We start from the raw sequence: 57364 nt of genomic DNA, 5'->3' as shown, positions 1-57364 counted from the left end.
TGGTAATCCACCATCGTCCACTAAATTGGGAAGTCACTTTTGAGCAACCCTGGGATTTCCCTACTCAAGGCTATAATCCATCACCCACAGCCAGAGAATCTTTTTGCCCTCCAGTCCCCCTGTCAGCACGTCCTAGTTGGACTAAACACGTAGAATCTGACGGCTTTGAGCATGATAGCTGGCTAGTTTGGAGTTGGGAATTAGAGAATTAACATGAGTGATAAGTGGATAAATGTAGATCCGCGAACTAAAAAGCTTTCACTACGCTTTAGAGTTCGCGGTTTTTCTTCACAGTTTTACCTCAGCACCGGACTGACCGACACCAAAAAGAACAGAATTATCGTTCAGTCGCGCCGAGATGCAATTGAAACCGATATTGGCTTAGGACAGTTTGACCCCACGCTGGAAAGATATAAATTTGGTTCCCGCAATTTAGCCCCAACTCGCCCGGCAACCAGCACTAAACAGATTAACGAACTTTGGGAATTATTCACAGAATTTCAATCTACCCAGCTAGAAGAAACCACAATTAGGAATAGTTACGCATCTGTAGCCAGATATATTAAACGCTTCCCCACACAGGATTTAAATCGGGCATCGGATATCAGGGATTGGTTAACTAAAAATACTACTCAGTTCATGGCATGGAATTTACTGGGCAGGCTTAACAGGTGTTGTGAATGGGCTGAGGTTTCAGGGTTGATCATAAGCAATCCATTCCAGGGCTTACAGATGCAACGCCCAAAACGTAAATCAACTGATAAGGAAACTTACCTTGCCTTTACCTTAGAGCAACGGGACATTATCATTAATGCCTTTGAGCATCATGACCGCCATACTCACTACGCTCCACTAATTAAATTTTTATTCTTCACTGGTTGTAGACCTGGGGAAGCTTTCGCACTGACCTGGGGAGATATCAGCCCAGATTGTCGCCGGATATCAATTACTAAAAGCAGAAATTTTGCAGGCATCCTCAAAGGAACCAAGAATGGTAAGCGAAGGATTTTCCCATCTGGGGAAAATTCGAGGCTTCAAAATCTGCTTTTGGATATCAGACCAGTTATTAGTCATCCTGGTGAATTGGTATTCCGAAGCAAGCTAGGCAACCCAATAACTGGAAATATTTTAAATAAAGTATGGAATCAGGGTTCATCAATGCACGATGGGCTTAAAACGCCCTGTCTAGGGGTGGTGAAGGAATTAGCAATCAACAGGGAAATCCCCTACTACCTCAAGCCCTACGCAACCAGACACACCTTTTCTACTTGGGCGATCGCTTCTGGAATCACAGTGGAAAAAGTGGCGTTATGGATTGGGGATGATGTCTCGACCGTAATTAAGTATTATTGCCACCCCAACGTGGTAAATGCGGAATGTCCTGATTTTTAATCTTGCTTCTCAAATCCTACTCATTTAATCCCTGGGGACAGCTATCTAACGTTGTAGGCTTAATTTCTCAGAGAAATCACATCAAAATCGAAGGAACCAACCAGACGGTTATCAACGTAAACCTTTATTTGATGCTTACCACCAGGATCTCCAGGAACCATCGTCCAGAAATTCTCAATTTTGCCATCATTGGTGAATACTGTCCGAGTGGTTACAGCTTCAACACCATCAGCTGATAACGACAAAGTTTCACCATCATCTGTAGCCCAGGTTTCTGGCGCTTTTGGCAATCGAAATACTTCTCGCCATGTCACTTTACCCTTGTAATCTTTTAGTTGAATTCGCCACCCGTATTTACCACCTTTATATAGTACGACTCTGGTGGTGGGAGTAAATTTACCTTGACCTTTGGGATTAATTCTCAGGACTCCAAACTCAGCTTTACTAGCGGTAATTGGTTTAGTGTAGGTTGACTGAGAGATTGATCCCGAAGACGCTACGCTATGGTCTGCTAAAGAAGATAAGGCTTGAGAAGCTATGAATCCAGATATCAGCAAAGAAGAGGTGATGATAATCGTCGCAGTCGAGTTTCTCATTAGCACAGCAAAAGGTTGTGGTTGCTTACTGGTACATATTCCAGAATTGCGACTGCTTTCCGGGTTGAGATAGAAGTCATCGATAATTTAATAATCTCCCCCCTGCCCCCTGCCCCCTGCCCCCTGCCCCTCTGCCTCTTTCCCCCTTGCCTCTTCCCCCAGTTACCCTGCTACCAAATTCCAGAAATAGCCATCTGGTGCAACAAAGGAAAAACTTTTCTCTCTGAACTCATTTTCGATGATGTTAGTATATTTCAGCACTGAACTGGCTTGAATGCGATCGCAATATTCTTGGATATCACGCACACGATATGTATAAAGTGACATTCCTAAACAGCCAGGTTGCGATGTCTCAAAGCGTGATTCTAAATTCATCGCTTCTGGAAATCGAATGATGTAAAGTCTACCGCTACGCGCCGCCGTCAAGTCAGACTTGGAGGAACGAGGGTCATCAAAGGCAGTAACAATAAACTTCTCACCCGGTTGGAGGTCAAACATTTCTCGCCCGGCTGGTGAAGATTCATAGCTAGTTTCCACATCATCGCGTACACGCAATAAACCTAAAACTTCTTCATAAAATTTCAGGATTTGCTTACTATCATCCTGAACTATCATCCCCGCATGGGTACACTGACTAGTTTGAAAAGCAGCATTATAGTTAATCTGCCCATAATCTGGCAGTGTATAGCCAAACCGTTGAAACAGAACTTGTCTAGTTAAAGGTTGCAGTAATAGCATTTCTCGCACTCCCACAGCCGGATCTGTAAAAGGTCGGCTTTTTCGCTCTTTGTTATAAATGACTTCCCAGTGGGGATGGGTATATCTAATCGCCCAACGTCCGACCTTTGCATCCTCTGCATGATTTAAAATGGTGAGAATATCAGCAGTTAAAGTTGTCGCCCAGCGATTTCCCTTCACTTTCATTGACGCTAACCCTAACCCCTGATTTGTGGGTTTTTGCCAAACCATCAACCTAATTAAACCATGATCGGCATTTTGATGGTAAAGGCGAATCGAACGCAAAGAAGAATTCACCCCATACAATTGATAAGTTGCATCTGCGGGTAATTCACCCACTTGTCCAATGCGATAGCCAAATTGCTCCCAATATTGAATGGCAAAAATTGGGTCTGGAACACCAATACATACTTCATATATACCTGCAATTGCAGTTTCATTCCCATCAGTCATACAAATTTTGGATTCTACGTTTTAGATAGTGTAAATTTATCTAGGATTTGAGGATTGAAGAAACTTTAGAAGAGGTGGTAGACGTGGAATTAGTCAGGTGATTTAAATCTTGCATCACCTCTGCGGCAGTTTGATAGCGATCGCTAAAATGATAGCGTACCATTTTATCTAAAATTTCTGCTAATTCGTCACTAACTTCGGCTGTTTGTCGCCACAAAATATTCCCTGTGTCGAAATCTGGACTAAGTTCTTGGGGTGGTATTCCAGTAATAGCTTGAATCCCGATAATTCCCAAAGCGTAAATATCACTAGACAAGCGGGGATGACCAGCAAATTGCTCTGGTGGCGCATAACCCCGTGTTCCAATGGCGACAGTTGCTAACTCTGTTTGATCGCTATTTTGGGGTTGCATCAACTTGACTGCACCAAAATCAATTAATACTAGCCGATTATCTTCAGAATTTCTAATAATATTAGTTGGTTTGATATCTCGATGAATTATCCGACGCTCATGCATAAATACTAGTACTTCTAGAACCCCTTTGAGCATATCAATCACAAAAGCTTCATTCTGTACAACCTGCACAGGTGGTAATTCCTCATTTAAGGTATGTCCAGGAATGTATTCTTGAATTAAATAAAATTCTTGATTGTCTTCAAAATAAGCTAACAGTTCGGGAATTTGCCGATGTTTTCCCAAGACTTCTAAAATTTCTGCTTCAGTATTAAATAACCTTCTTGCCACTTGTAAAAATTTCGTATCTCGACGTGCTGGCATTAATTGTTTAACTACACAAATCGGATTACCCGGTCGTTGAGTATCATTTGCTATATAAGTCCGGCCAAATCCCCCAGCCCCTAAAATTTTTGATATTTGGTAACGTCCACCCAAAAGTAAATCACCAGTTTTCTTTTCTGGGATTATGGGTGTAGATGTAGAGTGAATATGTACGTCACGAATCGTCGTAGCTTTAGTATCTTGTAAAAGAATATTTAACTGTTCAATTGCTTCCTGCTGTTGTTCAATTTGTAACAGTATAACTTTTGTTTTCTGCTGACTCTGGTAGGTGGTGTAAACCATCGTACTAACACCACTCATAATAAATCCTATGGCTGGGGGAATTACAGGTATCCAACCAGCTTGGAAAAATACGATTGTGCAGATTACCACTAAACCAGCTAAACTTGCACCTCCGACTACTAGCAACAAAAAAGGATGTCGCATTCGCCACCCGACAATAGTACCTATAGTTGACCAGCCACACAGCCAGAGAATTTCCATCCCTTCAGACCAGTACCAAATTAGGGGTCTTTTATCTAACACTGTACTGAGAAGTTGACTGACTATCTGTGCATGAATTAAGACAGGCGGCGTTCTAGATGGTTGGTCAGGTGCAGCATTATAAGGTGTATTTAAACCAGAGTTAACACTGGGTGCTGTTGTCCCAATAAGTACTAATTTGTCTTTGACTAAATTAGGATCGAGTTGATTGTTAAGGACTTGTGTGAGAGTGACTTTTTGAGCTATACGATCAGTATTACGATAATTCAATAGTAGTTGATAACCTGCCGCATCTAGTTTTTTATAACTACCGGAATTGGCTTTGAGGGTAGAAAAGCGAGTTTCACCTATAGAAAAATTATATTGATCAGGAAACTTGATGGAAAAACCCAAATTGTCTAGATAATTAACTGCTAATCTAGCAGCAAAAGAGAAAGGAGTGGTGCATTTACTATCGTCAGACTGGGCAAATAATAAACTGCGGCGGATTATTTGGTCTTCTTCGTAATCGGGAATTAAATCTTTAAAGCCTAAATTATCTTCGTTAAAGTTAGGTGGTGGCGGGATTTCTGGCCTATTTATGCTACTAAATAGGCAAGTGCTAATAATTTTTTCGGGGTTTTTCAGATTGACTGCTAAATTTTCCTGGTTAGCACGGTTGAAATGGATACCAATAATACTGGGTTCATAGGATTCTAGTTTAGCCAACATCTGATTGATTGTGGCATCCGATAAAGGCCACGGCTCTAGAGCTAGATCCTCTTGAGTAATTTCGACTAATAATATGCGGGGATCGAGTGGTTCCACAGGACGCGATCGCAGCATCTGATCATAAGCTTTTAATTCCCAAGGCTGTAACCATTTCAGTTCCCGAACTCCCCATACCAAAGCTGTTACTCCCAGGCTTGTTACCAAAATCACTTGCAACCAGTGCTTGTGGGGAGAGATATCACGGGATGTCTTGTCTTTAGCAAACGCAGCTCGAAGTTTTTCTAAGATTCCACTAATCACGGCGTTGCGGCATTAGCCTAAATTTGGTGAATGTTACCAACCCGGAATAAAATTACCGAATTGGATTAATTAGCTTTTAAGTCAAACTCTTTTTAATTTAGCAAAATTTAGTAATTTACTGTTTGCTCTGAGCAATATCTTTGATTTGGTTGTCAAAATGAACTATCTCAGGTGAAAGTAAGGAGAGATTCTACTGTTTACCCAGTGGCTTATGCTACAAGAAGACATCAACACTCTACAACACGAGAATATGGGGATGCAAACGGCGCTTGCCATCGCCCTTGAGCAAAAAAAAGCCGTTCTGGAACAAACACCTCTGGCTCGTCTGTTGTCAGCCACAGCCGCCGCCGCCCAAGCGCTATTGACAATAGACGACTTTAATGAATCAGTTAATACAGCACTGCAAATTATGGGAGAAAGTTTGGATTGCGATCGCTTCACGGTGATTGAAAATTTTGAGTCTCCATCTAATTTAACAGTGCCAAACTGGAGGCTATTATACGAATGGACTTCCTGTGATACTGTGTCTCAAATCTCTGACTCTGATGTAGCCCAAGGAACTTGGGAAGGAATCGAAGCATGGTATGAGCGTTGTCGCCAAGGTGACAGCATTAGCTATTTGGTCGAAGAAATGCCGGAACCATTCCGCAGTGGGCAAGCAGCAATCGGTGTAAAAGCACTATATGCTGTTCCCATTTTTGTCGAAAATCAGTGTTGGGGAATAGTGGGTTTTGATGACTGTCGTGTATCCAAACGACGAAATCCGGCAGAACTGGATGTACTCAAAACCGCAGCTGCTTGTATTGGTAGTGCCATTCAGCGTCAACGTAGCCAACAAGCCTTACTGCAAGCTGAACAAGAAAAGGCTGCTGAATTGGTCAAGGTAAATGAGCAATTACAACAACGCGGTAGCGAAGCGCTGCGAAGCAATCGCATACTTTCGGTAGTTTCCCAAATTACCAAAAATTTGTTAAAAACTGAAGATATTGATGTGGCAATTCCAACTGCCCTGGAAGCTGTGGGAAAACTAGTGAATATGAGTCGTGTTGTCCTGATTTTAGAACATCAAGATCCATCCACCCAACGGCTCAAGCACTGCGTCATCTATGAGTGGGTTGCAACCGGAATCGCAGACCATGATTCTGTGGGGATGTCTGTCATGGACAATGATGATTTCCAAGTCATGATTAAACCACTGTATCAAGGTCAGTCTATGTGGCGGGTTATAGATGAATTACCTGTAATTACACGACAGCAATTTGATCAACTGGAAATCAAATCTACAGGTGTTGTCCCCATATTTATTGAAGGAAGCTACATCGGTTGTGTCGGCTTTGATGATTGTGTCACTCCTCGCCAGTGGAGCCAACAGGAAATAGATGTACTCACGGCTGCGGCTGAAAGTATTGGAGCCGCATTACACCGTAAACAATTAGTAGAGTCCCTAATTACCGAACGCGCCAGAGCAGCTGAAGCCAGAGCAGCCGAATTAGCCAAAGCCAATGAATCATTACGAGGCTGTGTGAATCGATTGGCAGATCAACCCAACTGCGAGACATTTTGGGAACATATTCTTTTAGAAGCCTCCGCTCAAATTAATTCCTATGCTGCGGCTTTATTCCTCTATGATGAGTCATCCAACACACGAGTCATGAAACGATATGTGCGAGCAGGAAAAGTGCTTCCCATTAAAACAACTCCCGAACTAGCACAATTTAAAAAATCTATTCCCGGAGATATCGCTTCCTTTTGGGAAACAGCACTTTTTAGAGGTGAAGCTGTCTTTTTTAATTTGGATGACTGTAATCCCAGGATATCTTCCCAGATTAACTGGCATCACCATCAAGGGCATCGTTCCATTGTCCGTGTACCATTGATTTTAGGCGATCGCCACCTGGGATTTATTGGGTTTTGCTTCCGGGAAGCCAGAACTAGCTTACCCGAAAATATGGAATTAATTATGGCATTGGCACAGCAAGCCACCTTAGCAATTCAGTTAACCAATTTAGCCGAGCAAGGTCGCCAAGCTGCGATTTTGGAAGAACGTAACCGCATGGCTAGAGAAATCCATGATACTCTAGCTCAAGCCTTCACAGGTGTAATTATCCAGTTGGGTGCTGCCTCCAGAATCATCACGGATGAATCAGCAGATGTTCAGGCGCATATCAATCAAGCACGGGATTTGGCACGTGAAGGACTGGCTGAGGCTAGGAGGTCTGTTAACGCCCTGCGTCCACAAATATTAGAAACTAGCAATCTACGTAAAGCTTTTAACCGCCTCGCAGCACAAATGTCTTCTTCCATTGATACGCAGATCGTCTGCACAGTTATCGGGGAAGTATATCCGTTATCGATAGACAGAGAAAATAACTTGCTGCGTATTGGACAAGAGACATTGACAAATGCGGTCAAATATGCACAAGCCAGTGAAATTCAGATTCAATTAGTGTATCAACCCACTGAATTTATCCTGCGGGTAAAAGACAATGGGCAGGGTTTTGAAATGGATAGTTTATCTATGGTGCAGGGTTTTGGATTGATTAGTATGAAAGAACGTTGCGATCGCATTGGCGCAGAGTTAATAATTCAAAGTATCCCAGGACAGGGAACAGAAATTATGATATCAATCGATAATGACGCAAAAAATCTCGATTCGTATCTTAATTGTTGATGATCATCCTGTAGTCCGCCAGGGTTTAGCGGCGATGATTAACAGGGAATCAGATATGGTAGTTGTCGCTCAAGTTTCTAACGGACAAGAAGCAATAACAGCATTCGGGCAGCATCAACCTGATGTAACTTTAATGGATTTGCGAATGCCAGAAATGGATGGAGTTGCTGCTATTACTGTCTTATGTGCCGAGTTTAGCAACGCCCAAATTATTGTTCTGACTACCTACGACGGCGACGAAGATATCTATCGGGGATTAAAAGCTGGGGCTAAAGGCTATTTACTCAAAGATGCCGAACCTGATGAACTACTAGCAGCCATTCGGATTGTTAACTCTGGCAAAAAATATATTCCACCTTCCGTCGGCAGTAAACTAGCAGAACGAGTTGGTAGCTTGCAACTGAGCAAAAGAGAATTAGAAGTAATTCAACTGATCACCACTGGTAAAAGCAATCAAGAAATTGGTGCGGTATTGCAGATATCAGAGGGAACTGTCAAGTACCATGTTAATAATATTTACAGTAAATTGGGAGTAAGCGATCGCATTCAGGCAGTAATTACAGCCTTGAAGCGGGGAATTGTTAATCTTCAGTAGAAATCTAAAATCCTATTATGACCATCGCCGAGCAGATTTACGCACTCGTCAACTCTCTTCCCCAAGACCAAGCCCACGAAGTTTTAACTTTTGCAGAATTTATTCGGGCTAAGTACCTCAAAACCAATCAACCCACCGATACAGTAGAGACAGTTCCTTGGGCAGAACTTGTTTATTCCCTTGCTGGAACTTGGAAAGATGATTTTCCTACCCTAGAAGACATTCGTGCCGAAGCTGGGCAAGATATCCGGCGGGAGAGCCTTTAAATGTACGTATTGGACACTAATACCCTAATCTACTACTTTAAAGGTCAAGGACAAGTTGCTCAAAACCTTGCTAATGTATCTGCACAAGAAATTATTGTCCCGACAATTGTTTTGTTTGAATTACAAGTCGGCATTGCAAAATCCACCTCCCCTGGAAAACGTAGCCAACAACTTCAACAACTTGTGAGCCGAGTGAAGTTGGTTGCATTTGATCGAGATGCGGCGCTTGCAGCTGCTACAATTCGCGCTCAGTTGGAAAAGCAAGGAACTCCAATTGGTCAGATAGATGTTTTAATAGCCGGAACAGCCGTAGCACTTGAGGCAATTCTAATTACCCACAACCTCAAAGAATTTTCCAGGGTTCCAGGACTAGCGATCGCAGATTGGTATTGATTAAACTTTCTTAATTACGGATTAAACCTAGCCTCAAGTTAGGGTAATCTCCTACTCTTCCGGTCAAATTATGCTTCACCTTTATATATGCTAAAAACTTCAACCTTGGCATAGGGACAAGCTTTTACTAATTTTATATATTAAAACCTAGACGATGCTGAACCTGTGGACTGACTTTCACAGACTTTTAAGCATTGTCTTTCACCAAGGTTTTTCATGAGCCAGACAAATGATCATAACAGGTTGAGCGTACCGATTTCTGATTGCGATCATCGCCACACTCAAGGAGCCATAGATGCGCCTATAGTGCTGGTTAAGTATGGCAATTATCAATGCCCTCATAGTGGAGAAGCTCACAGGATAATCCCAAAAATTCAGCAACAACTTGGTAACAAAATTTATTTTGTATACCGTCATTTTCCCCAAACTCAAATCTATCCCCAATCACAAAAAGCTGCCGAAGCTGCTGAAATAGCTGGCGCTCAGGGTAAATTCTGGCAAATGCACGACACTTTATTTAAGTGCCAAAACGAACTAAATAATGGTTACTTAGTAGAGTACGCCCAGCAATTAGGACTGAATATTCCCCAATTTCTCCGGGATATGACAAATCATGCCTATGCTGACCGGGTAAATCAAGACTGGCAAAGCGGCGTGCGTAACGGTGTCACTGATACACCTGCATTTTTTATTAATGGCGATCGCTACGAAAATGCCTGTGATTTTCAGAACCTGCTTCAGACACTCTTAGAAGCAGTCAAGCAAACTGAACAATTTACCAATAAAACACCATGACCAATATTGCCATTGACAACAAGGTTTTGTTTGAGCAACTCACCCCTGATAATGCGGCCATGTTGTTAATCGATCATCAAGTCGGGACAATGGCATTCGGTCTGACTGACATCGATGCAGTTAATTTAAAAAATAATACTCTTTGGTTAGCAGAAGCCGCTAAAGTATTTTCTCTACCAACAATTCTCACAACTAGCAATCCTGATGGTGCTAACGGCCCTTTATTTCCAGAATTAATTGCTACCTTACCCGAAGCACCGATTATTGATCGCGTGATTATTAACGCTTGGAATGACCCGGCATTTGTGGATGCAGTCAAGAAAACTAAACGCCAAAAACTGATCATGGCAGGAGTCACAGCCGATGTATGTCTCACATTTCCCGCAGTCAGCGCAGTTGGTGAAGGCTTTGACGTTTATGCCGTCATGGATGCTTCTGGCACAGTCAATCAACACGCCATGTATGCCTCAATGTTCCGCATGAGTCAAGCAGGTGTAAAAATTGCTAACACCAACATGGTACTAGCAGAACTCCAAGCAGATTGGACAAAACCCACAGCAGCAGAAATTGGCGGACTTTATATGAATCGTCTGCCCAACTTTGGCTACATAGCCGCCCATTTAGACTATCTAGCAAAGCAGTAAACTATCCCCCTCAATCAAGCATTTTTTCCTTCTCCTTCTTAACTTGGCGTACTTGGCGTACTTGGCGGTTCGTTAAAAAAAATTCACCCACACAAAACCATGAATCCCGAATCCGAGAAAAAAATTCTCACCACTGATGCTGGAATTCCCGTCAGTGATAACCAAAACTCATTAACTGCGGGACCACGCGGCCCCCTATTAATGCAAGACTTTCACCTGATAGAGAAAATGGCGCACTTTAATCGGGAAAGAATTCCTGAAAGAGTTGTTCATGCCAAAGGTACAGGTGCTTATGGTACATTCACAGTCACCAATGACATCACCCAATATACAAAAGCCAAACTCTTCTCCCAAATAGGGCAGCAAACTGAGGTGATAGCTCGTTTTTCCACAGTTGCGGGTGAACGGGGTGCGGCCGATGCTGAACGAGATGTCCGCGGCTTTGCTGTAAAGTTTTACACCGCAGAGGGTAATTGGGACATGGTAGGTAATAATACTCCCGTGTTCTTTGTCCGCGATCCTTTGAAATTTAGCGATTTTATCCACACCCAAAAGCGCGACCCCAAAACCAATCTACGTAACCCTACTGCTATGTGGGATTTTTGGTCGCTGACACCGGAAAGTCTGCATCAAGTAACAATCTTATTTAGCGATCGCGGTTTACCCCAAAGTCATCGTTACATGAATGGTTACGGTAGTCATACTTACAGCTTCATCAATGCCGCCAATGAGCGCTTTTGGGTGAAGTTCCATTTCAAAACTAAGCAGGGCATTCAGAACTTAACCAACGCAGAAGCTACCCAAATTGTGGGAGAAGACCGCGAAAGCGCCCAGCGTGATTTATTCTACGCCATTGAGTGGGGTGATTATCCGCAATGGCGCTTCATGGTTCAGATTATGCCAGAAGCCGATGCCGAAAAAACTCCCTACAATCCTTTTGATTTAACTAAAGTTTGGCCTCACAAAGATTATCCCTTAATCGAGGTGGGGATTCTGGAATTGAACCGCAATCCCGAAAATTACTTTGCCCAAATGGAACAGTCTGCTTTTGCGCCCTCAAATGTTGTGCCAGGAATTTCTTTGAGTCCAGATAAAATGCTCCAGGCGCGGATTATATCTTATCCCGATGCCCATCGCTATCGTCTGGGCGTGAATTATGAAAGTCTCCCGGTCAACTGTCCCCATGCAACCAAGGCACACACCTATCATCGAGATGGCTTAATGCGCCACGACGATAACGGCAAAGGTTCTGTGAACTACGAACCGAATAGCTTTAGTGGCCCTGTAGCAGATTCGCAGTATAAAGAACCACCTGTGAAAATTTCTGGTGATGGCGATGGGCAAAGCCCCGCCTTTGGCGATCGCTACGACTACCGTGATGGCACTGATGATTACACCCAAGCTGGTGAATTATTCCGCTTACTATCCCCAGATGAACAAGAAAGGCTATTTACCAACATTGCCGCTTCTTTGGAAGATGTCCCGAAATTTATTATCGAACGCCAACTAGCCTTATTTACCAAAGCCGATCCAGCTTATGGTAAAGGCGTTGCTGAAGCACTTGGTCTTTCTTTATAACCGCCAGTTTTTTCATACTACCCATCAACATTAAATACTTCCATGACTAATTTAACTAGCACCAATTTATTCGCTTCTGTCCAACTAGGCCCCTACACACTGCCCAACCGCATTGTGATGGCTCCAATGACTCGCAATCGGTCTGGTGAGGGAAACGTCCCCACTGCAATCAATGCCAAGTATTATGCTCAAAGAGCCACGGCAGGATTGATTGTAACTGAAGCGACCCAAGTATCACCCCAAGGTGTAGGCTATCCAGCAACGCCTGGAATTCATTCCCCAGAACAGATTGAGGGATGGCGGCAGGTAACAGATGCCGTACATAATGCAGGTGGTCGAATATTTTTGCAACTGTGGCACGTAGGGCGAATTTCTCACCCATCTTTGCAACCAGATGGTGCATTACCAGTGGCTCCTTCAGCGATCGCTCCTGTAGGTGAAGCTATGACTTATACTGGTTCTCAACCTTTTGTTACCCCTCGTGCTTTAGAAACAGAGGAAATTGCCGATGTAGTTGACCAATTTCGCCAGGGATCCAAAAATGCTCTAGCTGCTGGCTTTGATGGTGTAGAGATTCATGGAGCCTTTGGATATTTGCTTGATCAGTTTCTTCAAGATAGTGCAAATCAACGCAGCGATCGCTATGGTGGATCTATAGAAAATCGGGCGCGATTCCTCCTGGAAGTTACTGAGGCAGTATGTAGCGTTTGGGGTGGCAATCGTGTGGGAATTAAACTTTCGCCTAGCAACACTTATAACGATATTCGTGACTCAAATCCCAAAGCCACATTTAGCTATGTGATTGATGCACTCAACCAATTTGGGCTAGGGTATATTCACTTAATGGAACCCACACCAGCAGATATCCGGCATGGTGGTACAGCGATTCCAGTTGATTACTTCCGGGCTATTTATCAAGGAACACTAATTACCAATGGTGGTTATGATAAAGAAAAAGCGAATAGTGCGATCGCATCTTGTAATGCTGACTTAGTTTCTTTCGGCACATTATATATTGCTAATCCAGACTTACCAGAACGTTTTCGCTTAGATACAGCATTGAATGAACCTGACCGCAGCAGCTTCTACGGAGGCGACGAGAAGGGCTATATTGACTATTCCTTCCTCAACCCCTCAAAAATTGCTTAACTCAGGGACTGACAAGCCTAAAACAGTGGATTAGACGTAGGTTGGGTTAAGCGCAGCGCAACCCAACGCTACCAATGATTTTGGGTTTGGTTAAGTCAACCCAACCTAAAATTTTTTGCATCATTTTAAGCTGGCCACGACACTACAATTTTTGGGTAATTTATTTTTTGATATTCCCTAAAATTGTGTTTCCGATTGCTGTACTTGTTCAACAGGACTAGGGAAAGAAATAGGATCAAGGGATTGGCTAGGGGAATTTAACTGCGGTTGTTCCGGTGATGTTTCAATCATTGCATCACTGAAGTAAGAGCCAATAATTTTGTCATAGTTAGAAGCAACCGCTAAAAATGCCCCACCCAAAATATAAATTGGCAACGGCAGATTAAATGCTTTTAACCAGTCAAACAGTTCTGCCAAAGCAAACAACACTAAAAAACAAGCCAGCCAAACCCTCATTCTTTCATCCCCTGCGTGTAAGCAACCCTACTAATAGGGTAAACAGCTTGCATAATACTTGATGTTCAATGAAACCACAAATGCCAAGAAAAACTGACATTTTACTGAATTTATTTATTGTGGCATGAGCGAACATACTCACCTTTTATACAACTTAAGCTGGCTTATGAGCAATAAAATACTTACTCGCAAAGTGAAATTGGATCGAAATCTTTTCAAAACCCGCTTTTTCTAGACGTTCTACCAAGTCATCATGAGTATAATTCCGATAGTAAGGTTCATGATAAAATTCCGCGAAAGATTCCATGAGTACAGCAAATTCAGAGGCATCATTCCTTTGAATGGAATCACAAATTACAAATATCCCCCCCGGTTTTGTGACTCGGAAACATTGTTCAATCACTGTTTGCCGCACTGTTGCGGGTAACTCATGGAAGAGAAACACAGAATTTACGGCATGAAAATAGTCGTTTAAGTAAGGTAACTCTTCCGCATTGGCTTGTAACAGTTGCGGTAACTCTCCGGGAATTTCGGATAATTGTTGATTTGCCTTACGTAAATAAGTTGGTGATAAATCAACACCATACAAGGATGCTTGAGGTAAAGCTGCCCGAATCATCTTCAGTGTTCGCCCAGTACCACAAGCAACATCTAAAACCCGCATTTGTCGTGGCGCAACAGCATCAAAAGCTTTCAACCCTTCCTTCAGAGGCGCAAGAATCCGCCGCCGCATCGGGTCAGCTGTGCCATTAAAGAGAATTTCTACCTGTAAATCATATAAATTTGCTGAATCGTCGCTCAAATAGCCGTTACTTTGGTGATGAAAGTTCTGCACATAATAGCTGGGATAACCATCCGTCTCTATTTCCGGCGAAAATTCCTGATATTTCTTTTGTTCAGACCGTTCCCAGATTTGAGGTAGGTCTAGACATAGCAGTGGATAGTAACGGAAAAAATCTGACCAGGGGTTGTCAAACAGTAAGCTTTCGGGATATACCCCTTTTTGGGCATCCTGCCAATCTGTTTCTAACAGATCATTCATTTTTTGTTGAAATTTCAACAAAACCTCGCTAGAAAGGGGTTTGCCCCTTTGCCCTAGAGTGGGATGAATGAGATTCATCAGCCTTGAACTTAAGGTTTTATGAGCTAGACCAAAGTAACTTTTGCCTTGTTGAAAGGTCTGATAAGTCAGCTTGCTTAAAGTGTCAGACATAAGAATATGGGGATATTTATCACTTTTAGTAATTATATGTAAAAAATTGTAACGAAAAAATCATCTAGCTGAGAGATATGAATTAAATAACATTCAACTTTGGTTTTTGACAATCTCCCCTCTCCTTAGTAAGGCTATCGTTTACACACAAGTCTTAATCAAGTTGCCTAACAGCGTTTTGATCCCCCCTTGAGAAGGCAGGGCTGTTTCATTCGCTTGTGTTGGAGATTTGTCTAGAGGATAATCTCACGCAAAGGCGCATCAGCGAAGCGTTCGCGGAGCGTGCCGTAGGCTCTAGCACGAAGTGCGTTAGACGCAAAGAAAAACTAGGTATTTCGGGCTGAAGACACCAAAATTTTTTGTCCTAATTGTGGATTTGCCCTCAATTTTTATCTGTTTGACCCTTGCAATTTTAACCCTTTTAGGGAACGAAACAGCCCTGCCCATTAGGGGGGATTTGATTTAGGGGGATCAGATCACTTGTGTGTACACCGTAGCGCTTGCGGAGAGGGGTTGGGGGTAAGGTTTTGTATTTCAGGAAATCCGCCTGAATAAAGTTGTGGTGAAGCTTTTGACTAGAAAATAGTCATCTCCAGCCACTCAAATATAAACTTTTATTACAAAATCACTATTTTGTAACTTTAGCTACAGAAATCTCGCTAATATAAAAGAACGAAAGATAAATAGCGAATCAAATATAACGAAAACCATAAGGAGGACTGTGATATGTCTATTCAAGATAGAACTCGTGCGTTAGCAATGCGCCAATATCAGCAAGTGAAGAATCGTCAACAATCAATGCTGATGCGTGCGGCACAGGAACTCGGTCTTCCTGAAGAATTATCCGAATACTGGAGTCCTCTTCAAGGGAAAATTGATCCGACTACTCGGATGATTTATGAAAGCAGCCACGCTTCCATGAGCTAGCACCACCGCTACGCGGAAGTCAAAAGTCAAAAATAGATTATCAATATAATGCGTCTACCAGGGTTTATGGACGAAAAGTCTAAATTCCTGGCTTGAAAATGGCAATACACTCAATTTTTGATAGTGATAATTAAAAAAAAGCCACCCTCATAGGGTGGCTAAAAATTCACTACTAATCGTAATTAGCAATCGTAATAGAGGTAAAACTCATAAGGGTGAGGACGCATCTGCATCTGCTTAACGTCGTTAGCCAGCTTGTAGTCAATCCAGTTTTGGATGAAGTCTTCGCTGAACACGCCTGATTCTGTTAAGAAAGCATGATCATTTTCTAGTGCTTCCAATGCCAATTCCAGAGAACCCGGAGTTGAAGGAACCTTCGCCAGTTCTTCTGGAGAGAGTTCATAGATATTTTTATCTAAAGGTTCACCAGGATGGATTTTGTTCTTGATGCCATCAATACCAGCACACAGCATGGCTGCAAATGCTAAGTAGGGGTTAGCAGTCGCATCAGGACAACGGAACTCTAAGCGCTTGGCTTTGGGGTTATCGCCAGATAAAGGAATCCGCACAGAAGCAGAACGGTTCCCTTGGGAGTAAGCCAAATTCACAGGTGCTTCGTAACCAGGTACTAGGCGTTTGTAAGAGTTAGTTGTGGGGTTGGTAATAGCCAAAAGTGCTGGTGCGTGCTTCAGGATACCACCAATGTAGTACAAGCCCATTTCGCTCATCCCAGCATACTTATCACCAGCAAATAGAGGTTTACCATCTCTCCAGATGGATTGGTGACAGTGCATACCTGAACCGTTATCCCCAAAAATTGGTTTTGGCATAAAGGTGACAGTTTTGCCGTATTTTTTGGCAACATTCTTGATGACATATTTGTAAGTCATCAGCCAGTCAGCCGCTTCAATCAATTTACCAAAGCGGAAACCCAATTCGCACTGACCACCAGTCGCAACTTCGTGGTGTTGTTTTTCAATGGGTACGCCGCAATCTTTCATTGTCAGCAGCATTTCGGTACGGATGTCTTGGAAACTATCCGCAGGCGATACTGGGAAGTAGCCTTCTTTGAAGCGTGTTTTGTAACCCAAGTTGGGGCTTTCTTTCCTCCCAGAATTCCAACCACCTTCGATAGAATCTACATGGTAGTAGCCTTCATGGGCATTTTGGTCATAGCGGACATCATCAAAGATAAAGAATTCGGCTTCAGGGCCAAAGAAGGCTGTATCACCAAGACCAGTAGAAACTAGGTAATCAATTGCTCGTTGGGCAATAACACGGGGACAACGGTTATACCATTCACCTGTGCGGGGTTCTTTAATACTACAAACTATACTTAACGTTGGCTCTTTCATGAAGGGGTCGATCCAAGCAGTGTTGGGATCGAGTACCATCATCATGTCCGATTCGTTAATGTTTTTCCAACCCCGAATGCTGGAACCGTCGAAAGGTACGCCATCAGAGAAGGAACTTTCATCGATTTGGTCTTGGTACAAGGTGAGATGTTGCCAAGTTCCTGGTGTATCGATGAATTTCAGATCAATCATCTGAATTTTTTGGTCTTGAATCAATTTCAGGACTTCTTTTGCGGTCGTCATTGTTACTCCTTCTCTACCTATTTCCTAAAATCAAACTAGAATCTTCCAAAGCATCCTAACCCAGATGATTTGAACTAAGTTGTAGATGACACACCTGAAATATCATAAATCCTGGACATTAGAAGATTTTGTACTTTTTGTTACAGCTTATCTGGATTACAGCTTATATTAACCTTTTGCCTCACATCTGCACAAAACGTAAAGTTCATCTCTTGGGGTCAACTTTGGCATAGAATCCTTAGATAGCGGATGAATTGTTTTTGTGCCGCATCATATTTTAAATAAAATACATGGCACAAAAATTTACTGGTGCATAAGTGCGACCAAATTAATATCAAACCATAGATAGCATTGATTGGGAGAAGAAAGAATGCGTGATGCAGTTACAAGCTTGATTAAGAATTATGACGTTACTGGACGTTATTTTGACCGGAATGCGATTGACAGCCTCAAAACTTATTTTGAAAGTGGCACAGCACGGGTACAAGCGGCGGCGGCGATTAACTCGAATGCAGCCGCGCTGGTAAAACAGGCCAGTGTTAAGTTATTTGAAGAACAACCTGAGTTGATTCGTCCAGGCGGAAATGCCTACACAACTCGTCGTTATGCGGCTTGTCTCCGGGATATGGACTATTACCTCCGCTATGCTACCTATGCTTTGGTGGCGGGTAACATGAATGTGTTAGATGAGCGTGTGCTTCAAGGGTTGCGGGAAACTTACAATTCTTTAGGTGTACCTATTAGCCCAACGGTGTCTGGTATCCAAATTCTTAAGGATATGGTCAAGGCACAAGTTGCAGCCGCAGGTGTCGCTGATACAGCCTTTGTGGATGAACCTTTTGATTATATGACTCGTGAGTTAAGCGAGAAAGATATTTAGTCTCTAGCCCTGGTGATGAGCAATCACGGGATAACAAGCCTAGTCTGTAATGACAGATAATATACACATCGCACTTTGGCTTTTTTGACAAGGTGCGTTTACTTTTTTTAATAATAAAAGCAGGGTAGGCTTTAAACAAGTTATCTGTGCTTTCAGATGACAATAGCAGTTACCGATGTTTCAGGCGCTAAACTATGGAAGAATTACTAACTTTGAAAGAGTTACTCATTAAAGGCGATGTTACCGGAGCTTTGGTTATCGTGGAAGAATTGGCAGAAATGAGCCGAAATGACATTATTAAAACGATTCGTAGTTATGCCGTGATTCTTTTGTTACATTTAATTAAGCAAAAAGCGGAATATCGCAGCACTCGCTCTTGGGAAGTTTCAATTCGCAATTCTGTTCGGGAAATTCAGCGAGAAAATAAGCGCCGTAAAGCTGGAGGTTATTACCTCACGCAATCAGAATTATGGGAAACTTTAGAAGAAGCTTATTTAAATGCGATTGATCAGGCTTCCTTGGAAGTAGAAGAAGGTCGTTATCAGCCAGAAGAGTTAGAGAAGTTGGTGAACCGGGAAGAAATTATTCATTTAGCTTTAGATTTGATATTACCAGGAGAATCAAGTTAATTCGGCATTGATGTGGGTTATGGCTAACCCACCCTACTGGACTGACAAGCTTAAAATAGTGCATTAGACGTAGGTTGGGTTAAGCGCAGCGCAACCCAACGCGACCAATGATGTTGGGTTTCCTTACGTCAACCCAACCTACAATTTTTTTACAACATTTTAGCCTTGCCACGCCACTACTGATTGATAAGGTTACAAGATAATAATTCATAATTCTTAGTTGGTAAGCTGTGATGCGATCGCTTTGGGGATAACCCCTATTCTTCTGTTCCGGCTTTTTGATCACCGCCGAGAAAATCAGCGCACCGGGAGTAATTATTACAAAATATTAGGTGCGATCGCCGCTATGATCAATAGAAAGAAAATCTCTAGGATGTAGCTCATGAAAACACTACGATTGAGCAGACCATCCCAGAGGTAGCCTTGACGTTTAGAAATGTGCTGACGCTTGTGGGTTTTCGACCAACTGCCATAGATACCAGGGCTTTTCAACTTGTATGTATTGGCGAGAATATACTCAATTTCGGCAACGCGGGGATAGAAACCGCGCTGAAAGTGTTTCCATTGACTTTCCAGAATCCAGAAAAATAAGGGAATAGAGCAACCTATTAAGGCGATCGCACTGGCGATGGGTTTTTGCTGTAACATCAATGCTAAGACTCCCCCAGTCCCAGTAATTCCCAGGGCTTTAATCACCCAAATCTGCTTGTTATAGTCTTCGATAGTGTTTTGCAGAAAAAAAGTATTCCTGTTTGAGCAAGTCTAATTCAAAATCATCGAGAGATTTAGGCTGGGATTCAGTTGGTAATAGGTTAGACATTGGTGATAGCAAAGTTCACTGAGATGAAATTAGCACAATTCGTAGTTCGAGAACACAAAAGATCCCCGACTTCTCAAAGAAGTCGGGGATCTGAGCCTCTCAATTTTCACCTTGTGATCACTTAATTCGTCAAAATACTCGACGACGAACTGCTGTTGCTTATTTAATAAAATCTAAACTCAGATAATAAGTTACAATTTCACTCAGTAAGTTAAACCTTGTCAAAAATACACCGTTACCAGGGGTTAGGCAAGCAACATTGAATCTTTCCCTAACGCCAACATCTCACTATTCCACACACCATGAGCAACTGGAATGACTATCTCCAATCACTCGGCAATGATTATGCCCAATGGTGGAAGGCTTACACGCTGACGGATGTAGTGGGACAGCAGCGAGTTGAGCAGAAGAAATCGCCCCTGCTGCTAGATTTTATGGTGGAGACGGTACAGCCCACCAAAGAGGAACGGAGCGAAACCCAGAAGAAAACTGAGCGTTTAGATGTATTGGCAGGGTTGCGGAAATATGCTCAAGAACACGTCTTACTGGTAGGGCGGCCAGGTTCGGGTAAATCAACGGCGTTGGTGCGGTTGTTGAATGAAATCAGAGGTGGCAATTCCTGGATTAGTTCAATTGCTAGATGATGAAGATAAGAATGTGCGTCATAGTGCAGTATTGACTTTAGGAGAAATGAAATCAGAAGCGGCAATTCCTGGATTGATTCAATTGCTGGCAGATGAAAAGTATTTTGTGCGTTATAGAGCAGCCGATGCTTTAGGAGAAATGAAATCAGATGAATTGATTTTTGATTTAATTAGATTACTAGAAGATAAAGCGGATAATGTGAGGTCTGGAGCAGCCTACGCTTTAGGAGAAATGAAATCAGAAGCAGCAATTCCTGGATTAATTCAATTGCTGGCAGATGAAGAATATGATGTGTATTCTACAGCCGCATCTGCCTTGGAAGCAATAAAATCAGAAGCGGCAATTCCTGGTTTACTTAAATTACTTGAAGATGAAAAATATGATGTGCGTCATAGAGCCGCATCTGCACTAGAAAACATAAAATCACAAGCAGCGATTCCTGAACTAATTAAATTACTAGTAAATCAAGACTATACTGTGCGTTATATAGCCGCATCTGTCATAGAACAAATAAATCCAGAAGCGGCGCTCCCTGAGTTAATTAAACTGCTAGAAGATGAAGAATATAGCGTGCGTGAGAGTGCGGCATCTGCCCTGGGACAAATCAACTCAGAAGCGGCTTTACCTCAGCTTATGATGTTGCTAAACGATGAAAAATTTGTGTCAGCAAATAATGGAGATACGCTGCGTTATGCACTAGAAACACTGGAAGCAATACAAGAAAACTGTCAATATTTTAGATGTCTTACAGAACAGAAACCACAACTATATCTTCCCCCATCCCAGCCAAGTAAAACATCCCTAATGTACATCCTCCATCTCTCAGACCTGCACTTTGGTACACCTGACCAAGCCAAACTTTGGTCTAACCAACTAGCCACCGACTTGCGAAATGAACTCGATATTCCTCAACTTGATGCCCTCATTCTCTCCGGCGACATCGCCAACAAATCAACCCCCGCAGAATACGAAGCAGCCCAACAATTTTTTGACGAACTCCGCCAAGATTTCGCCCTCCAACCTGAGCAAATTATCATCGTTCCCGGTAATCATGACCTCAATTGGTCACTAGCAAAAAAAGCTTACCAATTAATTGACCGTGACGACTATGAAGGAGAACTGACGCAAGGTGAATATATAGAAGAAAGTACCAGTGTCATTCGTGTACGAGACGAGGAAAAATACCAACAACGCTTTGAACACTTCACTCAATTCTACCAAACTATCAAAAACCAACCATATCCCCTAAAGTATGACCAGCAATACACCCTAGACCATTTCCCCAACCAAAACCTGCTCATTCTAGGGTTAAACTCCGCTTGGCAATTGGATCATCATTACAAATCCCGTGCCACCATTAACATGAATACACTCAGCAACGCCCTCACAAAAATTCGCCGCCAGCAAGAATATACAAACTGCATCAAAATAGCAGTATGGCATCATCCCCTAGATAGCGCCTGGGATGACCGCATCAAAGACCAAAGCTTTATGGAACAGTTAGCCGTCGCAGGTTTTCGCTTCTTCCTACACGGACACGTCCACCAAGCACAACAAGACGTTTATAAATACGACGAAGAACGAAAACTACATCGCATCTGCGCGGGAACATTCGGCGCACCCACCCACGAACTCACCACCGCCAAAGGTTGGCAATATCACCTAATGAAGTTGGAAAATAACACCCTCACCGTCCGCAGTCGCAAACGCGAGACAGAAAACGGCGCATGGGAAGCAGATAATTGTTGGCGACAAGGTAAGGGTAAAGGTTCGTTAGATTCTTATACAATTACATGGGAATCTTAAACTGTCCATTAGCTACAGCGATTTTCTGCTAAGTGAACCACATCTTTATATCTCACGCAAAGGCGCAAAGGCGCAAAGGTACGAAGAAAAAGAAAGGTATTGTTGGCATTTCATACTTTGATTCAGCAACGCCGAAAATCTGGTGAACTGTGAAGAAATTATTCATTTTGCTCTAAATTTAATATTACCAGGAGAGTTAAGTTAATTGGTGAAGCAGCGACTCGATACTTTATTAGTAGAGTTAAATTTATGTCCTTCTCGCGCTTTAGCACAGCGATTAATTCAGGCGGGTGAGGTGACTGTAAATCAGCAGGTGGTGGATAAGGTTGGGACAGAAGTTGATATTGCGGCTGAAATTAAGGTGAAAGTGCGATCGCGCTTTGTGTCTCGCGGAGGTGAGAAACTGATAAAGGCTTTGGATGCTTTCCCTATCTCCACCACCGGACGCATTTGTTTAGATGGGGGAATTTCTACAGGTGGTTTTACCGATTGCTTGCTACAAGCGGGAGCAAAACAAGTTTACGGCATTGATGTCGGTTATGGACAAGTTGACTGGGGTTTAAGAAATGATCCACGGGTGATTTTAAGAGAACGTACCAATTTACGGAATCTCACACCCGAAGAATTGTATGGTGAAGGTGACGAAATACCTGATTTGGCGGTGGTGGATGTATCGTTTATTTCCTTAACTAAGATTTTGCCGGCTTTGTGGCGATTAACTAAATCTCCCAGGGATGCAGTCTTGCTAGTTAAGCCACAGTTTGAAGTGGGAAAATCCCGTGTTGGCAAAAAAGGCGTTGTTCGCAATCCTCATGATCAAGCTGATGCTATTTTCCAAGTTTTGCAAGTGGCTTGTCAATTAGGATGGCAATACAAAGGTTTAACTTGGTCGCCGATTACTGGCCCGGCTGGAAATATCGAGTATCTTTTATGGTTAGGAATGGAAAGTGACTCACCACCGCCTGATTTAGAGGCGATTAAGCAAATGACGCAATCAGCCATTGCTGATTTACGAACAAGTTAAACATCGTAGATTAAGCACTCTATCGCTTCTGGATGTTTCTCACAGTAGCTTTCTAGAGCAGTTTTGCGATGTTTTGCTTGCTGTTGATGCGCTTTTTCAGCTTGTAATTCTTCTACGATATCCCAAGCTACAGCACAGCCAGCCGAATTGTCTCCGTCTGCTTCACAGGTTTGACGAGCTTCTACAATAGATTCTAAGATAGCTTCATCAAGAGTTGTAGTCCCGGAGTTAACAGCAGATTGGACGGCTTCTAGGGTTTTTGTCATGATATTTTCACCTGTGTTGAGTGAGATGAACATTGACTGTAAGCTTCAGATGATCTCAAAAGCTGATACTTCCAGTGTAGATAGGCTGATCAAAAGCGTCTGGTAGTAAACACCGTAAAATGAAGGTAAAAAATCAAAGAAAATCAAATTTCTGTTTGGAGTTTTTGCCTTGATTTTTCTGTCCATCATTTTCTTAATTTTGCATCTAAATTTGGTAATTTAGACCTATTGTCATCAGAATTTGATGGAAAATGATTTGATCACGATTATTGATACTTTGCGCCTAATTCCTGTTGCAAGCGATACAGAATTGTATTGTGGTCAACTTGAGATAAAATCTCTTGAATGACGGTGCTAGCTCCTAGTTGTCCCCAAGTACAACCTTTTTCTAAATATACTTGGGCGGCTTTCCCGACAGTGTATGCACCATAACCTGCAATCCCAGATTGCGCGATCGCAGTGCCAGCGTAAGCAGTAATATTCAGAGGATTTTCACCACTAGCTATAACCGCCGTACTTTTACCTAAACCTAGCAAGAAACTACTACCTATTTCTCCTAACAGCAAACCACCAGAACTAAAGAAAATCGTCTTTAAAATTTTGCTGGCTTCATAGCTAGTCATAGGTAAGCCATATAACCGTGCGAGAGAACGAATCAAAGCTAGGTCGGCAATCGTACCACAGATCACATCTAAAGCAGGTACAGGATTTAATCCTACTGCCAAAGCTTTGTATTTAGTAAATTTCCAAATAATATCTTCAGCTTCTTTGTCCCGTAAGTCCATAGTCTTTTGGGCGATCGCCTCTTCCGCATCCCGTGCTTGAATTAGTGCATTTAAAGCCAGCAGCGATCGCCCTTCCCGATTGAGAATATTTAAAATTGTCTGCTGTAATTCTTCTACCTGGGGCTGTGGTGTCTCCAATTCATAGCTGACACGACCATCAGGCCACTCAACCCGGACTTCCATCGGTGCTGGTTCCGCCGCCACCATAACAATTTCATCAGGTAATAAAGGCTTGGCTTGGGGATGTCCTGCGCCTAGTTGTTGCAAATTGTCATAAATTGCGGAACGGTCTGTTTCTGGATATAAATCGATTTTGTTAAAAACTAAAATCAGTGGCTTTTGTGCCTTTCGTAACTCCAGCAAAGCCCGATACTCAGTCCGCGTGATATCACCTGAAACCACAAACAAAATTAAATCAGCCTGACGCGTCACCTCTCGCGCCATTTTTGCCCGTGTTTCCCCGTCAATTTCATCTAATCCAGGGGTATCAATTAACTCTACTAATACCTTACCTCCTGGTTGCCAACGTACAGAACGAGGCCATTGGGTGACACCATTCAGGGGACCAGTTTGAAGAACCTTCTCCCCCAGCAAAGCATTTAATACGGCTGATTTTCCCCGACTCACCAAACCAAAAGCCGCAATTCTAATCACATTGGAGTCGAGTTTGTTGAGTGTGGAGTTCAACGCGTCTAATTCTGGTTTCAGCAAGCCTACCAATTCTGGATTTGAGGAAAACTTTCCTGACTTGCGGAGAAATCCATACCAAGATAGCGCTTGTCTGAGACTAGCACGGGCGCGGTTTAAGTGAGTTTCTTGGAGATTACGCACGAAGTTAGATTGATTCAAGGTTGAACAAACAACAGGCTACATTTCCATTTTGCTCTAATTTCCCGCTTTTAGTAGTTCTGCACCATAACTATTACGTCATGGCTTGTGAAAATTATCATAATCCTGATAGCTAGTATTAAAGGCGATCGCACCGATGAGAGGAACACCACCAGCCATTCCTGCGGCTAATCGACCACCCATCATTAACCGAAGTTCGTCTTTGGTTTGGTCACGGCGAAATTTGGGCATAAAAAAATATATAAAAGTAAGAACAGCATCTCCATAGTTTAAATACCTAAATATTGCTCTGAAATCACTGTTCAAGAATAATATTAATTATATTTTTATTGCAAATTGTAACAACACCATGATATTGTAAGCATAAAGTCATCAACGTCCTTGTAATTGTTTAGTATTCAGTAGGTTCGGGTAATGTCGCAGGTAACAATCTCTTCGGTAGCGTTAAATAGTTGGGATTGTCCACCCTAAAACTTTCCATTTGCCTGGCAATAATTAGAATTATTTAAACTTCACTTCCAGATAAACAGAGAAGCTTAAATTGAGTTTTAGTTGTATTTGTAGGCAACTAATCTACCCTGACAATTTGGCTTTTCCAAGCTGCTCTGAGTTTACCAATTCAGAGTTACACATACTGTCTAATTCTGCAAATCAGTATGCTGCTGATTACTCAATGTTGTTAACAGGTGGACTATTTGGAGTGCGCCAAATTACTAGTAATTTTAGATGCATAACGGCGCAAGGAGGAAACTTGAACGGAACTATTTTGAGGCGAGAGTGGTTTTCTAACACTCAGAGAGACATCATGGCTGGGGCTGTTGTAGGACTGGCTTTAATTCCCGAAGCGATCGCCTTTTCGATTATTGCCGGAGTTGACCCCAAAGTTGGGTTATACGCCTCATTTATTATTGCAGTCATGACAGCCTTTTTAGGCGGCCGACCGGGTTCAATTTCTGCCGCTACAGGTGCAATGGCGCTGCTAATGATTGATTTAGTCAGAGATCATGGCTTGCAATATTTATTCGCCGCTACCTTTTTAACCGGGGTGTTTCAGCTTTTGTTTGGGGTGCTAAAACTCGGTCGTCAAATGAGATTTGTCCCCAGGGCGGTAATGATTGGCTATATTAACGCCTTGGCGGTGTTAATTTTTCTGGCTCAATTACCCCAACTCACCAACGTTCCGCCAACTGTGTATATACTGACTATACTTTCTTTGGGGATTATTTATATACTGCCTCGCTTCACCAAAGCAGTTCCCTCGCCTTTAGTCGCTCTCGCTGTGATGACTATAGCAGCGATCGCCCTCAAACTTGACGTTCCCACAGTGGGAGATATGGGAGAATTACCCGCAAGTTTACCTTTATTTGCCCTGCCCCAAGTACCCTGGAATCTGCAAACACTGCAAATTATTTTGCCCTATTCCCTTACCTTAGCCATCGTCGGTTTATTAGCTTCCTTCTTAACTGCGGCTTTGGTAGATGAACTCACCGATACCCCCAGCGATAAAAATCAAGAAGCCAAAGGACAAGGTATCGCCAATATTGTCACTGCCTTTTTTGGGGGCATGGCAGGATGTGGGATGATTGGGCAATCAGTAATTAATGTCCAGTCTGGTGGGAGAGGAAGACTATCAACCCTAGCGGCGGGAGTTTTCCTGTTAATTGCCATTTTGTTTTTGCAAGATTGGGTGAAGCAAATGCCCATGGCCGCATTAGTCGCTGTCATGATTATGGTATCAATTGGGACATTTCGCTGGTCATCCTTAAAAAATCTTCCCCGCATCCCCCGCACAGAAACCGCCGTCATGTTGACAACAATGTTCGTGACGATTTTTACTCGTAATTTTGCCTTGGGTGTAGTCACAGGTATTGTTATGAGTACAGTATTCTTCTCCAGCAAAATTGCCCAGTTGGTATTTGTGGATAAAGTGCTGAGTGAAGATAGTTCCCATCGCATCTATAAAGTCGTCGGACAAATTTTCTTTTTATCAAGAGATGAATTTCTGGCATCTTTTGATTTTACCGAACTCATTGAGCGTGTCACCATTGACTTAACTCATGCTCACCTGTGGGATCAAGGTGCAGTGGAAGTACTTGATAGAGCAATCATGAAATTTCGCCGTAATGGTGCAGATGTAGAAATCATCGGACTAAATGAAGCTAGTGCTACTTTGCTGAATAAATTAGCAACTTCTCAACAAGCTGATGCTCTCAAACAAGAGTAGTAGGACAACTATCAAGGTGTTGAGGAAATAGTAAAATTGCCAAACTAATTCACAGCAAACTTTTGACTTTTGCTCTATGTTTACCTTCCAATCCAAATCTAAAGCCTCAAACCATAATGAAAAATATTTTACTTTGTACCGATGGTTCTGCATTTGCAGAAAATGTTTATAAATATGGCGCTTGGTTTGCTCGTCAACTTCATGCCCATATCAATGTTTTGTTCGTTACGGATATTCGCAGTCAACAAGTAGCTTCTATCGGTAACTTAAGCGGTAGCATCGGGCTGAATGCTTCGGAAAAATTGCTGCATGAATTGGTTGATTTAGAACATAAAAAAGCCAAGCTGAACAATCAACGCGCTCGCTTGATTTTGCAAAATGCCTCCGAAATTCTCAAAGCTGAAGAGATCACAGATTTTAAGTTAACTAATAAAACTGGATTTCTGGTAGATTGTTTTCATGAATTTGAAAATGATGCTGATTTGATTGTTTTAGGTAAACGGGGAGAAGCGGCAGATTTTGCATCTGCTCATTTAGGAGCAAATTTAGAGCGAATTCTTCGTATTACCAGAAAACCTTGTTTAGTTACCCCGATTGAATATAAACCAGTTGAGAAAGTTTTAGTTGCTTATGATGGCAGTTTAACAGGAAAGAAAACACTAAAATTTTTAGTAAATTATTCTTGGTTCCAAAAATTAGAAATACATCTGTTAAAAGTAACTAAAAATGAAACATATTCCAGGGCTGAGAATAGAATCAATGAGGCTAAACATATTTTAGAACCAGCAGGCTTAAATATTATTTCTACGATTAGAAAAGGTGAAGCAGAAGAGGTTATTAATCAATATATTAGTGAGCAAAATATCAGCCTTTTACTGATGGGAGCGCATGGACATAGCCGCATCCGTGATTTAGTAATTGGTAGTACGACAGTTCAACTCCTCAGAAGTAGTAATATTCCTGTCTTGCTGTTCTGTTAAAAGGTTGTTAATCAAAGTGATTTTTCATGATTTTAGGTTTCCATTAATTCCCTTGATTACCCCTTAAATGTACGATTTAGACATAAATTTCTTGTTTTTAGGGGTATCTGTAGTTTTAGAAATAGATTCTGAGTCAGTTGAGATGAATTAATTGCAATTGTTAACAGAGGAAAACCTTTTATGCAAATAATCAATGAAATCCATTTTCGTAACGTCCAAGGAGATATTCTTGGCGGTTTAACGGCGGCGGTAGTTGCATTACCGATGGCATTAGCTTTTGGTATTGCTTCTGGGGTGGGTGCTGCGGCTGGGTTATGGGGGGCAATATTAGTCGGATTTTTTGCCGCTTTGTTTGGTGGTACACCCAGCCTGATTTCTGAACCCACAGGCCCCATGACAGTGCTTGTCACCGCAGTCATTGCCGGACTCACAGCTAATAACCCACCAGAAGTCGGTCTGGCAATGGCTTTTACTGTCGTGATGATGGCAGGAGTAGTTCAAATTTTGTTTGGAGTATTGCGCTTGGGGCGGTATATTACCATGCTGCCCTACAACGTCATTTCTGGATTTATGACCGGAATTGGCGTAATTCTGATTTTTTTGCAAATCGCACCCTTCTTGGGGCAAGAAACGCCTAAAGGTGGTGTTCTGGGGGTAATTCGGAATCTCCCGACTCTAATTGCTAATATCAGTCCTACGGAAACTATTTTAGGGGTAATAACTTTAGTAATTCTGTTCTTTTACCCGGCTCGATTCAAAAAAGTTATTCCCCCCCAATTGGTAGCTTTAGTTATTGGGACGGTAATTTCTCTAATTTTCTTTCGTAGTGTTGAAATTCGGACTATTGCCACTATCGGCGAAATTACTCCTGGTTTGCCTAGCTTCCAGATGCCCACTTTTACCCCGCAAAATTTGCAGTTAATGTTTGTTAACTCCGTGGTATTGGGAGTGGTAGGTTCTATTGATTGTTTGTTAACTTGTGTCGTATCTGACAGTCTCACCCGTACTGAACACAAATCTAACAAAGAATTAATCGCTCAAGGTATTGCTAATGTGATTACCGGTTTATGTGGGGGGATTGCTGGTTCAGGAGCGACAACGGCGACTGTGGTTAATATCCAAGCTGGTGGACGCACGGCGTTATCTGGTATCAGTCGGGCTTTATTTCTGTTAATTGTGGTTTTGTGGGCGGCTCCTTTAACTTCTGGCATTCCTCTGGCTGTATTAGCTGGGATTGTCTTAAACGTAGGCATTAATATTATTGATTGGGGTTTTCTCAAACGGGTGCATAAAATTTCTTGGAAGGCAGCCGGAATTGTTTATAGTGTGGTACTGTTAACGGTATTTGTCGATTTGATGATCGCCGTAGCTGTCGGGGTATTTATTGCTAATATATTGACAATTGAGCGCCTAGACCAACTGCAATCTAATTCTGTAAAAGCGATTACTGACGCTGATGATCAAATTGTCCTCACTGATGAAGAAAAAGAACTTTTAGATGCAGCGAATGGGCGAGTTTTACTGTTTCATCTCAGTGGACCGATGATTTTCGGTGTTGCTAAAGCTATTGAGAGAGAACATCGGGCGATCGCTAACTACGATGTTTTGATAGTCGATTTATCTGAAGTCCCTGTACTGGGTGTTACTTCTTCTTTGGCGATTGAAAGTGCTATTCAAGAGGTTATTGATGCCGGACGGGACGTGATCATTGTCGGTGCAACCGGAAAGGTCAGAAATCGCTTAGAAAAGTTGGATATTGCTGGTTTAATTCCGGGACACTACTGGATGGAAGAGCGCTTGAATGCACTCAAAGAAGGATTAGATTTGGTGCAGTCAAAAGCAGGGTCTAGCTTTTCTGAGTGCTGAGTGCTGAGTACAGGAGTGGGTAGGGGCGGGTTTAAGCAATCAGTCTGTGGTTCGTCAAAATCCTTAGTAAACCCGCCCCTACAGGAGTTAAGAGTGCTGAAAATTACAAACATATCATCAAAATTGCATATTTTTCAAACCCTAGCATTATTAAATTCCACGCTTTTCCGCGTGGTTTTTTGTTGCTTTCTCAACTACAGGAAAGTCTCAGTGTTTTGAGAAAGTTGATGCAATCACTTGCATAAATATGTATTTTTGTACTATAGATAATAATTTCACTGTAAATATGTGGTCTGAACTCACACAAGCGATCGCTAATCTCGATATTCCGGCTGATTGGATTGGCATTAGAGCCGTCAAGAAAAATTCCTCTACTCGTCATGTTCGGGATGGTTTACCCCAAATCAACGGTAAATCCTCCACTATCGGGGCGATGCTGGAAGTCTTAGTCAATGGCTGTCTTGGTTATGCAGCCACAAACTCCCTAGAATTGTCATCATTACAAGCAGCAGCCCAAACAGCTTATCAACAAGCCCTAGCCGCAAGCAAATGGTGGATATATCCCTTTCAAGAAAGTCAACGTCCCAAAGTCGTAGGTGAATATCACTCTCCGTATTTAGAACCATTCGATGCTCTCAGTCCTGGAGAAATTAACTATTTATTAGTGCGTGTTTGTCAAACCCTAAAAGTTGATGACAAAATAGTGCAAACCTCAGCCAGCGCCAACACCACGGAACGAGAAACTTGGTTTGTTAGCAGCAACGGCTCAGAAGTATATCAAAAGATTGTATCTTTAGGAACACATTATGGTGCGATCGCCCAAGATGGTGCAATAGTCCAACAACGCAGTAATAATGGTTGGCAAGCACACTGCTATCAAGGCGGATGGGAACTATTAAAACAAGATGAATTATGGCCACGAGTCCAGGAAGTTGGAGAACAAGCCATAGAACTTTTAACAGCCGATGAATGTCCCAACACCCGCACAAATTTAGTCTTAGCACCAGACCAAATGATGTTGCAAATTCACGAAAGTGTCGGACATCCTCTAGAAATTGACCGAATTTTAGGAGATGAGCGCAACTACGCCGGTGGCAGCTTTGTGAAGAAAAGTGACTTTGGCAACCTAGCTTATGGTTCCCCCCTAATGAATATCACCTTTGACCCCACAGTAGCAGGTCAATTTGCCAGCTACGGATTTGATGATACAGGGGCAGTGGCGACACGAGAGTATGTAATTAAAGGAGGAGTCTTACAAAGAGGTTTAGGTAGTCTAGAAAGCCAAACCAGAGCCGGGATTTCCGGTGTGGCTTGCGCCCGTGCATCCTCCTGGAATCGTCCCCCCATTGACCGGATGGCGAATTTAAATTTAGAACCAGGAAACGCCACCTTAGAAGAAATGATTGGCGGAATCGAACACGGCGTTTACATGGAATCGAATCGGTCTTGGTCAATAGATGACCGTCGTTATAAATTTCAGTTTGGTTGTGAATACGCCAAGTTAATTGAAAATGGGAAACTCACCAAAACCCTGAAAAATCCCAACTATCGCGCCACAACCCCAGAATTTTGGCATAGCCTCACCCAAGTAGGAAATACAGATAACTGGCAAATGTATGGTACAGCGATGTGTGGCAAAGGCGAACCCAATCAAGCTATTTGGGTTGGACATGGTTCACCAGTGTGTGTATTTGCTAACGTCGAAGTCTTTGGCGGCTTGTAGAGATATAATTATTTATCCCCAATCCCTATTATGAAACTTGCCGAATTATCTACCTTAGAAATTAGCTTTAATCAACTGATAGAAACACTACTTGTAAAAAAAACAGAGACAGAAGAATTCACTGTTAGACTTATCAGCGAACAAAGCCAATTTACCCGTTTTAATCATGCGAAAGTGCGACAAACAGGTTTAGTTGCTGATGCTTCCATAGAACTGACTTTAATGGAAGACCAGCGCAGCAGTTTTCGCTCCTTTTCCTTCACTGGTAATTGCTATCTAGATTGGCAAACTGCATCCACGGCTTTACAGGAACTTCGGGAAGAAATTAAATTATTACCAGTTGACCCCTATTTAGTTTTACCATCAGGAAATAATACCAGTCGAGAAGTAAATTCTGGGCAATTATTAGCACCAGAATCAGTAGTCCCAACTTTATTAGAATTGGTGGCTGAATTAGATTTTACTGGGATGTATGCGGGTGGAGTTGTAATTAAAGCTTATGGTGATTCTCAAGGTCAAAAACACTGGTTTGCCACTGATACTTTTACCTTAGATTATTCTCTGTTTGATAACTGTGGACAAGCTGTGAAAGGCATCTTTGCAGGTAGTAATTGGGATGAAACCGCTTACATCGCCAAGATTAATGAAGCTAAAACCCAATTGGAATTACTTTCCCGTCCCGCTAAACAATTAACCAGGGGACAGTATAAAACTTATTTTGCACCGGCGGCTGTGGCAGATTTATTAGGGATGCTTTCTTGGTCTGCTGTGAGTGAAGCTGATTTACAACAAGGAAACAGTGCTTTGGCGATGCTATCGCGCCAAGAAAAACAACTTTCGCCCCAGTTTAGTTTAAAGGAAAACTTTCAACAGGGGTTTGTGCCACGATTTAACCAATTGGGGGAAATGGTCGCCCCGGAATTACCTTTAATTGAAAAGGGGATTTTAGTTAATACTCTGGTTAATTCTCGCACTGCGAAGGAATATGGCAAAACTGCCAACGGTGCGAATAGTTCCGAAACTTTACGTGCGCCGGAGATTATTTCGGGAAATTTAGGTGTTGACGAGATTATGGGGAGTTTAGATACAGGACTATATGTATCGAATTTGCATTACTTGAACTGGAGCGATCGCCCCACTGGTAGAATTACAGGTATGACCCGTTATGCTTGCTTTTGGGTAGAAAATGGTGAAATCGTCGCCCCCATTGAAAACTTACGCTTCGATGAAAGCCTTTATCGCTTCTGGGGAGATAATCTCTTAGAATTCACAAATTTTCAGGAATTTATCCCCGAAGTCGGAACCTATGACAGTCGCCAACTTGGAGGTAGTTTGGTTCCAGGAATGTTGGTAAATGATTTCACCTACACCTTATAATCTGGTTCTATTTTCCGTCAACCAGTAGGTGTAAAATCAGGGGTGTGTAAAATATCGGCTGTATTGCTTGCTGTACAAAGGTTTGGAGCGTTATGTGACCGAAAGAGGTTGACGCGATCGCTGTAACCCTTGCTATCAGGTAATTTTTGCCCAAATCTTACTCCCCCTCTTGACGACTCCAGTGGCTGGAATGCTATTATCGTTTTAGGTTGACGGAATTGAACCTTGAAAACCAAATATAGCAAAGCTTTCAGGGCTGGGCGGTTGAAAAACCTTATAATCCCTATCAGGGATTGAAACATTACCGTCGTATTGCTTCTTACCGGATTTACTTGCGTTGAAAAACCTTATAATCCCTATCAGGGATTGAAACGGGTTTAGTTCCACGCAATGATGGAGGCTCATGGTTGAAAAACCTTATAATCCCTATCAGGGATTGAAACCTGGCAATGAGTACCACTTAGAGTGTCCGCCCCAGTTGAAAAACCTTATAATCCCTATCAGGGATTGAAACACGCTATCAACTAAACCTGCCGCCGTCTCCAGACTCAGTTGAAAAACCTTATAATCCCTATCAGGGATTGAAACAAGTACGGGAGTGTTCGGATAAGAACTAGAAACCGTTGAAAAACCTTATAATCCCTATCAGGGATTGAAACTAGATCCCCTGGATTTACGTCTTGAACTTTTTGGACGGTTGAAAAACCTTATAATCCCTATCAGGGATTGAAACTGGATGTAGCTCATCTACAGAGAAAGAAGAAAAAGTTGAAAAACCTTATAATCCCTATCAGGGATTGAAACCCAATCAGCAATCATCAACACTCTGTTCCATTTAGGGTTGAAAAACCTTATAATCCCTATCAGGGATTGAAACAATAGCATCTGGCATTAAGTGAGAACCATTGCTGTAGTTGAAAAACCTTATAATCCCTATCAGGGATTGAAACAGAGAAAAGTTTGCAGCGCAGCTAAAAGCCACGCTGGTTGAAAAACCTTATAATCCCTATCAGGGATTGAAACTCTAGTGGCATCTCCCCAGGTGTAGGGAGAACCAGGGATGTTGAAAAACCTTATAATCCCTATCAGGGATTGAAACTACCCAGGCAGTATTTCAAGTATAGTTCGGGACGTTGAAAAACCTTATAATCCCTATCAGGGATTGAAACAAATTTGCTACGTAATCAGCAGTAGCCACCTCTGGGGTCTGGTTGAAAAACCTTATAATCCCTATCAGGGATTGAAACCCATATCTATCAAATTCTAATTCTTCAGGTATTTTGTTGAAAAACCTTATAATCCCTATCAGGGATTGAAACTTCTAATTGTCTAAGTGCGGATTCAAACTTACCCAAGTTGAAAAACCTTATAATCCCTATCAGGGATTGAAACCTGTGCTTTTTTGTTGTTCTAACGGAGATTGTTATGTTGAAAAACCTTATAATCCCTATCAGGGATTGAAACGCCCCAGGAGCGAGATTACTTTTAGAGCTAGTACCCGCAAAGTTGAAAAACCTTATAATCCCTATCAGGGATTGAAACAAATGAGATAAAATCTCGACTCTTGAATATAGAAGTTGAAAAACCTTATAATCCCTATCAGGGATTGAAACTTAACAATTTGGATGCCGCACTGGCATACTTACGCGTTGAAAAACCTTATAATCCCTATCAGGGATTGAAACGGGGAAAAAGCTTATATTCCTATCCCGCCGATAGAGTTGAAAAACCTTATAATCCCTATCAGGGATTGAAACCAGAAGAGAAGCTCGAAGCCTCAATTGCTAAATTAATTCTGGTTGAAAAACCTTATAATCCCTATCAGGGATTGAAAAGATAGGTCAATGTTTGAGAAATAATGCGAATGGTAAAAAACCCTGTCTTACTCCCCTCCTCGCTTGCGGGGAGGGGCTGGGGGAGGGGTGCAACGACCGTGAAAATCACGACAAATTAACCAGACTTAAAATGATGTAATCAACCTTCTGAACTAAACCGTTTAGTCTAAATATTAGTAAATAGAAGTAAACAAACAAAAAATGTTTCCTTACCTTTTAAAAGATGAAATTGAGCGCTAAAGCACTCACTACGAACAAATGGCTAGGCTAATTGATGACTGATTTCTTCGCTTCTCAAAACTATTTCTTGTGAGGAAAATGTGAATTACGCTGTGGCGCTACATCATGTTGTAACTGTTGCCGTCCATTTGTAATAATACGTAACATATCCTTCAAGTCTTGCTCGATACCTTCTAAGACACTATCAGCATATTCATCAGCGCCATTTTCAATATTTTGAGCCTGTGCGATCGCAGTTTGTCGTAATTCCTCCAACTCTTCTTGACAAATCCGCCGCTTTTGGTCAATTTCCGCCAGAGTAGCTTGCATCATCGCCTCACACTCCTGCTGAACTTGTCGCCGCAGATGTTCAGCTTCCTGTTCTACCTGTCTGATGATATCGCTTTCAGCGAGAATTTGCGCTCGTTTAGCTTGAGCCGCCGCAATAATTTGCTGTCCATACTCTTCAGCCTCCAGCAAAACCTCATTTTTTTGTTGGAGGATAATAGCTGCTTCCTCAAAAGTCGTGGGTAACGAAATCCGAATAAAGTCAATCTGTTCGATCAGCTTATCTTCATCTACTAAAGTACGTCCAACGAGAGGAACACGTAAACCATAGAGAATTAAATCCTCTAAACGATTGAGTTCCTGTTGAATATCTACGCTTCCCGTTCCGTTGGGATACTCTTCACTAGGGGGATAGCTGCCGTTGTCGTTGGGTTGTCCATTGGAGAGGTGTGGTTGTAGCATTTGTATATATCTAGGGCAATTTGTTGGGGAACGAGATGATCAACAGATCCACCAAACCTTGCAATCTCTTTTACCACACTACTACTTAAAAAACTATACTCATTTGATGTGGCTAAAAAAACTGTTTCTATTTCAGTTGAAAGAGTGTTATTAGTATGAGCCATTTGCAGCTCTACTTCAAAGTCAGAAATTGCCCGTAAACCCCGCAATAAAACCTGTGCTTGTCGTTTCTGGGCATAGTTCACAGTCAGACCGTCAAAACCGTCTACTTCCACATTATCAAGATGTTTAGTAGTGCGGCGAATCTGATCTAATCTTTCCTGCACCGTAAACAGAGGTATTTTATGAGGATTTCGCAGTACAGCAACAATCACCTGGTCAAACAGCCGACTACCACGCTGAATGATATCAAGATGACCTAAAGTAATAGGGTCAAAGCTGCCAGGGTAAATAGCAATCACAAAATTTTAAACGCACCAAAGCTACTTCAGCAAGTATAAACCATTAAGTATCCAATTTATTATTTACCAGTTACCAGTTACCAGTCAAAAGACATAATTAGGAGAAATTTCCCACTTAAATTTGCTTTAATTGCTTTAACGCCTAAAAATGTAACTATAGCAGTAGTCATATCGGTTATTACAATGCTGAACACTCAAGGTCTTTTAAGCAAATGGATTTAGACTCAGCACTCAGCACTTTGCGATAAATAGGTAGTTTTGGATGATATTGCATATTTTCACTTTGCCTTTAGCGTTTCAATTCACTTCTCCTGGCCCGGTAATCGTAGATATAGGGCCAATAAGTATCCGTTGGTATGGCTTGTTAATCGCCATAGCCGTGTTAGTCGGTGTTAGCCTTTCCCAATATCTAGCAAAGCGCCGTAATGTTAACCCAGAATTGATCAGTGATTTATCAATTTGGCTGGTAATTGGGGCGATTCCCGCAGCCCGGCTTTATTATGTTCTCTTTCAATGGTCAGAATATTCCCAGCACCCAGAACGCATTATTGCTATTTGGCAAGGAGGTATTGCCATTCATGGGGCGATTATTGGCGGTACTTTAGCAGCACTAATCTTTGCCAAAGTCAATCAGATATCTTTTTGGCAACTGGCTGATTTAGTGGCTCCTTCGGTGATTTTAGGGCAAGCCATTGGACGTTGGGGAAATTTCTTTAACTCCGAAGCTTTTGGTCGTCCCACCGATTTACCTTGGAAGCTATATATTCCACCAGCAAACCGTCCTCCAGCCTTAGCTAACTTTGAATACTTTCATCCCACATTCCTCTACGAATCGTTGTGGAATCTAATTGTATTCGCCTTACTAATCACTTTATTTTTTCGCAGTTTATCTGGCAAACGTCCCTTCCGCCTAGGTACGCTATTTTTAACTTATTTGATAGCTTACAGCTGCGGTCGCCTGTGGATTGAAGGTTTTCGCATTGATAGTTTAATGCTCGGACCACTTCGCATTGCCCAAGTGGTAAGTTTAACAAGTATTTTTGTGGGATTAGCTGGGTTAGCTTGGCTTTATTTACTTAAACGCACTTTACCTGACGTTGTTTCCCTACCGAGAGGGGATGAGGGGATGAGGGAATGAAGGGGATAGCCCCAAAATAAAAAATGCCCCAGAGTATTCTCTAGGGCTTAACCAGGGTGCATCTACCATTCATCTCTACGAGAAATATAGGGTTAATCCGGACGGTTACGGAAAGAATCCCCAAAAATATCTTGTCAATACAGGTATTTTCAGTTAAATAGACCACGTAGTAGGGGCGCAAGGCCTTGCGCCCTGACGACAGATGTGGTTCAAATACATCAAAACTGATGTAAATTAAAAATTTCGTCTGTAAAAGAACTTAAATAAATATTATGTGTTCAGCAGTTTACATTGTGGGAGCAGGCCCAGGAGATCCAGATTTATTAACTGTTAAAGCCCAAAAACTGCTGGCTGTTGCGGATGTAATTTTATTTGCTGATTCCTTAATCCCAGAGGAGATTTTGCATTTATGCCGAGAAGATGCAGAAATTATTCGGACGGCAAATAAGACTTTAGAGGAAATTATAGCGCTGATGGTGGAACGGGTGCGATCGCACAAATCTGTAGTTCGTCTTCATTCTGGGGACCCCAGCCTTTACAGCGCTGTCCATGAGCAAATGCAACTCTTAGCTGAGGCTAATATTCCCTTTGAAGTCATCCCCGGTATTAGCGCCTTTCAAGCCGCAGCCGCTAAACTCAAAATAGAATTAACTGTCCCTGGTTTAGTTCAGACAATTATTCTCACCCGTATCAGTGGACGAACACAAGTTCCAGCCAGAGAAGAATTAGCCACCCTCGCCGCACATCAGGCTAGTCTCTGTCTTTATCTGAGTGCGCGTCATATTGAAAACGCCCAAGCCAAACTGTTAGAACATTATCCAGCCGAAACCCCCATAGCAATTTGCTATCGCATCGGCTGGCCGGATGAAAAAATTATAGTTGTCCCTCTGAACCAAATGGCAGACTATACCCATAAAGAAGACTTAACTCGTACCACACTTTACCTAATTAGTCCAGCACTTTCACCAATCACAGGGCGATGTGCTACGCCCCGCCAAAGGCGATCGCGATTATATCATCCAGAACATAGCCATATATTTCGCTCATCCCATCATTAGGGACTGGGGCATAAGTTCGATAAACTGAATAAAACAAAAACGAAAACTTTTATTCAAAACTATGCCTTTAATTAAAGTCCAAACTTCTGTCTCTGCTCCCTCAAAAGCCGATGTTGAGGCGATGCTGAAGAACTTATCCAGCAAATTAGCAAAACATCTGGGTAAACCTGAATCTTACGTCATGACAGCCTTTGAAGCGGGTACTCCTATGACCTTTGCAGGCACTACAGACCCCGTTTGCTATATTGAGATTAAAAGTATCGGCACAATGAAACCAGACCAGACCACAGCCATGAGTCAGGACTTTTGCCAGCAGATTAACCAAAGTTTGGGCGTACCAAAAAATCGGATTTATATAGAATTTGCCGATGCTAAAAGTGCTATGTGGGGTTGGAATGGCTCAACCTTTGGTTAATTAATCAGAATTGACTGCCAAGTAATGATAATAATCCCTTTCCACTGGGAATAATTAAACCATCACCCCTCTTCCATTGCGGTAGGGGTGTTTTTGTAACTTTATAGTTAAACAACATAGTTAAAGATAAATGTCAAACCTTACTGGATACCAAATTAACGCCACTCTCCACGAAGGAATTCAAACTATTATCTATCAAACACAAATACCAAATACACAACAGCCAATTATTCTCAAACTTCTCAAAAATGAATATCCTACCCTAGAAGCTTTTACTCGCTTGAAAAATGAGTATCAAATTCTGCAAGGTTTAGAGCATCTCAATATAGTTAAAGCTATCAGCCTAGAAACATTTGAGAATCGTGTAGGTTTGTTGCTAGAAGACTTTGGGGGCAAGTCTTTGGCACAAATCATCCAAATTGAGACACTAAGTTTAGTTAACTATTAAAAATGTAGTTGAACTGGTTGCGAGTCGGCTGGAGAAATTACCACAAGTTACCCAAGATGTTTTAAAATTAGCAGCCTGTGTGGGTGACAGTTTTAGTTTAGATGTTTTAGCAATTATTTATAAAAAATCGCCTTCTTTGACTGCAAATGATTTGTACCCAGCTTTGCAAGCGGGATTAATTTTACCTTTAAGTGAGGCTTATCGGATTCCTTTAGTTTTCAATCAAGCAGAAGCAATTAATTTAACTTTTGATAGTTCGCGGGTAGGCTATAAATTTTTACATGACAGAGTGCAACAAGCGCATGCGACTCACAAACGTTCGGAAACAAGTATTGATGTAGCTAATGGCACTTATGAGGATGAAGTTGTGCTAGTAAATGGGCGTTGGAAAATTCAACGTCGGACTCTGAAATTGTTCACTTTCTTGAATCTCAGTTCTCCACCAACAACTACTTCACAGCCACGTATTCCTCGACGACGTTCCCGATAACCTTCCCAGTTCGTCTATTTGGGCTACCGTGTACAGTCATGACACCCCACCCCTAGCCCCTCCCCGCAACCGAGGAGGGGAACTAGATTTTTAGTTAAATACATTATGACGGTTGGAGAGACGCGATAAATCGCCGTCTCTACAGAAAATATATCCGCAAGGGAGGAGGGGACGCAGATTTGGGTGTTATTGGGGATTGCAACGAATTTCGAGCATAAAGCCGTCGGGATCATAAAAGTATACACCTCTACCCGTAGGACGAGTAACTGGACCGTGTGCGATCGCAATGTGATTTTCTTGCAGTACCTTCACTGCGGTTTCAAATAATCGCGGATCGATATCAAAGGCCAGATGATATGCTCTGGTAAAGGTCTTTTCAGGATTGGGGTCTGGTGGTGATAATTCCGGTTCCCAAAATAAATCTAAAATTGTGCCGTCGGGAGTGACAAAATTGGCGACTTTCCCTGTAGCCACAAGTTCTATTAAAGTGGCTGGTACTTCGTCGCCTGTAAGTTCATGCAAACCTAAAACAGTACCGTAAAAATACCGTGATGCTTGCATATCCTGGACGTTGAGCGCAATATGATGGACACAACGCAGGTTTCCGGCTACAAGGGAGGTTTGGGGGGTAGTGCTAGATTGCATACTAGAAACTGCTCCTGTTAGTTTTAGTTATTGCCGATATTCGTCGCCACAGTCGCCAATTAAATAAAAGATAGGTATAATCAGCATACCCACGCCATCAAATTTATTCATCACCCCAGGTTTTTAACTGCAAATACACAAAGACTAGGGTAACGGCTAACAGGACTGTGGCGGCAGCAGCAGCGTAACCAAAATCAAATTGTGCGAATGCTTCTTGGTAAATGTAGTAAACCAGCAAGTTAGTAGAATTGAGGGGGCCACCACCTGTAATTACATAAACCTGCTCAAAACTGCGTAATGTAAAAATAGCTGTGGTGACGGTTGCAAATATCATTGTCGGTTGCAATCCGGGCAGAGTAACGTGCCAAAACTGCTGCCAAGCATTAGCCCCATCCAGTTCGGCTGCTTCATAGCGACTGGGCGGAACTGCTTGCAATCCTGCTAAGAAGACTACCATATTAAAGCCTAATTGCTTCCAAATACTCAAGACAATTAGTACAGGCATTGCCCAGGTTGTACTTCCTAGCCAAGGAATGGGTGCAATGCCAAAAAAGTCTAAAAATGCGTTTGCGGGTCCATCGCTTTGAAATAGCCAGCGAAAGCCTAAACCAGCAGCTACTAGGGAGATAATTGACGGGAGAAAGTAGGCACTCCGCAGCAGTCCCCGCAAGGCGAGAGATTTGTCTAATAATACTGCTAACCCCAAGGGAATGATTAAGCTGGGAATGACTGTGGCGACGGTAAAATAAATTGTGTTACCCAAGACTTGCCAAAAATCTGGGGTCTGTAGCAATCGCCAATAATTTCTCAAACCTACCCAAGTTGTACCTGTTGAGGTGAAACTTCCAGCCGTGAAACTGAGGTAGAACAGATAGGCGATCGGCCAAATGATGAAGATACTTAGTAAAATTAGTGCTGGGGAAAGAAAAGTCCAAGCAGCAAATGTATCATTATCTAACCAGGACTTAGTATATGTTTTTGGCATTTATCATTTTTCCTCTTTGCTGTTATGACTCTCCGCCCTGATTCTACCTTTAGCCTGGTTGCTCCCACTCTGAGCATTTGCCCATCTCACCAAAGCACTCCTTTAAAACTGGGGGTTATGGCTTCTGGTAGTGGCAGTAATTTTGAAGCAATTGCCCAAGCGATCGCAGATGAGCAATTAAACGCCCAAATTCAAGTTTTAATTTATAATAACCCTACAGCGAAAGCTCCCATCCGCGCAGCTAATCGGGGTGTGGAAGCTGTATTATTAAATCACCGCGAATATACAAACCGGGAAGCATTTGACGGAGAAATTGTCAATACTTTGCAGCAATATGATGTTGATTGGGTGATTATGGCTGGTTGGATGCGTTTGGTGACACCAGTTTTAATTGATGCCTTTCCAGAGAAAATCATTAATATTCATCCCAGTTTGTTGCCGAGTTTTAAAGGGATTAATGCTGTAGAACAAGCTTTAGCATCTGGAGTCAAAATTACTGGCTGTACTGTACATTTAGTGTGTTTGGAAGTAGACAGCGGCCCCATCTTAATTCAAGCAGCTGTGCCAATTTTACCAGAGGACACAGCAGAAACACTGCACGCTCGGATTCAAATTCAAGAACATCTAATTTTACCACAGGCGATCGCCCTAGCTGCGGCACGGGAAAGCAGTCAACAGTGAATTGACTAAAATCACCGCCAAGCACTTTGCAAACATCCCCTAAACTCAGAAACCAGCATCACTCAAATGATAGATCACGATAGACTATTCAAAGAATTAATCCAAACATTCTTTTGGGAATTTATAGAACTATTTTTACCAGAAGTTTTAGAGTACGTTACACAAGACAGCCTCAATTTTTTAACAGAAGAAATATTTACCGATGTCACAACAGGAGAAAAAAGAAGAGTAGACCTCTTAGCACAAGTCAAATGAAGAGGAGAAGACAGTTATTTTCTAATTCACCTAGAAAACCAAGCATATAATCAACAAGAATTTGAACGGCGGATGTTTCATTACTTCGCCCGTTTAGATGCTAAATTTTTAATGCCAATTTTCCCTATAGTTATATTCTCTTACGACGAACCGAAAAGACCAGAAAAAAGCCAATATGTAGTTAACTTTCCCCATCGCAAGATTTTAGAATTTAACTATGTTGCCATTCAATTAAATAATCTCAACTGGCGAAGTTTTTTAAACAAACCAAATCCCGTAGCCGCCGCCTTAATGGCAAAAATGAACTTTCAACCAGAAGAGAGAATTAGAGTTAAGCTAGAATGCTTAAGGATGTTAGTTACGCTGCAATTAAACCCTGCTAAAATAGAATTAATTTCTGGTTTTATTGACACTTATCTCAAATTAAACACAACTGAAGAGCAAGAATTAAACGCTGAACTACACCAAGCTAATTTAATTGAAGAGGAAAAAATCATGGAAATAGTGACTAGTTGGATGGAAAAGGGCATTGAACAAGGAGAACAAAAAATTGTTAAAAAACTACTAAAGCGGCGATTTAATGATATTACCCCTGCTATAGAAAGCCGAATTAATGAATTATCTTCACAACAAATCGAAAGTCTAGCAGACGCAATTTTTGATTTGCAAACTTTAGAGGACTTAATCAACTGGTTAGAGCAACAAAGGTAATAAGATGGTAGTGATACCAATTTTATATAAAGATGCATAAAAAGAACCCCTCCCTAACCCTCCGGTGCAAGCGAGGAGGGAACCGGATTTTTGTGGGGTTACTTAATTTTGGATTTCAGATTTTCATAATCCAAAATTTAAAATCTAAAATCGCTTCGGTCAACGGGGTTTGAATCCCCGTAAACAAAAGTTTAAGCTGTTTTGACTTGACGGAATTTCCAGAAACAGCCAGAAACCCAATTTGTAATCATGTGGGCAACAATTGGCACTAACAAGTTACCAGTTGACAAGGCACTAAACCCTAACATTAAACCAATAATAGTTGCCCACACTACATAAGGCCATTGTTGGGGTCCACTGAGATGCAAAATACCAAATGCGATACTAGATACAATTACAGCGATGTTATCTAAGCCTAAAGCTGGCAGCATCACACCCCGAAATAACAGTTCTTCACTTAAAGCCGGAAGTAAGCCCAACCAAATCAAATCGGGTAAAGCTAAAGGCTTGATAACTATATCCAGATAATAGTCGGCGCTTTGACGGTAGTTGGGGTAAAAGCGATAAGCTAAACCACTTAAACCTGTGATGATTAACCCTAACCCTAAACCGAAGAGTAAATCTTTTCCTGACCAGTACCATCTTAATAAGTAAAAATTGCCATAGTTTAACCACACCCTGGCGACTAGCCATAACAGGATTGCAGTCACTCCCATAGCTACTAATACTTGGGTACGTGTCAAATAGGGAATTTCTGGTTCTTGATTTTGTTGTTCAACCACGAGTTTTTGGATGATAGGGGACTGGGAAGGGGCAGAGGGGAAACAAACTACATTATAGTAACTGGTTGTAGGGAGGATATTTGAGGACTGAGGGCGGTGGGATTTATGCCGGCTTTGTGGGCGACTAATACACCTACGGCTTCTAAATACGAGTTTACCTGTAAAGCTGTGATTCCTAAAGCTGGGGCGGGAACTTGGATGAGAGTTTTATTTTCTGCCACAGTGATAATTTGGCATCGCCTTTGGTTTAAACTGATCAAGGCACTACTACCACAAGCATTTGCAGGTGCGATCGCACAATCCACTTGATCTGCCCAAATATCATCGGCTAAAGCTGTCATTGACTCTTTATTTATAATAAATTGTGGGGCGCGACTCAAGCCCACAAGGACACATGGTAAAAAAGTATAACCTAATTCTTCCGCAGCCGAACGAGGCGATAAATTCGGTTCTGGGGGGGCGCTGGCTAAGGCGGGAGAATGGGCGCAGGGAATTTTAAAGGTGCGGACGATTAAATGGCTAATTACGGCTTCTGCACCGGCTAAAGGGTCTACCCCTTGACCTTGACGATAATTTTGTACTGCGGCTTCATCTATATCATCGGGGAAACGGGCGACAACTGCGATCGCTTCTGCGCCAGCTTTGTTAATTAATATTTCCGCCGCCCTCAGTAAGCTATCTGGATTGCCAATTGTTCCCCAACTTGCCCCTGATGCTGAAGTGCGTAATTCTACGTTTAAAGGTGCATCAGTAACTACATAATCTGTGAGGGTTAAACCAAGAGTAGCTCTGGCTGCATCGGCTGCTTGTAGGTGTCGCAGTTGTAATTCTGGTTCAATGCCTTGGTCTAAAAGCAACCCTATTTTATTATTGCGAACCGGGCGTAAACCCCAGCATCCAGAGGCAAATTTGTCAAGTCCGTAACCTTCCACATACAGCGTGTTGGGGAGATTCCAGTACAAACTTGCACCATTGAGGACATTGGGGTGAGTGATCAGGCGATCGCACACCTGTGAGATCACCTTAGCTACAGGCAAAGCATCACCAGCATAACCGCCAATTGCTGCCCCCACCCCAGTAGGTATAATTAAAATCGCTGTATAAGGAGGTTGCATACTAAATATTGGCATAAAACTGATGTTTACAGTTTAGCTCCAGTTTGGTTTGAAGTTAGCCTTTGAAAGCGCCAAATAAAGACCACTGCTGCGATCACCACTGCAATCATTTGCCCCAACCATAGACCTACGCCACCTAAATTCCATCTAAATGCCAACCAGTAACCACTGGTTAAACCAATGCACCAATAAGACAGGAAACTGAGCAGCATCGGCACACGAGTATCCTGTAAACCTTGCAACGCACCATAAGCAATTTTTTGTACCCCATCGAACAAATGCGCGATCGCTCCAACCCGCATAATGGAAACAGCAAGGGCTACGATAGATGCGTTCTCTGGTGCAAGAATATCGATATATAGCCCAATAATTTGTCGAGGAAATAGCAAAAGTGCGATCACAATCATGGTTGTCCATGCACTTCCAACAGCAAGACTAATGAAACCAGCTTGTCGGATTCCTGCCATATTTTGCTGTCCAAGCCACTGACCAATTCGAGCGGTTGCCGCAAATGACATTCCCAGTGGCACCATATAGATCAGATTGATCGTTTGAAATACAATTTGGTGTGCAGCTAACCCATCAGTTCCCCAGGTAGCCATCAAATAGCTAACGGCTGTGTACACACCAATTTCTAGAGCAGAAAATACCCCAATTGGCATCCCTAGTTTGAGCAATTGCCAAAGTATCTGAGGCTGGAATTGAGGCAAGCACCAGAAGAATTGGTAAGCTTGAAATTGTTTGTGTCTCAACAGGCAAAGAATCAGTACCCCAAACATTCCCCACCACGTCAAAGTACTGGCTAAAGCTAGCCCTACCAACTCTAATCGGGGCCATCCGAATTTACCAAAGCCCAGGATATAGTTACCTAAAATATTAAATCCTGTTCCTGTAATTACAATTACCAAAATGGGACGAGCTTGAGATAGACCTGAAACCACGCCTCGCAACATGGCGAAGCCCAAAGCAGGAAACAATCCCCACAGCATGATATTAAGATAACCTGTTGCTAACTCCACCGTGGTTGCAGGTTGCCCCAGCCGACTCATTAACATATCGAGATGAGCGATCGCAATCATGATTGGAATTGCCAATAGCAACGATAGCCACAACCCTTGTTGGGTAACTTGTTCAATACGAGTTTTGTTACCTGCTCCGTATGCTTCTGCCACCAATGGGCTGACACCCATCACCACGCCACTTGCCGTCACCAGGAATGAGAAGAAGGTAATCGAGGCTAATGCTCCAGCCGCTAGGGTTTCTCGTCCCAAATGTCCCATCATCACGGTATCGGCAAATCCCGTTGCAATTTGGGCAACTTGAGCGCTGGCTAAGGGAATTGCCAGTTTTAGAAATGCTTTAAGTTCTGTATGAATGTTCAACTGATGAGTATTTGGGGTGATCATGCTCAAGACAATCTCCAGCGTTATAATCTGTAATTCAATCGGCTATCATCACAGATTAGGGAAGCTTAAAGGTCTGAACTATCAAAATCTTCTCAAATTTTCAAAATTCTGCTCTCAGTTCTGCAAAGGGCGATGGGCAGCGCCCCGCTAGAAGCGATCGCACTGATGAAAGTCTCTCATTCCGAAATCAACCAGAATCCAAGATTACCGATTGTTTCCAGTCACAATCTAGGCTGGGAGTCTGTTTTAATTCAAGAGTATCAGCAGCCATCTGGTGGCATGGAGTTTCCAGCAGAAGTCGATCCCGTAATTATTTTGATCCTCACGACTCAACCTCATCGAACTTATGAGAGTGTGGGTAATTACCACCATATCGGCCTGTATCGCCAAGGTGATCTTTGCATTACCCCATCTGGCATCCCCAGCAGCTACTACGCTGAAGATCATCATCACTATCTGTATGTGCAAATTTCCTCATCGTTTCTTCAACAGGTTGCTGAAGAGGATCTCGAACTAAATCCCAACCGAGTAGACGTGATGCCTGCATTTCAGGTTCGCAATCCTCAACTAGAGCAACTTTTACGGTTACTGCAAACCGAATTACACCAGGGTGGTCGGATGGGGCGACTATACCTTGAGTCATTAGCAAATGCCCTGGTAGTAAACTTGCTTCAGGATTACTCTGCTAATCACCCCCATATTACTCATTTCAAGCGGGGATTGGGGGATCACAAATTGCTCCAGATCACACATTATATTCATGAAGCTTTAGATCAGGATCTTAAACTTGCCGATTTGGCTCAGTTAGCTAAAATGAGCCAGTCTCATTTCAGCCGTTTATTTAAACAATCGATGGGATTATCGCCCCACCAATATCTGCTGCAACAGCGAGTTGAACGGGCAAAGCAACTCTTGAAACACACAAACCAGTCTTTAGTGGAAATCGCTCTAGCTTGCGGCTTCGATAGTCATAGCCACTTTACTAGGCAATTTCGACAAATCACAGGAATAACTCCCAAAGCCTACCGCATGAACTAAGCGATAAGCAAGGGCGGCATAGCTCCGCTTACCGCACACCTGTGATATAACTCTAGCTACAGGCAAAGCATCACCAGCATAACCGCAAATCGCCGCCCCCACCCCAGTAGGTATAATTAAAATCGCTGTATAAGGACGTTGCATCAATTCCTAAGACATCTAGTGAAAATAAAATATGCGTTATTTGGAACCCTTGTAGAGACGTTCCATAGAACGTCTCTACATTTTTTGTAGGAGATGTCTCTGGTAAAAATATGATTAATTGTGTCTCTACTCAGCACTTGTAGTCACAACAGCTTCAACAGTAGCTTTTTGCTGTGCTTCATCCACAGAAGTAATCGCCCAACGTAGAGGTTCACCCTGCTTTTGCAACTCAGCCTCAATTGCCTTTTCCAACTCAGTCGGAGTTTCTTGCAAATCAACCTCTGCGGTAATAAAATGAGTAGTCATAGAGGTAAGTCCTTTATATATACAGTTCCTAGAATAACTTAATATAGCAGTTATAAATCATTCCTAACTTGGCGAACTACAGCCCTTGCGGGCATCGCTTCGCGCGGGCGACTTGGCGGTTCGTTCATCTTTCTAATCAGTTACCAGTCATCAAATAACTGATAACTGATAACTATTCACTGATTATTAGCTTTTACCAAACTGCAATTGATAAACTACGTCTTCCTTTTCCGTCTCAATTTTCAAATCAGAACGGGGATAAGAAACACAAAGCAAAGCATAACCTTGTTTTTGCAGTTCGGAACTAACACCCATACAATCAGATTGGTCTACAGTTCCCTCAGTAATTAGACCAGCGCAAGTTGTACAAACGCCTGCATTACAAGAATTGGGAAAACCTAGACCAGCAGCTTCAGCCACTGATAAGATAGTCTCATTTTCAGGAACTTGTAAAGTATAAATTTTACCTTGGTGGTTAATTTCAACGGTGTAAATGTTGGACATATATAAAATCAGGTGATGCAACAGACAAACATATTATTATATCTGAATTAATTAAAGATATTCAAATTCCACAAAAAAAATTTAGGTTAAATCTCGAAAGCTGATAAAATCGCTATTACTTTCAATTGAATACAACACTAATATTTTTTCAGACATCCTCTTACGGATAATTCAAAACTGGTATATAATAAAACTTTGAATTAACCCGAATTTTACACAATATCAAAATTTAATGACTAGGTTTATACATGATAAATTCGCTAAAGACTATCTTGAAGAATTATTAAAAGATTACGGAGAAGTCAAAGCATCAGAAAAAGTCTCAGGAGAGATTAAAGAAATAGATGTTTTATTCACACCTGCTAAACAAAAAAGTGCTAATTTACAAATACTGGGGTTACTAGGAAGACTTGCCGAACATCCTGCAATAATAGAACCATACCGCAATCCAGCTTCTAGCGATGAAATCTGCGACTGTATTCTCAAGTTATTAGAAGTCAAGGCTTTATTGCGACGAGAAGCCAAAGCCAATAAAATCAAGCTTCAGGAATTAGAAATTCCCAAATTGTGGATTCTGACACCTACCATATCTGAACCTAGATTATCTAGCTTTGGAACAGTTCAAAAACAAGGTTGGTTATCGGGAGTACATTTTCTAGCAGATGCTTTGCGGACAGTAATTGTGGCGATACACCAACTACCGCAAACACCGGAAACTTTATGGTTGAGACTTTTGGGTAGGGGAAGCGTACAATCACAAGCAATTATCGAGTTGCAAGCGTTACCATTAGATCATCCATACCAGAAAGCAACCCTGGAATTAGTTTACAACTTGCGCGAAAACTTGAGAGTAAATCAAGAACTAGAAACAGATGATAGGGAGTTAATTATGCGATTAGAACCACTTTATCAAAGAGATAGAGAACAAGCTAAAGAAGAGGGAAGGCAAGAGGGAATACAAGAAGGAAGACAAGAAGGAATACAAGAAGGAAGACAAGAGGGAGAAAAAAACTTAATAATGCGTCTACTAAATCGCCGTATCGGTGAAATTGATGCGTTATTAATCGAGCGAATTGCCGGATTATCGGTTGAACAGTTAGAGAACTTAGGAGAGGCGTTATTAGACTTTTCTAGTGTTGCTGATTTAGAAGCTTGGTTAACACAACACTCAATCTAATTGATTTTGATTGTTCGGGAGTTAATTATGCGATTAGAACCACTTTATCAAAGACATAGAGAAAAAGCTAAAGAAGAGGGAAGGCTAGAGGGAAGACAAGAAGGAAGGCAAGAAGGAAAACAACACTTAATACTGCGTCTACTAAATCGGCGTGTTGGTGAAATTGATGCGTCATTAATTGAACGCATCAGAGGGTTATCGATTGAACAATTAGAGAACTTAGGAGAGGCGTTATTAGATTTTTCTAGTGTTGCTGATTTAGAAACTTGGTTAAACCCACAATCAGAATAAATTATCAGTAGATTAATAAATCCATAACACAAGTCTGATGAGGCTTCCAGAGATAAAAATCAGGTAAACTTTTATAGCCAAGATTTGCCGAAAAATATTTCATAATTAAGGGGAGAACATCCCAATGGAGAACACAAAATGCTAGAACAATACCGTCATCATGTTGCGGAACGCGCCCAACTCGGTATTCCGCCTTTACCATTGGATGCGAAGCAAACCTCAGAACTGTGCGAATTGCTGCAAAATCCACCAGAGGGTGAAGAAGATACATTATTACATTTATTGTGCGATCGCGTACCCCCCGGTGTAGATGAAGCAGCTTATGTGAAAGCAGGATTTCTCACCGCCATTGCTAAAAGCGAAATCACCAGCCCCCTCGTTTCTCCCATCGCCGCAGTAGAATTACTGGGAACGATGGTAGGCGGTTACAACGTGCAATCTCTCATTGATTTGCTGCAAGTTTCCAGTGGGGAATCAAAAGACGGAGAAGCACCTTTAGTCATGAAGGGTGAAGGTAGAGAACCCATCGCCGCTTACGCCGCAGCCGCCCTGAGTAAAATCCTTTTGGTGTATGATGCCTTTCATGATGTCTTAGAATTAGCCAAAAGTAATCCTTTCGCCAAGCGAGTGGTTGACTCTTGGGCAAATGCTGAATGGTTTACTATTCGCCCCACAGTACCAGAAGCCATTACTGTCACCGTGTTTAAAGTTCCTGGGGAAACCAACACCGATGATTTATCCCCAGCTACCCACGCCACCACCCGCCCGGATATTCCCTTACACGCCTTAGCCATGCTAGAGTCACGGCAACCGGGAAGTTTAGAAACCATTGCCGAGTTAAAGCAAAAAGGACATCCACTAGCTTACGTCGGCGATGTTGTCGGTACTGGTTCCTCGCGCAAGTCTGCCATTAACTCAGTATTGTGGCATTTAGGAAATGATATCCCTTATGTACCAAACAAACGCGCTGGGGGTTATATTTTAGGTAGTGCGATCGCGCCAATTTTCTTTAACACTGCCGAAGATGCCGGTGCTTTGCCCATTCAATGCGATGTCAGCAACTTAGAAACCGGTATGGTAATTACCATCCATCCCTACAAAGGCGAAATTACCAACGAAGTCGGCGAAGTCATTTCCACCTTCACCCTCAAACCCGAAACCATCTTTGATGAAGTCCGCGCCGGTGGACGCATTCCCCTATTAATTGGACGTACCCTCACCGACAAAACCCGCGAAGCATTGGGTTTAGAAGCCAGCAATATATTTATTCGTCCTCAACAACCCAACGATACAGGCAAAGGTTACACCCTCGCCCAGAAAATGGTCGGTAAAGCTTGCGGCTTACCGGGTGTTCGTCCAGGGACATCATGCGAACCTCTAATGACCACCGTTGGTTCTCAGGATACCACAGGCCCCATGACCCGCGACGAATTAAAAGAACTCGCCTGTCTCGGCTTTAGTGCAGACTTAGTAATGCAGAGTTTCTGTCACACTGCGGCTTATCCCAAACCAGTAGACATTAAAACTCACCAAGAATTACCAGATTTCTTTGCCCAACGCGCAGGTGTCGCCTTACGTCCCGGCGATGGTATCATTCACTCTTGGTTAAACCGGATGCTGTTACCCGACACCGTGGGAACAGGTGGCGACTCCCACACCCGCTTCCCCTTGGGTATATCCTTCCCAGCAGGTTCTGGGTTAGTAGCCTTTGCTGGTGCATTGGGTGTCATGCCCTTAGATATGCCAGAATCAGTATTAGTCCGCTTCAAAGGTGAATTGCAACCCGGTATCACTTTACGAGATATAGTGAATGCCATTCCCTACGTCGCCATTCAAAAAGGTTTGCTAACAGTAGAGAAGAAAAACAAGAAAAATATCTACTCAGGGCGAATTCTGGAATTGGAAGGTTTACCAGATTTGAAAGTAGAACAAGCCTTTGAACTCACCGACGCTTCCGCCGAACGTTCTTGTGCAGGTTGTACAATTAAGCTGAGTATTGAGACAGTTTCTGAATATCTGCGTTCCAATGTCACTCTGTTAAAGAACATGGTAGCTAGGGGTTACACAGATGCGCGTACCATTATGCGTCGTGTCGCCAAAATGGAAGAATGGTTAGCCAACCCCACCTTAATGGAAGCTGATGCAGATGCGGAGTATGCAGAAATCATTGAAATTGATTTAAACGAAATCACAGAACCAATTGTCGCTGCACCCAATGACCCCGATAACGTCAAATTATTATCAGAGGTTGCTAATGACCCAGTACAAGAAGTATTTGTAGGTTCTTGTATGACAAATATCGGTCATTATCGAGCCACTGGTAAAGTATTAGAAGGTGCTGGTGCAGTACAAGCCCGATTGTGGATTTGCCCGCCAACACGCATGGATGAATATCAATTAAAACAAGAAGGTGTATATAACATCTTTGAAGCTGCGAATGCGCGTACAGAAATGCCTGGATGTAGCTTATGTATGGGTAATCAGGCGCGAGTTGAAGATGGTACAACTGTGTTTTCCACCTCAACCCGTAACTTCAACAATCGCATGGGTAAAGATGCGCGAGTTTACCTTGGTTCAGCAGAATTAGCCGCCGTTTGTGCCTTGCTGGGACGCATTCCCACAGTGCAGGAATACTTAGATATTGTAGCAGAAAAGATTCATCCTTTTGCTGGCGATTTGTATCGGTATTTAAACTTTGATCAAATCACTGGTTTTGAGGATGAAGGTAGGGTAATTAGTCAGGAGGAACAGGCAGCTTTAGTATAATTTAGGAAATTAGGTGGGTCTGGATAGACTCACCTGAAATAAACTTAAATAGGTGAAAATATGTGCAGTACCAAATAGAATTTAAACCCAAATCAATTAAAGATTTACAGAAAATTCCTGTAAATGACAGAGAACGCATTATCAATAAAGTAGAAGCAATGCAAGATAATTTACAGGGAGACGTAAAGCGCTTAACAAATTTTACCCCCGAATATCGTTTAAGAGTAGGTGATTATCGAGTCTTGTTTGAATTAGCAGAACAGACTATCATTATATATAGGGTCAAGCACCGCAGTAAAGCTTATGAATAAAAGGAAGTAAAAAAATGATTGAATTACATCCTGAATTTTTAACAAAAAATGGTGAAAAACAATTTGCGATTTTACCTTATGAGGAGTTTTTGAAGATTCAAGAATTGTTGGAAGATTTGGAAGATTTACGAGACTTAAGAGATGCTAAGGAAGAAGAACAAGATAGTGTTACAGTAAGTTTAGCCGATGTAAAAAAGATGTTATTATTTTGATGGTTGTCAATTATTAATAGGTGAACAAAATCATGTTAAAAACTTTTAACGCTATTTTGAAAAACAATTCTATTCAATGGGTTGATGAAACTCCAGAAATAGAATTAGATAGTTCAATAAAGGTGCATATTACTTTATTAGAAGAAACAGCAACAGCTAAAATCAAATCTAATGGTCAAAAAATGGCAGAAGCGTTAAGGAAAATCTCAAAAAAGAATATTTTCGCCGAAATTGATCCGCAGAAATGGCAACAATAAATTCGTCAAGCTCGCGCTCTTCCAAATCGTGATTAAATAATGTTACTTGATAGCAATAAAGTTTAATCAATCCTAAAGTGTTATTTTGGGAATAGTGTCAGAGTTAAGAGTTGGTAGTACGATTCCTTGGTAAATTAGTATAATTATATTAACTAGCTTCAATAGCTACTTTGTCTATATTACTAGGGTAAACAATGCCAGCAAAGGATTTCTACCATGATGCAGTCAAAAATGCTTTAATTAAAGATGGTTGGACAATTACTTTTGATCCATATCCTATTAAATATGAAGAAGTTAAATTACTTGCGGATTTAGCTGGTGAAAAAACAATTTCTGCAACAAGAGAAGGACAAAAAATAGTTATTGAAATTAAAAGTTTTCTCAGTCGTTCTCCCATGCGGGAATTTGAAACAGCATTAGGACAATATCTAATTTATCAAACATTTCTTTCTCTGACTCATCCTGACTATAAAGTTTATTTAGCAATTGGTGAAAAGATTTATGAGAAGTTTTTTGAACAAATAGCAATTGAATTAATTCTGCAAAAATATCAAGTTTCACTGTTGGTTATTGATATTAACAAAGAGGAGATTATCAAATGGACAAGCTAAATCATTATCAAAATATAATCAAAAAAATCCTCACTGAATATGAAATAATTTCAGCACAAGTACCTGATCCTGATATAGATGAGTTGTTAATGTTTGATGATCAAAGAAGTCAATATCTTTGGTTTAATATTGGTTGGAAAAATAATAAACGAGTGAAGGCAATTTCTGTTTATGTTCGCATTAAAAATGAGAAGATTTACATCGAGGATGATTGGACTGAGGAAGGAATTGCAACTGAGTTATTAAGGGAAGGTGTACCAAAAGAGGATATTGTTTTAGCTTTTCATGATCCTGAAACTCGTAAGTTAACGGAGTTTGCTGTGGCTTAACTCAAATAAAAATTAGAATTAAACTGGAGGTAAAATAAAATGCTGAAACTACACCCAATAAAAGTTATTGATTTTGAACCCGTAATTGTTGCTAAAGATAAAAATGAACATCCTGTATTAATGATTGATCTTAGATTTTCTCCTCTTTATTCAGCAACAGATTTAAAACTTGAGAAAATGGAAGAATATCAAAATGTTCCTTTTTTGATGTTTGTTAACTCCCAAATCATTAAAATATTCAAAACAGCAGATTTTAAAGAAGTTGCTACTTTGCCAACTCAAGAAGTTTTATTATATTATAATCCCGAAATTGCTGATAAAATGCTATTTCAATCTTCTTTAATTACGTTAATTCAAGCTTGGTTGAGAGATTTAGCTTATCACTGGAAAAGTCAAGAACCTCCTTTTGTTAAGGAAATTAAAGAAATTGATTTATTTGATTATTTAATTGATGGAAGCACTCAACAATTAGAAGACTGATAAATATGATTGTTTATTTAGAAACTAATTCAATCATAGCAGTTGCTAAAGGTAGAAATAAAAGCCTCGAAGATTTATTGTATCATCCACCTAATCAAATTACTTTTGTTATTCCCAGTATTTGTTTGATGGAAGCTTTAGTAGCAATAGAAAGAGAAGAAAAACGGAGTCAGTTATTTTACCAAACTATTGAAATCGAAATTAATGAAGCTAAACGTAATATAGAATTAAATAATTCTCAATCTTTTGCGAACTATTTAGAACAATCTTTGATTGATTATGAACAAATATTGAGTAATTTTAGAAGACGGTTTTTTGATGTTCTTGAACAATTAAAAAAATATGGTCTATTGATTCATCCAAATATCGAAATGTTACAAACTACTTTAACCAATCCTTTTTTAAATAAGACAAAAGAAAGACGAGATGATTTTATTTTACAAGTTATTTTAGATGATGCTGAAAATAGACCTCAAATTTCTAAAGCTTTTTTTAGTGAAAATACCAAGGAGTTTGGGAAAGCTAATATTCAGCAAGTTTTAACTGATGTGGGAATTATGTATTTTAGTAAGGTTTCTAATTTGGAAGGATGGTTAAAGAAGTGATATTTATAAATTTCCTATTTATATAGGTGAATTACATGAATTTTTGTTATTTGAAGGAAAGACCTGAATAATTCACATATTAAAAACCACAATCTATAAAGTAAGAAAATATTCCAGTATAGATTTTTGTATAATATATGTCCATTTGTTTAGCTTTCTCTAGTCGTTTAGCTTTCTCTAGTCGTTTAGCTTCCTCTATTTGTTTAGATTTTTGAGAATTTCCATCAAACCATGATAACCATGATTTTTTAGAGGTTGATGTGACAGGAGGTAATTTTAGGGTAGGTGAGGTTACAGGAGGCAGTTTTATAGGTAAGCCTACTTCACCATATACAGGAAAAGATCCATTTACCCTGTTGTAATCAAAATAATCACAATTAACAATAGATTGATCATTCTGCCATTGACATTTACTTTGAGTTTGTCCTTGATTATCTTTATAATTTACATATCTACCCCAATTTACATCCTGGGCAAACCTAATATAATTTCTTCCACAAGCCTCCCAAATACGTCTTTGAATACTGACGGGGTGACAAAAACCTTGGAATTACATACGCAGCAAGGGTTTTGAAGGTTTGCGCCTTGAAAAAGTAAACATCATTTTCTGGCTTTATTGATTCTATTGTCAATAACTAAACCCCACAAGTCTAATTTTTATGTTGGAATAGGTTCCCCATTTGTTTTAATCTTTTCAAGGCTGACTCTTTCATAATCCTTATTCGATAAGGGTTTGAGCCTAAGTTGTCACCCCTTCAGCTTTGAATACTAAACCCAAAACGTTCTTGACTATATTCAAGCCAAAGTGTATTTATATTTTGTAAATCCTGAGCAGGAATCGTTCTTAAATCATCTGTTGTTAAATAACCTTCTTGTTGTTTATTAGCTAATTTCAAGAGAATTATTCTAGTTTCTAAATCTGCATCACGCCATTTTGCATTACCTTCTCTATTATACTTCCTACGTGTTTTATCAGCATAAATATCAGCAGCCGCAGATAAATGACCACTCAATTTACTATAATCAATACCAGTTTTTATTATTAGTGATGGCGTTAAATTTCCTATTTTTTGTGTTGGTTGTGTAGAATTAGTCCCAGGATTAGCTTGTCTTTGTGTAGAGACATTACCAGATTTTAACCCCAATAAAATAAACCATTCTCCTATTGATTGAGGACGATCTTCGGGTTTTAATTCCATTCCTTGTAGAATAGCTTGATTTAACCTATCACTAATTTGAGGATTAATTTCTTGAGGAGAAGCTAAAGCAGAAATAACTCTGACAGTTGCAGGAGTTGGGACTTCTCCT

At 41.5% G+C, this 57364-nt stretch carries 57 protein-coding genes, 3 pseudogenes and 1 CRISPR repeat array (2 of these 61 only partly in view); of the genes and pseudogenes, 39 read left to right on the top strand and 21 right to left on the bottom strand.

The features are described from left to right. Together ACM0OW_RS17690 and ACM0OW_RS17685 are read left to right on the top strand one after the other, a co-directional pair. A protein-coding gene (locus tag ACM0OW_RS17690) for a hypothetical protein (protein ID WP_414551463.1) crosses the window boundary here: on the top strand, positions 1 to 212 show its final stretch. 244 nt of this gene lie to the left of the window's left edge; 212 of the gene's 456 nt are visible here — the last part of the coding sequence; the start codon falls outside the window, past its left edge; it ends in the stop codon at positions 210 to 212. 1 nt (position 213) lies between these two features. Beyond that, the gene (locus ACM0OW_RS17685; protein ID WP_414551462.1) at positions 214 to 1392 is read left to right on the top strand and encodes a tyrosine-type recombinase/integrase; all 1179 of its coding nucleotides are present in this window, start codon (positions 214 to 216) and stop codon (positions 1390 to 1392) included. Positions 1393 to 1451: 59 nt separating this feature from the next. On the opposite strand, the gene ACM0OW_RS17680 is transcribed toward ACM0OW_RS17685, so the two are convergent. From ACM0OW_RS17680 to ACM0OW_RS17670, 3 genes are all read right to left on the bottom strand, one after another. After that, positions 1452 to 1988 carry a hypothetical protein gene (locus ACM0OW_RS17680; RefSeq protein WP_414551461.1) on the bottom strand — a complete coding sequence of 179 codons (537 nt, stop codon included), beginning with the start codon at positions 1986 to 1988 and terminating at the stop codon, positions 1452 to 1454. 162 nt (positions 1989 to 2150) lie between these two features. Beyond that, the gene (locus ACM0OW_RS17675) at positions 2151 to 3179 is read right to left on the bottom strand and encodes a VOC family protein (protein ID WP_414551460.1); all 1029 of its coding nucleotides are present in this window, start codon (positions 3177 to 3179) and stop codon (positions 2151 to 2153) included. 40 nt (positions 3180 to 3219) lie between these two features. Next, complete coding sequence (locus tag ACM0OW_RS17670; protein WP_414551459.1) at positions 3220 to 5472, bottom strand: CHASE2 domain-containing protein; 2253 nt, start codon at positions 5470 to 5472, stop codon at positions 3220 to 3222. Between the two features lie 211 nt (positions 5473 to 5683). Here ACM0OW_RS17670 and ACM0OW_RS17665 point away from each other — a divergent pair, with 211 nt between their 5' ends. The 8 genes from ACM0OW_RS17665 (at position 5684) to ACM0OW_RS17630 (ending at position 13563) form a co-directional block, all read left to right on the top strand. Further along, positions 5684 to 8143, top strand: coding sequence for a GAF domain-containing protein (locus ACM0OW_RS17665; RefSeq protein WP_414551458.1), 2460 nt, complete (start codon positions 5684 to 5686; stop codon positions 8141 to 8143). Further along, on the top strand, positions 8106 to 8738 hold the full coding sequence (locus ACM0OW_RS17660) for a response regulator (protein ID WP_414551457.1): 633 nt from the start codon (positions 8106 to 8108) through the stop codon (positions 8736 to 8738). Before ACM0OW_RS17665 ends, ACM0OW_RS17660 begins: the two co-directional genes overlap by 38 nt. Before the next feature lie 17 nt (positions 8739 to 8755). Beyond that, positions 8756 to 9004: a DUF2281 domain-containing protein gene (locus ACM0OW_RS17655; RefSeq protein WP_414551456.1), complete on the top strand. Its 249-nt coding sequence runs from the start codon at positions 8756 to 8758 to the stop codon at positions 9002 to 9004. Continuing rightward, positions 9005 to 9397, top strand: coding sequence for a type II toxin-antitoxin system VapC family toxin (locus tag ACM0OW_RS17650; RefSeq protein ID WP_414551455.1), 393 nt, complete (start codon positions 9005 to 9007; stop codon positions 9395 to 9397). It abuts the gene before it with no gap. Positions 9398 to 9613: 216 nt separating this feature from the next. Continuing rightward, entirely contained in the window at positions 9614 to 10192 is a 579-nt protein-coding gene (locus tag ACM0OW_RS17645; protein WP_414551454.1) for a DsbA family protein, read from the top strand. Further along, complete coding sequence (locus ACM0OW_RS17640; protein WP_414551453.1) at positions 10189 to 10836, top strand: isochorismatase family protein; 648 nt, start codon at positions 10189 to 10191, stop codon at positions 10834 to 10836. Before ACM0OW_RS17645 ends, ACM0OW_RS17640 begins: the two co-directional genes overlap by 4 nt. A 99-nt stretch (positions 10837 to 10935) precedes the next feature. Then, a complete protein-coding gene (locus tag ACM0OW_RS17635; protein ID WP_414551452.1) occupies positions 10936 to 12414 on the top strand; it encodes a catalase in 1479 nt (492 codons plus the stop codon). A 42-nt stretch (positions 12415 to 12456) separates the two neighbouring features. Next, entirely contained in the window at positions 12457 to 13563 is a 1107-nt protein-coding gene (locus tag ACM0OW_RS17630) for an alkene reductase (protein ID WP_414551451.1), read from the top strand. A gap of 177 nt (positions 13564 to 13740) precedes the next feature. On the opposite strand, the gene ACM0OW_RS17625 is transcribed toward ACM0OW_RS17630, so the two are convergent. Beyond that, positions 13741 to 14019: a hypothetical protein gene (locus ACM0OW_RS17625; protein ID WP_414551450.1), complete on the bottom strand. Its 279-nt coding sequence runs from the start codon at positions 14017 to 14019 to the stop codon at positions 13741 to 13743. 154 nt (positions 14020 to 14173) lie between these two features. After that, positions 14174 to 15232, bottom strand: a complete 1059-nt coding sequence (locus tag ACM0OW_RS17620) for a class I SAM-dependent methyltransferase (RefSeq protein ID WP_414551449.1) — start codon at positions 15230 to 15232, stop codon at positions 14174 to 14176. A 726-nt stretch (positions 15233 to 15958) separates the two neighbouring features. Here ACM0OW_RS17620 and ACM0OW_RS17615 point away from each other — a divergent pair. Then, positions 15959 to 16159: a hypothetical protein gene (locus ACM0OW_RS17615; protein WP_414551448.1), complete on the top strand. Its 201-nt coding sequence runs from the start codon at positions 15959 to 15961 to the stop codon at positions 16157 to 16159. Between the two features lie 182 nt (positions 16160 to 16341). Here ACM0OW_RS17615 and glnA read toward each other — a convergent pair whose 3' ends face one another. Next, complete coding sequence (gene glnA / locus ACM0OW_RS17610; protein WP_414551447.1) at positions 16342 to 17757, bottom strand: type I glutamate--ammonia ligase; 1416 nt, start codon at positions 17755 to 17757, stop codon at positions 16342 to 16344. 370 nt (positions 17758 to 18127) lie between these two features. Between glnA and apcB the strand changes: the two genes are divergently transcribed. Next, a complete protein-coding gene (gene apcB / locus ACM0OW_RS17605) occupies positions 18128 to 18637 on the top strand; it encodes an allophycocyanin subunit beta (RefSeq protein ID WP_414551446.1) in 510 nt (169 codons plus the stop codon). 194 nt (positions 18638 to 18831) lie between these two features. Next, positions 18832 to 19266 (top strand): DUF29 family protein, encoded by a 435-nt coding sequence (locus ACM0OW_RS17600; RefSeq protein WP_414551445.1) that lies wholly within the window; start codon positions 18832 to 18834, stop codon positions 19264 to 19266. 318 nt (positions 19267 to 19584) lie between these two features. Here the strand turns inward: ACM0OW_RS17600 and ACM0OW_RS17595 are convergent, their stop codons facing one another. Then, positions 19585 to 19962, bottom strand: a complete 378-nt coding sequence (locus ACM0OW_RS17595) for a hypothetical protein (protein WP_414551444.1) — start codon at positions 19960 to 19962, stop codon at positions 19585 to 19587. A 426-nt stretch (positions 19963 to 20388) separates the two neighbouring features. Between ACM0OW_RS17595 and ACM0OW_RS17590 the strand changes: the two genes are divergently transcribed. The 3 genes from ACM0OW_RS17590 (at position 20389) to ACM0OW_RS17580 (ending at position 23561) form a co-directional block, all read left to right on the top strand. After that, entirely contained in the window at positions 20389 to 20730 is a 342-nt protein-coding gene (locus tag ACM0OW_RS17590) for an NTPase (NACHT family) (RefSeq protein ID WP_414551443.1), read from the top strand. Continuing rightward, positions 20684 to 22537 (top strand): HEAT repeat domain-containing protein, encoded by a 1854-nt coding sequence (locus ACM0OW_RS17585; protein WP_414551442.1) that lies wholly within the window; start codon positions 20684 to 20686, stop codon positions 22535 to 22537. The genes ACM0OW_RS17590 and ACM0OW_RS17585 overlap by 47 nt, the downstream gene beginning before the upstream one ends. 205 nt (positions 22538 to 22742) lie before the next feature. Beyond that, entirely contained in the window at positions 22743 to 23561 is an 819-nt protein-coding gene (locus ACM0OW_RS17580) for a TlyA family RNA methyltransferase (RefSeq protein WP_414551441.1), read from the top strand. Here ACM0OW_RS17580 and ACM0OW_RS17575 read toward each other — a convergent pair. The 3 genes from ACM0OW_RS17575 to ACM0OW_RS17565 form a co-directional block, all read right to left on the bottom strand. Beyond that, positions 23558 to 23827 carry a Calvin cycle protein CP12 gene (locus tag ACM0OW_RS17575; protein ID WP_414551440.1) on the bottom strand — a complete coding sequence of 90 codons (270 nt, stop codon included), beginning with the start codon at positions 23825 to 23827 and terminating at the stop codon, positions 23558 to 23560. The genes ACM0OW_RS17580 and ACM0OW_RS17575 overlap by 4 nt on opposite strands. 266 nt (positions 23828 to 24093) lie before the next feature. Then, entirely contained in the window at positions 24094 to 25443 is a 1350-nt protein-coding gene (locus ACM0OW_RS17570; RefSeq protein WP_414551478.1) for a GTP-binding protein, read from the bottom strand. A 96-nt stretch (positions 25444 to 25539) separates the two neighbouring features. Continuing rightward, positions 25540 to 25692: a hypothetical protein gene (locus tag ACM0OW_RS17565; RefSeq protein WP_414551439.1), complete on the bottom strand. Its 153-nt coding sequence runs from the start codon at positions 25690 to 25692 to the stop codon at positions 25540 to 25542. 574 nt (positions 25693 to 26266) lie between these two features. On the opposite strand from ACM0OW_RS17565, the gene ACM0OW_RS17560 reads away from it, so the two are divergent. From ACM0OW_RS17560 to ACM0OW_RS17540, 5 genes are all read left to right on the top strand, one after another. Continuing rightward, positions 26267 to 27685 (top strand): SulP family inorganic anion transporter, encoded by a 1419-nt coding sequence (locus ACM0OW_RS17560; protein ID WP_414551477.1) that lies wholly within the window; start codon positions 26267 to 26269, stop codon positions 27683 to 27685. A gap of 116 nt (positions 27686 to 27801) precedes the next feature. After that, complete coding sequence (locus ACM0OW_RS17555) at positions 27802 to 28665, top strand: universal stress protein (protein ID WP_414551438.1); 864 nt, start codon at positions 27802 to 27804, stop codon at positions 28663 to 28665. Between the two features lie 180 nt (positions 28666 to 28845). Next, complete coding sequence (locus ACM0OW_RS17550; RefSeq protein ID WP_414551437.1) at positions 28846 to 30531, top strand: SulP family inorganic anion transporter; 1686 nt, start codon at positions 28846 to 28848, stop codon at positions 30529 to 30531. A gap of 286 nt (positions 30532 to 30817) precedes the next feature. Further along, on the top strand, positions 30818 to 32254 hold the full coding sequence (locus ACM0OW_RS17545) for a TldD/PmbA family protein (RefSeq protein ID WP_414551436.1): 1437 nt from the start codon (positions 30818 to 30820) through the stop codon (positions 32252 to 32254). A 30-nt stretch (positions 32255 to 32284) separates the two neighbouring features. Beyond that, on the top strand, positions 32285 to 33631 hold the full coding sequence (locus ACM0OW_RS17540) for a TldD/PmbA family protein (RefSeq protein ID WP_414551435.1): 1347 nt from the start codon (positions 32285 to 32287) through the stop codon (positions 33629 to 33631). 263 nt (positions 33632 to 33894) lie between these two features. Further along, positions 33895 to 35466: a CRISPR direct-repeat array (repeat unit 37 nt; unit sequence GTTGAAAAACCTTATAATCCCTATCAGGGATTGAAAC). A 300-nt stretch (positions 35467 to 35766) separates the two neighbouring features. Here ACM0OW_RS17540 and ACM0OW_RS17535 read toward each other — a convergent pair. Together ACM0OW_RS17535 and coaD are read right to left on the bottom strand one after the other, a co-directional pair. Then, positions 35767 to 36435 carry a DivIVA domain-containing protein gene (locus tag ACM0OW_RS17535; RefSeq protein ID WP_414551434.1) on the bottom strand — a complete coding sequence of 223 codons (669 nt, stop codon included), beginning with the start codon at positions 36433 to 36435 and terminating at the stop codon, positions 35767 to 35769. Then, complete coding sequence (gene coaD / locus ACM0OW_RS17530) at positions 36345 to 36896, bottom strand: pantetheine-phosphate adenylyltransferase (protein WP_414551433.1); 552 nt, start codon at positions 36894 to 36896, stop codon at positions 36345 to 36347. Before coaD ends, ACM0OW_RS17535 begins: the two co-directional genes overlap by 91 nt. 262 nt (positions 36897 to 37158) lie before the next feature. Between coaD and lgt the strand changes: the two genes are divergently transcribed. The 5 genes from lgt (at position 37159) to ACM0OW_RS17505 (ending at position 40445) form a co-directional block, all read left to right on the top strand. Then, positions 37159 to 38034 carry a prolipoprotein diacylglyceryl transferase gene (lgt, locus tag ACM0OW_RS17525; protein WP_414551432.1) on the top strand — a complete coding sequence of 292 codons (876 nt, stop codon included), beginning with the start codon at positions 37159 to 37161 and terminating at the stop codon, positions 38032 to 38034. A 272-nt stretch (positions 38035 to 38306) separates the two neighbouring features. Then, a complete protein-coding gene (cobM, locus tag ACM0OW_RS17520) occupies positions 38307 to 39092 on the top strand; it encodes a precorrin-4 C(11)-methyltransferase (protein WP_414551431.1) in 786 nt (261 codons plus the stop codon). A 61-nt stretch (positions 39093 to 39153) separates the two neighbouring features. Further along, complete coding sequence (locus ACM0OW_RS17515) at positions 39154 to 39507, top strand: phenylpyruvate tautomerase MIF-related protein (RefSeq protein ID WP_414551430.1); 354 nt, start codon at positions 39154 to 39156, stop codon at positions 39505 to 39507. A gap of 130 nt (positions 39508 to 39637) precedes the next feature. Continuing rightward, positions 39638 to 39955 (top strand): hypothetical protein, encoded by a 318-nt coding sequence (locus ACM0OW_RS17510; RefSeq protein ID WP_414551429.1) that lies wholly within the window; start codon positions 39638 to 39640, stop codon positions 39953 to 39955. A gap of 79 nt (positions 39956 to 40034) precedes the next feature. Then, the gene (locus tag ACM0OW_RS17505) at positions 40035 to 40445 is read left to right on the top strand and encodes a hypothetical protein (RefSeq protein ID WP_414551428.1); all 411 of its coding nucleotides are present in this window, start codon (positions 40035 to 40037) and stop codon (positions 40443 to 40445) included. A 186-nt stretch (positions 40446 to 40631) separates the two neighbouring features. Here ACM0OW_RS17505 and ACM0OW_RS17500 read toward each other — a convergent pair whose 3' ends face one another. Together ACM0OW_RS17500 and ACM0OW_RS17495 are read right to left on the bottom strand one after the other, a co-directional pair. Further along, positions 40632 to 41090: a VOC family protein gene (locus ACM0OW_RS17500; protein ID WP_414551427.1), complete on the bottom strand. Its 459-nt coding sequence runs from the start codon at positions 41088 to 41090 to the stop codon at positions 40632 to 40634. A 103-nt stretch (positions 41091 to 41193) separates the two neighbouring features. Further along, positions 41194 to 42075, bottom strand: a complete 882-nt coding sequence (locus tag ACM0OW_RS17495) for a carbohydrate ABC transporter permease (protein WP_414551426.1) — start codon at positions 42073 to 42075, stop codon at positions 41194 to 41196. Between the two features lie 24 nt (positions 42076 to 42099). Here ACM0OW_RS17495 and purN point away from each other — a divergent pair, with 24 nt between their 5' ends. Both purN and ACM0OW_RS17485 read left to right on the top strand, forming a co-directional pair. Next, positions 42100 to 42756 carry a phosphoribosylglycinamide formyltransferase gene (gene purN / locus ACM0OW_RS17490; RefSeq protein ID WP_414551425.1) on the top strand — a complete coding sequence of 219 codons (657 nt, stop codon included), beginning with the start codon at positions 42100 to 42102 and terminating at the stop codon, positions 42754 to 42756. Between the two features lie 66 nt (positions 42757 to 42822). Next, positions 42823 to 43722 (top strand): annotated as a pseudogene (locus ACM0OW_RS17485) (Rpn family recombination-promoting nuclease/putative transposase). A 191-nt stretch (positions 43723 to 43913) separates the two neighbouring features. Here the strand turns inward: ACM0OW_RS17485 and ACM0OW_RS17480 are convergent. Genes ACM0OW_RS17480 through ACM0OW_RS17470 form a run of 3 tightly spaced genes read right to left on the bottom strand, consistent with a single transcriptional unit; the run spans position 43914 to position 47025 of the window. Continuing rightward, on the bottom strand, positions 43914 to 44504 hold the full coding sequence (locus ACM0OW_RS17480) for a CPBP family intramembrane glutamic endopeptidase (RefSeq protein ID WP_414551424.1): 591 nt from the start codon (positions 44502 to 44504) through the stop codon (positions 43914 to 43916). Between the two features lie 47 nt (positions 44505 to 44551). After that, positions 44552 to 45619, bottom strand: coding sequence for a DUF3326 domain-containing protein (locus ACM0OW_RS17475; RefSeq protein ID WP_414551476.1), 1068 nt, complete (start codon positions 45617 to 45619; stop codon positions 44552 to 44554). Between the two features lie 26 nt (positions 45620 to 45645). Further along, positions 45646 to 47025 (bottom strand): MATE family efflux transporter, encoded by a 1380-nt coding sequence (locus ACM0OW_RS17470; protein ID WP_414551475.1) that lies wholly within the window; start codon positions 47023 to 47025, stop codon positions 45646 to 45648. 132 nt (positions 47026 to 47157) lie between these two features. On the opposite strand from ACM0OW_RS17470, the gene ACM0OW_RS17465 reads away from it, so the two are divergent. After that, positions 47158 to 48063: an AraC family transcriptional regulator gene (locus tag ACM0OW_RS17465; protein ID WP_414551423.1), complete on the top strand. Its 906-nt coding sequence runs from the start codon at positions 47158 to 47160 to the stop codon at positions 48061 to 48063. Positions 48064 to 48090: 27 nt separating this feature from the next. Here the strand turns inward: ACM0OW_RS17465 and ACM0OW_RS17460 are convergent. The 3 genes and pseudogenes from ACM0OW_RS17460 to ACM0OW_RS17450 form a co-directional block, all read right to left on the bottom strand. Then, a pseudogene (locus ACM0OW_RS17460) lies at positions 48091 to 48207 on the bottom strand (DUF3326 domain-containing protein); the annotation flags it as partial. 126 nt (positions 48208 to 48333) lie between these two features. Continuing rightward, positions 48334 to 48513 carry a hypothetical protein gene (locus ACM0OW_RS17455; RefSeq protein WP_414551422.1) on the bottom strand — a complete coding sequence of 60 codons (180 nt, stop codon included), beginning with the start codon at positions 48511 to 48513 and terminating at the stop codon, positions 48334 to 48336. 186 nt (positions 48514 to 48699) lie between these two features. After that, positions 48700 to 49017 (bottom strand): 2Fe-2S iron-sulfur cluster-binding protein, encoded by a 318-nt coding sequence (locus ACM0OW_RS17450; protein ID WP_414551421.1) that lies wholly within the window; start codon positions 49015 to 49017, stop codon positions 48700 to 48702. Between the two features lie 232 nt (positions 49018 to 49249). Between ACM0OW_RS17450 and ACM0OW_RS17445 the strand changes: the two genes are divergently transcribed. From ACM0OW_RS17445 to ACM0OW_RS17400, 10 genes and pseudogenes are all read left to right on the top strand, one after another. Then, positions 49250 to 50194, top strand: a complete 945-nt coding sequence (locus tag ACM0OW_RS17445) for a DUF4351 domain-containing protein (RefSeq protein WP_414551420.1) — start codon at positions 49250 to 49252, stop codon at positions 50192 to 50194. 15 nt (positions 50195 to 50209) lie between these two features. Further along, positions 50210 to 50485 (top strand): annotated as a pseudogene (locus ACM0OW_RS17440) (DUF4351 domain-containing protein); the annotation flags it as partial. A gap of 138 nt (positions 50486 to 50623) precedes the next feature. Then, on the top strand, positions 50624 to 53251 hold the full coding sequence (gene acnB, locus ACM0OW_RS17435) for a bifunctional aconitate hydratase 2/2-methylisocitrate dehydratase (RefSeq protein WP_414551419.1): 2628 nt from the start codon (positions 50624 to 50626) through the stop codon (positions 53249 to 53251). A gap of 62 nt (positions 53252 to 53313) precedes the next feature. Next, entirely contained in the window at positions 53314 to 53562 is a 249-nt protein-coding gene (locus ACM0OW_RS17430) for a type II toxin-antitoxin system RelE family toxin (RefSeq protein WP_414551418.1), read from the top strand. 14 nt (positions 53563 to 53576) lie between these two features. Then, positions 53577 to 53774 (top strand): type II toxin-antitoxin system Phd/YefM family antitoxin, encoded by a 198-nt coding sequence (locus ACM0OW_RS17425; protein WP_414551417.1) that lies wholly within the window; start codon positions 53577 to 53579, stop codon positions 53772 to 53774. Between the two features lie 32 nt (positions 53775 to 53806). Next, on the top strand, positions 53807 to 54031 hold the full coding sequence (locus ACM0OW_RS17420; RefSeq protein WP_414551416.1) for a hypothetical protein: 225 nt from the start codon (positions 53807 to 53809) through the stop codon (positions 54029 to 54031). Between the two features lie 194 nt (positions 54032 to 54225). Continuing rightward, a complete protein-coding gene (locus tag ACM0OW_RS17415; RefSeq protein WP_414551415.1) occupies positions 54226 to 54642 on the top strand; it encodes a XisH family protein in 417 nt (138 codons plus the stop codon). Further along, positions 54630 to 54971, top strand: a complete 342-nt coding sequence (locus tag ACM0OW_RS17410) for a XisI protein (protein ID WP_414551414.1) — start codon at positions 54630 to 54632, stop codon at positions 54969 to 54971. Before ACM0OW_RS17415 ends, ACM0OW_RS17410 begins: the two co-directional genes overlap by 13 nt. Before the next feature lie 39 nt (positions 54972 to 55010). Continuing rightward, complete coding sequence (locus ACM0OW_RS17405; protein WP_414551413.1) at positions 55011 to 55451, top strand: hypothetical protein; 441 nt, start codon at positions 55011 to 55013, stop codon at positions 55449 to 55451. 5 nt (positions 55452 to 55456) lie between these two features. Further along, positions 55457 to 56056, top strand: coding sequence for a PIN domain-containing protein (locus ACM0OW_RS17400; protein WP_414551412.1), 600 nt, complete (start codon positions 55457 to 55459; stop codon positions 56054 to 56056). A gap of 755 nt (positions 56057 to 56811) precedes the next feature. Here ACM0OW_RS17400 and ACM0OW_RS17395 read toward each other — a convergent pair. Then, positions 56812 to 57364 carry the 3' portion of a GUN4 domain-containing protein gene (locus tag ACM0OW_RS17395; RefSeq protein ID WP_414551411.1) on the bottom strand. It continues 8 nt past the right edge of the window, so only the last 553 of its 561 coding nucleotides appear in the window; its start codon lies beyond the right edge, outside the window; it ends in the stop codon at positions 56812 to 56814.

It is taken from the genome of Anabaena sp. CCY 0017 (assembly GCF_963920885.1).
In the GTDB taxonomy this organism is placed as follows: Bacteria; Cyanobacteriota; Cyanobacteriia; order Cyanobacteriales; family Nostocaceae; genus Nodularia.
The sequence above is the reverse complement of the archived record's forward strand: the minus strand, read 5'-3'. Positions and strand labels throughout refer to the sequence as shown.

What these genes read in the sequence shown, in the direction of transcription:
- ACM0OW_RS17685 (WP_414551462.1), top strand. Translation starts at nt 214, where the DNA reads ATGAGTGATAAGTGGATAAATGTAGATCCGCGAACTAAAAAGCTTTCA.
- ACM0OW_RS17680 (WP_414551461.1), bottom strand. Translation starts at nt 1,988, where the DNA reads ATGAGAAACTCGACTGCGACGATTATCATCACCTCTTCTTTGCTGATA.
- ACM0OW_RS17675 (WP_414551460.1), bottom strand. Translation starts at nt 3,179, where the DNA reads ATGACTGATGGGAATGAAACTGCAATTGCAGGTATATATGAAGTATGT.
- ACM0OW_RS17665 (WP_414551458.1), top strand. Translation starts at nt 5,684, where the DNA reads ATGCTACAAGAAGACATCAACACTCTACAACACGAGAATATGGGGATG.
- ACM0OW_RS17660 (WP_414551457.1), top strand. Translation starts at nt 8,106, where the DNA reads ATGACGCAAAAAATCTCGATTCGTATCTTAATTGTTGATGATCATCCT.
- ACM0OW_RS17655 (WP_414551456.1), top strand. Translation starts at nt 8,756, where the DNA reads ATGACCATCGCCGAGCAGATTTACGCACTCGTCAACTCTCTTCCCCAA.
- ACM0OW_RS17650 (WP_414551455.1), top strand. Translation starts at nt 9,005, where the DNA reads ATGTACGTATTGGACACTAATACCCTAATCTACTACTTTAAAGGTCAA.
- ACM0OW_RS17645 (WP_414551454.1), top strand. Translation starts at nt 9,614, where the DNA reads ATGAGCCAGACAAATGATCATAACAGGTTGAGCGTACCGATTTCTGAT.
- ACM0OW_RS17640 (WP_414551453.1), top strand. Translation starts at nt 10,189, where the DNA reads ATGACCAATATTGCCATTGACAACAAGGTTTTGTTTGAGCAACTCACC.
- ACM0OW_RS17635 (WP_414551452.1), top strand. Translation starts at nt 10,936, where the DNA reads ATGAATCCCGAATCCGAGAAAAAAATTCTCACCACTGATGCTGGAATT.
- ACM0OW_RS17630 (WP_414551451.1), top strand. Translation starts at nt 12,457, where the DNA reads ATGACTAATTTAACTAGCACCAATTTATTCGCTTCTGTCCAACTAGGC.
- ACM0OW_RS17625 (WP_414551450.1), bottom strand. Translation starts at nt 14,019, where the DNA reads ATGAGGGTTTGGCTGGCTTGTTTTTTAGTGTTGTTTGCTTTGGCAGAA.
- ACM0OW_RS17620 (WP_414551449.1), bottom strand. Translation starts at nt 15,232, where the DNA reads ATGTCTGACACTTTAAGCAAGCTGACTTATCAGACCTTTCAACAAGGC.
- ACM0OW_RS17615 (WP_414551448.1), top strand. Translation starts at nt 15,959, where the DNA reads ATGTCTATTCAAGATAGAACTCGTGCGTTAGCAATGCGCCAATATCAG.
- glnA (WP_414551447.1), bottom strand. Translation starts at nt 17,757, where the DNA reads ATGACGACCGCAAAAGAAGTCCTGAAATTGATTCAAGACCAAAAAATT.
- apcB (WP_414551446.1), top strand. Translation starts at nt 18,128, where the DNA reads ATGCGTGATGCAGTTACAAGCTTGATTAAGAATTATGACGTTACTGGA.
- ACM0OW_RS17600 (WP_414551445.1), top strand. Translation starts at nt 18,832, where the DNA reads ATGGAAGAATTACTAACTTTGAAAGAGTTACTCATTAAAGGCGATGTT.
- ACM0OW_RS17590 (WP_414551443.1), top strand. Translation starts at nt 20,389, where the DNA reads ATGAGCAACTGGAATGACTATCTCCAATCACTCGGCAATGATTATGCC.
- ACM0OW_RS17585 (WP_414551442.1), top strand. Translation starts at nt 20,684, where the DNA reads ATGAAATCAGAGGTGGCAATTCCTGGATTAGTTCAATTGCTAGATGAT.
- ACM0OW_RS17575 (WP_414551440.1), bottom strand. Translation starts at nt 23,827, where the DNA reads ATGACAAAAACCCTAGAAGCCGTCCAATCTGCTGTTAACTCCGGGACT.
- ACM0OW_RS17565 (WP_414551439.1), bottom strand. Translation starts at nt 25,692, where the DNA reads ATGCCCAAATTTCGCCGTGACCAAACCAAAGACGAACTTCGGTTAATG.
- ACM0OW_RS17560 (WP_414551477.1), top strand. Translation starts at nt 26,267, where the DNA reads ATGGCTGGGGCTGTTGTAGGACTGGCTTTAATTCCCGAAGCGATCGCC.
- ACM0OW_RS17555 (WP_414551438.1), top strand. Translation starts at nt 27,802, where the DNA reads ATGAAAAATATTTTACTTTGTACCGATGGTTCTGCATTTGCAGAAAAT.
- ACM0OW_RS17550 (WP_414551437.1), top strand. Translation starts at nt 28,846, where the DNA reads ATGCAAATAATCAATGAAATCCATTTTCGTAACGTCCAAGGAGATATT.
- ACM0OW_RS17545 (WP_414551436.1), top strand. Translation starts at nt 30,818, where the DNA reads ATGTGGTCTGAACTCACACAAGCGATCGCTAATCTCGATATTCCGGCT.
- ACM0OW_RS17540 (WP_414551435.1), top strand. Translation starts at nt 32,285, where the DNA reads ATGAAACTTGCCGAATTATCTACCTTAGAAATTAGCTTTAATCAACTG.
- ACM0OW_RS17535 (WP_414551434.1), bottom strand. Translation starts at nt 36,435, where the DNA reads ATGCTACAACCACACCTCTCCAATGGACAACCCAACGACAACGGCAGC.
- lgt (WP_414551432.1), top strand. Translation starts at nt 37,159, where the DNA reads ATGATATTGCATATTTTCACTTTGCCTTTAGCGTTTCAATTCACTTCT.
- cobM (WP_414551431.1), top strand. Translation starts at nt 38,307, where the DNA reads ATGTGTTCAGCAGTTTACATTGTGGGAGCAGGCCCAGGAGATCCAGAT.
- ACM0OW_RS17515 (WP_414551430.1), top strand. Translation starts at nt 39,154, where the DNA reads ATGCCTTTAATTAAAGTCCAAACTTCTGTCTCTGCTCCCTCAAAAGCC.
- ACM0OW_RS17510 (WP_414551429.1), top strand. Translation starts at nt 39,638, where the DNA reads ATGTCAAACCTTACTGGATACCAAATTAACGCCACTCTCCACGAAGGA.
- ACM0OW_RS17500 (WP_414551427.1), bottom strand. Translation starts at nt 41,090, where the DNA reads ATGCAATCTAGCACTACCCCCCAAACCTCCCTTGTAGCCGGAAACCTG.
- ACM0OW_RS17495 (WP_414551426.1), bottom strand. Translation starts at nt 42,075, where the DNA reads ATGCCAAAAACATATACTAAGTCCTGGTTAGATAATGATACATTTGCT.
- purN (WP_414551425.1), top strand. Translation starts at nt 42,100, where the DNA reads ATGACTCTCCGCCCTGATTCTACCTTTAGCCTGGTTGCTCCCACTCTG.
- ACM0OW_RS17475 (WP_414551476.1), bottom strand. Translation starts at nt 45,619, where the DNA reads ATGCAACCTCCTTATACAGCGATTTTAATTATACCTACTGGGGTGGGG.
- ACM0OW_RS17470 (WP_414551475.1), bottom strand. Translation starts at nt 47,025, where the DNA reads ATGATCACCCCAAATACTCATCAGTTGAACATTCATACAGAACTTAAA.
- ACM0OW_RS17465 (WP_414551423.1), top strand. Translation starts at nt 47,158, where the DNA reads ATGGGCAGCGCCCCGCTAGAAGCGATCGCACTGATGAAAGTCTCTCAT.
- ACM0OW_RS17455 (WP_414551422.1), bottom strand. Translation starts at nt 48,513, where the DNA reads ATGACTACTCATTTTATTACCGCAGAGGTTGATTTGCAAGAAACTCCG.
- ACM0OW_RS17450 (WP_414551421.1), bottom strand. Translation starts at nt 49,017, where the DNA reads ATGTCCAACATTTACACCGTTGAAATTAACCACCAAGGTAAAATTTAT.
- ACM0OW_RS17445 (WP_414551420.1), top strand. Translation starts at nt 49,250, where the DNA reads ATGACTAGGTTTATACATGATAAATTCGCTAAAGACTATCTTGAAGAA.
- acnB (WP_414551419.1), top strand. Translation starts at nt 50,624, where the DNA reads ATGCTAGAACAATACCGTCATCATGTTGCGGAACGCGCCCAACTCGGT.
- ACM0OW_RS17425 (WP_414551417.1), top strand. Translation starts at nt 53,577, where the DNA reads ATGATTGAATTACATCCTGAATTTTTAACAAAAAATGGTGAAAAACAA.
- ACM0OW_RS17420 (WP_414551416.1), top strand. Translation starts at nt 53,807, where the DNA reads ATGTTAAAAACTTTTAACGCTATTTTGAAAAACAATTCTATTCAATGG.
- ACM0OW_RS17415 (WP_414551415.1), top strand. Translation starts at nt 54,226, where the DNA reads ATGCCAGCAAAGGATTTCTACCATGATGCAGTCAAAAATGCTTTAATT.
- ACM0OW_RS17410 (WP_414551414.1), top strand. Translation starts at nt 54,630, where the DNA reads ATGGACAAGCTAAATCATTATCAAAATATAATCAAAAAAATCCTCACT.
- ACM0OW_RS17405 (WP_414551413.1), top strand. Translation starts at nt 55,011, where the DNA reads ATGCTGAAACTACACCCAATAAAAGTTATTGATTTTGAACCCGTAATT.
- ACM0OW_RS17400 (WP_414551412.1), top strand. Translation starts at nt 55,457, where the DNA reads ATGATTGTTTATTTAGAAACTAATTCAATCATAGCAGTTGCTAAAGGT.